The organism is Streptomyces sp. NPDC058459 (assembly GCF_042721685.1).
Classification (GTDB): domain Bacteria; phylum Actinomycetota; class Actinomycetes; order Streptomycetales; family Streptomycetaceae; genus Streptomyces.
In genome coordinates, this window is the sequence record NZ_JBHXLV010000011.1 from 1 (window position 1) to 53,776 (window position 53,776).

Here is a 53,776-nt window from a genome sequence, read left to right on the forward strand (position 1 = left end):
TCGTAAGGGTGCGGCCCCGCTGTCGTACGCGCGGTGTCAGCCCTGGAGCTGCTGCTTCACGATCGCGGCGACCCGGCCGCCGTCGGCGTGCCCGGCCACCTCGGGGTTCACGATCTTCATGACGGCACCCATGGCGCGCGGACCCTCGGCCCCGCCCGCCTTCGCCTCCTCGACGGCCTGGGCCACGATCGCGGTCAGCTCGTCGTCGGAGAGCTGCTTGGGGAGGTACGTGGCGAGCAGCTCGCCCTCCGCCTTCTCCCGCTCTGCCTGCTCGGGACGGCCACCCTGGGCGAAGGCGTCGGCGGCCTCGCGGCGCTTCTTGGCCTCCTTGGTGATCACCTTGAGGATCTCGTCGTCGGACAGCTCGCGCTTCTCCCAGCCGGCGACCTCCTCCTTGGTGATCGCGGAGAGGGTCAGCCGGAGCGTCGCGGAGCGCAGCTCGTCGCGCGCGCGGATCGCGGCGTTGAGGTCGTCGTGGAGCTTCGCCTTGAGAGTGGTGGTCATGGACCGATTGTCGCAGGTGCGGCCGGCCGGATGCCCCCTGATTAAAGGGCCTTCGGTCAGAGGGGCGCCCGCTCTTGAGGCTCCGCCGGGGTCTGACACGATGGGCGTATGCGCGCGCGATACGGAGTACCCCTGGGAATCGTGGCGGCCGGAGCCGCCGGAGTGGCGTACGCGGCGGGCTTCGAGGTCCGCTCCTTCCGCCTCCGACGAGTGACCGTGCCGGTCCTCCCGCCGGGCATGCGCCCGCTGCGGATGCTTCAGGTCTCCGACATCCACATGGTGAGCGGGCAGCGCAAGAAGCAGCGCTGGCTCCAGTCGCTGGCCGGGCTGCGGCCCGACTTCGTGATCAACACCGGTGACAACCTCTCGGACCCCGAGGGCGTCCCCGAGACGCTGGACGCGCTGGGCCCGCTGATGGAGTTCCCCGGCGCGTACGTCTTCGGCTCCAACGACTACTACGGCCCCAAACTCCGCAACCCCGCGCGGTACTTGCTGGAGAAGACGAGCGGGAAGCACGGCCTGAACGGCAACGCGCCCGCGGTCGGCGTGGCACACAACCCCTGGGAGAACCTCAGGGACGGCTTCGACACCGCGGGCTGGCTGAACCTGACCAACCAGCGGGGCGTGCTGAAGGTCGAGGGCGTCTCGATCGAGCTGACCGGCCTGGACGACCCGCACATCAAGCGCGACCGCTACGCCCGCGTGGCCGGCGGCCCCTCCGGGACGTACGACTTCTCGATGGGCGTCGTCCACGCCCCCTACCTGCGCACCCTGGACGCCTTCACGGCGGACGGCTACCCGCTGGTCCTCGCCGGGCACACGCACGGCGGCCAGCTGTGCGTCCCCTTCTACGGCGCGCTGGTCACCAACTGCGACCTGGACGCCGACCGGGTCAAGGGGCTGTCCACCCACACGGCGGAGGGCAACACCTCCTACCTGCATGTCTCGGCGGGCTGCGGCACCAACCGCTACACCCCGGTCCGCTTCGCGTGCCCGCCTGAGGCGACGCTGCTGACGCTGGTGGAGCGGACGTAACCCGTCCGGAGCGGCCTGAATGGCCGCGTTTCGCCCTCCTGCCTAGCGTGAGGGCATGACCGCACCGATACCGCCCGTGCCCCGGGAGATCCCGGATCTGCCCGCGATCCCCTGGGCGAGCACACCCGCTCTGAAGCCGTCCTTCGTGCCGGTGACGGCGGTGGTGGCCCCGGTCCGACGACCCCTGGTGGCCGTGTACCGCCTGCTGACCGCGCTGCTGGCGGGCGCGGGGGTGGCCCTGGAGAGCTACCTGGCCGGCGCGGCCCACGCGCTGAGCTACTTCCAGGTGCAGAGCACGGTGCTGCTGGCGGTGGTCACGCTCGTGTCGGCCTCCCGCTCCTGGCGTCCCCACCGCGCCCTGCCGGCCGCCCTGACGGGGGCGGTGCTGCTGTACGTGGTGATCGGCGCGGTGATCTATCACGGGCTGCTGGCCCACACGACGCCACCGTTCACCATGACGGGCGCGACGGCGCCGCCGGCACGGTGGCACGCCCAGTGGGCCGCCCTCCAGGTCCTGCACACGCTGATCCCGCTGGCGGCGGTGCTGGACTGGCTCCTGCTGACCCCGGCCTCACGGATGCATCTGCGGCAGGCGGCGGGCTGGCTGCTGTTCCCCCTGGCCTACCTGGTCTTCCTCCTGGTCCGGGCCCGCGCCCTCTACCCCTTCCTGGATGTCACGGCCCACGGCTACCGCCACACCCTGGCCAACGCGCTCCTCCTGGGCCTGGCGATCTACGCCTCCGCGCTGCTCCTGATCCCCCTGGACCACGCCCGCCCCTCCCCGGTCCGCCGCCGCGTCTAACCGGATTTCGCCCCAGGCCCCCAGTGGGCTAAAGTAAACGACGTCGCCGCGACAGCAGCGACATCGGGGTGTAGCGCAGCTTGGCAGCGCGCTTCGTTCGGGACGAAGAGGTCGTGGGTTCAAATCCCGCCACCCCGACAGTGAAGTACCAGGTCAGGGGCCTGATCCAGTTGATGGATCAGGCCCCTGAGTGGTTCCTGGAGACTGCTTGGGAGAAATCTGGGAGAAGATCTTGATCGGGTTCTCCCAGTGGGTGACTGGTGAGGCCGTCTGAAGTGCGGCGGCTTAGGGCACTCGGACCTGCGCGTTCGCGAATCCAGCCTAGTAGTCGGCCGGGAACACCATGCCCGCCCGCCTCAACCGCCCTTAGGATCACGACACATGGCGAGCCATCACTCAGCGCGTCCCCACGACCACGCCCGAGCACTCGCCCAGCGCGTGCGAGCGATGCGGGGGGGCTCGAGGATGGTCGCGGGAGCGGCTCTCCAAGGAAGCTGGCATCGCTGTAGGGACGCTGGCCCGTCTGGAGAGCGAGGGAGCGATCCAGCCAAGTTTCTCCACCGTCGGAGGAGTCGCCGAGGCACTTGAAGTCTCCCTCGATGAACTCTTCCAGGAGACCAAGGTCGCTCCCGGCCTCTGGTCCGCCGGGTACGAAGGCCGGGACATCGACTCGTTCGTCTCCTCTCTCCTCGACAGCCGTATTGATGTCGTGGCGGACGTACGACTTACGCCGATCAGCGGCGAGAAGGGCTTCAGCAAGACCCGGCTCGGGCAGGCACTCGCCGAGGCCGGCATCGAATACACCCACCTGCGTGGCCTGGGCAATCCCAAGGACAACCGGGCGCCGTTCTGGGAGGGCCGCCTCGACGTGGGCCGGGCTCGGTTCTGTGGAGTGCTGCGGTCCGAGGAAGCGCAAACCGATCTTGAGCGCCTCGCAGAGCATGCCCGGCAGTCCCGGGTCGCGGTGCTGTGCTTCGAGAAAGACGAAAGCCGCTGCCACCGACAGGTCGTCCTGGAGACGGTCCGCAAGCGGGCCGCCGTGCCCGTAATTCCCCTGGCCTGACTTCGCCCCTCGCTCCTGTACGCGCCCTGCCGGTGGCGCATGCCTCTCCTCCAATCGGATCGGGAGATCAGTGGAGGGGGCAACCATGGGATCGGGGATCTGGCAGCGCGCACGGATCATGATCACGGTCAGGACCTATCCGGAACTGTCCGGGAAGTACCACGAGACGAGCTGCGTGGCCGGCATACGGCTCGACCAAGGGGCGCCCCAGCATGTGCGGCTCTTCCCGGTTCCGTTCCGGCTGCTGAACGAAGAAAGCCAGTTCGCCAAGTATTCGATCGTCGAGGTCGATGTGCAGCGACACCATGGGGACCGCCGTCCCGAAAGCTTGCGCCCCAACCTGCAGACGGCTGACGCGAACGCTTCTCGCATGTTCAGCCCCTCGTGGCGCCGTCCCTGTGCTCCATAAAGCGGGACCAGGAGCTTCGGGGGACGTCGCTTGGTGTCTTCCGCCCAGCGGAGTTCACCGGCTTCCGCTTCGCTCCTGCTGAGCGGAGGCCAGCTTCGAAGGCGGCCCTGGCAGACCAGTTGGATCTACTCGCGCAGGACCTTCGCCAACTGGATTGGATGCCGCTTGAGTTCCGGTACGGCTTCCGATGCGCGGACCAGGAGTGCGGTGGTCACGACATGGGGCTGAGGGACTGGGAGGCAGGCGAGTCGTACCGCAAGTTCGTTCGCCACTACGGGAAGGACGGCGTGGAGGAGAAGCTTCGCGAGCGCTGGTTCGACCGGATGGTCACTCCGGAGAAGGCCGTGCACTGCTTCGTCGGGAACGACGCGGCCCGCCCCAAGACCTTCCTGCTGCTGGGCCTGTTCTACCCGCGACGGGATGTCGTCGAGAACTTCCGGGAGAGCCTGCTCGACCTGTGAGGGTGAGTACGCGGATGGGAACCCATGTCACCGTCCCCTGACCGAGGTCGTCGGCTGAACTGCCGCGTGTCGGATGCGGCCTGCGGAACTGACTGAATGCGGGCGTGCCATGCTGTCGTCAACGGAGTTTGTCTTGGCCCCAGTTGATCGTCAGGGGGAGCAGTGGCAGCGCGGGACCTTCGAACGTTGTTCAGCTCGAACGACCGGAGCATCGCCGCCAGTGAGGCGTTCACGAACCGGCAGGCACAGTGGCAGGCCGTAACAGCCGGCCTCGCCGAGCACATACGGCACGTGACCCGTGCGGACTTCGACGTGGAGGACCTGGAAGCTCCCCGCCACAACATCCTCGTGTTCCACGGTGTGGGCGGGATCGGCAAATCCACGCTCTCCCGAAAGATCGAGGCATCGCTGGCCCGCAGCGAGCACCGCCCGGCGCAGTGGGAATCGCCATCCCACCCCGAAGAGCGGACCCTGCCGGTTCGTATCGATCTCGCGCGCGCCGCGGGTATGGATTTCGAGCGCGTCATCCTCACCATCCGTATTGCCATCGCCGCGCTCGGCCGGCCACTGCCCGCCTTCGACCTCGCCCTGCGCCGCTACTGGGAGCACAACCACCCGGGCGAACCGATCGAGGACTACCTGCGCCGGGGCGGGCTGCTGAGCCGCTTCAGCGCCGCTGCCGCCCTGCCGCAGCAGATGCAGTCCGCCCTCAGCGATGTCGCCCAGGCTCTGCTCCTGCCCGGCACAGTCGGCAGTGCGCTCGGGCACGGGGCCGGAGCGCTCATCAAGGCGTTACGCGAACGGCGCCAGTCTGTACGCGCCCTCGCCGGCTGCTCACGCCTGGCCGACCTCCTGGAGGCCGAGCCCGACCTGGAAGCCCTGAGCTTCTACCCGCACCTACTCGCCTGGGACCTGGCCCAAATCCCTGTCGGCAAGCGCGCAGTGCCCGTGATCCTGCTGGACACCTTCGAGGACACCGGCGACCGCACGCACCGCGACTTCGAGCGTCTGCTCCAACGCACCGTGTGGTTGATGCCCAACGCGTTCTTCGTCGTCACCGGACGCAACCGCCTCCAGTGGGCGGAGACGAGTCTGGAGGGGCAGGTCGACTGGACCGGGCCGCACGCGTGGCCCGGCCTCGCAGCCGACACGGCACATGTGGGGCGAGCTGTATCGGGCCGTCAGGTCCTGATCGGCGACTTCTCTCCCGAAGACTGCGAGGACTACCTGGTCCGCAGGCTGAGCCGCGACGGGCAGCCGCTGATCGACGAACCGGTCCGCCGGATCATCACCGAGCGCTCGCACGGGTTGCCTCTCTACCTGGACCTGTCGGTCATGCGCTATCTGGAACTCCGGCGCGGCGGCAGACAGCCGCAGGTCACCGACTTCGACCACGACTTTCCCGCCTTGATCGCCCGTACCCTCAGCGACCTGACCGCCGATGAGCGCCACGTGCTCCGCTCGGTCAGCCTGCTCAGCGCGTTCTCCGTACCCCTGGCCACCCAAGCCGCCGGAATGGACCACGACGCGCCCGCCCTACGGCTGACCGAGCGCCCCTTTATCCGGGAGTCCTCCTCCGGTGTGTGGCCCTTCCACGTCCATGACCTGATCCGCTCCGCCATTCGCAACGCAGACGACAGCAGTGACGACCGCTGGTCGGAACAGGACTGGCGGCGCGCGGCCCTACGAGCCTTCCACGCACTGGAATCACAGTGGCGCCAGGACCTGCGACACGATCGCGCAGTCCTGGTCGGCTGTCTCCAGCAAGGACTGCTCCTCGCACGGGACTTCCGTCTCGATCTCGGCTGGCTCGCCGATGCCGCATTCCAGTACGTGGGGGACTCCGTCTGGGAACCGCTGGCGCTTCCCGCCGCCGATGCCACATCATCAGGTGGTCTGCAGACCTCGGCAGATGCTCTGGTCGAAACGCTGAGCGCCATCGCCCGGCGCCAGCACGAGCACCGTGAACGCACGTCCAGTCGGCTCTCGGCCGTCCTCGCCTCGGAGCTGCTCCCCGATGACCTGGTCGAACTGGCCACGTACTACCTGGCGAAGGCCCAGCGAGACCTCGGTCTGACCGACGATTCGCGTCGCGGGATGCAGCGCGTCGCCTCAGCCGGGGGCCGGCTCTCTTCCGCGGCTCGGCGCGGCCTGGCACACCTGAGCCGCCTGTCCGGAGACTTCCCGACCGCGGTCGAAGCCGCGGGGAGACTGGGCTGGGAGGGGAGGCACCATCGGGTGTTGGGAGACGTGTGGTGGGTGCAGGGTGACATGGAGCGAGCGGTAGCCGCCTACCTGGCAGGCCGGAGCGAAGCCGAGGAGCACGGTGTGGTCGGCGAGACCGCCATGGTGCAGGCGCATCTCGCCTTCGCCGTGTCCTTCTCCGATCGGCTTCGGGCCGATGACGAACTCGATCTAGCGGAACGGCTGTTGTCCCAACTCAGCCTGCGCTCCAGCGAGATGACCGCTCGCATCGCCGTGCTCGTACGCGACGCCGGGTTCGCCGCCGACCTGCCCAGCCGGGCGGCCGTACTGCTCGCCGAAATCGGTGTCTCCGGCATTGCCTACGCCGCGGCGAAGCTGCAACTGGCCATGTGCTTCCACCACGCCGTCCTCGACGCCCAGGACGGCCTCGCCACCGCGATCACTCGCCTGCGCGAACTCACGCAGAGCGGCGACTACGCCTACTACGTCGACATCGCCCACTTCATGGCCGGCCTTCCGCTTCCCGAGCACACCGCGCGAGCACGGTGGATCGATGGAGAACAACGGACCCGCGCACGATGGCGCCACCTGGTCACGGCACGTCGCAGTCAACTCGCCACGCCTCGTTAGGCTTTCCCCACACGCGCAGATCGCTGATCGACGAGGCGCGGCTACGATCGCCTGTCATGGACTGGCTGGAGCGCACCGCGGAACTGAGGCAGTGGACCAGAAGCGGGACCCGCGCTCCGCACAAGCCGTTGCTCCTGCTGTACGCGCTCGGCCGGTTCCAGCAGGATGCCGCCGACGAACTGCGGTACAGCGCGGTGGAGGAGGATCTGCGGCGGCTGCTGTCCGAGTACGGTCCGCCGAACAGGACGACTCCGGCCTACCCGTTCCACCACCTGGTGAGCGACGGAGTGTGGGAGGTGCGCACCGATCGCGGACCGGGCAGCCCCGGCAGCGGGGTGCGGGAGTTGCGGGCCACGGGGGCCGCGGGGCGGCTGGCGCCGGAACTGCGGGCGGCGCTGCGGAGTGAGCCGGAGCTGCTCGGCCGGATGGCACGGGTCCTGCTCGACCTGCACTTCCCGCCTTCGCTCCACGGCGACCTGTGCGAATCCGTCGGCCTGGAGCTGGAGCAGGCGGAGACCGGACAACTCTCGGCCGCCGTGCGGAGGCGGCGGGACCCTCGGATGCGGGAGCGGGTCCTGACGGCCTACGAATACCGGTGCGCGTTCTGCGGCTACGACGGCAGGATCGGCGCGGTGCCGGTCGGGCTGGAGGCCGCGCATGTGCGCTGGTGGTCGTTCGACGGTCCGGACGACGTCGACAACGGGCTGTGCCTGTGCTCGCTGCACCACAAGCTCTTCGACAAGGGCGTCCTCGGTGTGGGCGAGGGCCAACGCATCCTGGTCTCCCAGCGCTTCGTCGGCCACAGCCCCGCCGCCCGCGAACACGTCATCGCGCTCGCCGACCGCCCACTCATCGGACCTCAACCGGGCGCACACCCCGTCGCCGCCATCCACCGTTCCTGGCACACCAGCCAGGTCTTCCACGGCAGCCCACGCCCCGCCACGGCCGCCTGACCGTCGAATCGTCGACCGTGCCGCACTGGTAAGGATCGTGATACCAAGAGTATGGTCTCTTATATGGCGACGAAGAAGGTAACCGTGACGATTCCCGAGGATCTCCTGGACGAGATCCGCGCGGACGCGGCCGAGCGGGGCCTGTCGGCGTACGTCGCCGAGGCGCTGCGCTTCAAGCGCGACCGGGACCGGCTCCTGGAACTGGTCGACTGGCTGCAGGAAGAGCACGGCCCCGTGACTGAGGACGAGCGTGTGGCAGCCCTAGGCGAGCTGGAGGATCTCGACGCCGAACACGAGCGGCGCCGCGCCTCGGGACAGCGCAACGCCGGAGAGGCCGCGTGAGGAAGCGCGCCGGTGAGCACGGGCAGAGGCCGCTCCGTGTCTTCGTACTGGACTGTGAAGCTCTCTCCCTGGCCGTGCGCGGTGATCGGAGGATGATCGCCTGGCTCGACCTCGCGGCGCGAGGGGAGGCCGAGGTGGTGACGTCGCCGATGACCCTGGTCGAGGCGTACGACGGCAGAACGACCGAACAGCGCTGGGACTGGGTGCTGTCCCGGCTCCAGGTCGCCGACATCGGGAAGGACGAGGCCCGCCAGGCACGCCGGCTCCTGGCCGACACCAAGTTGCACGGCCACAAGTACGCGATCGACGCCGTGCTCGCCGTGATCGCGCGACGGCAGAAGGGACAGGTCACCGTCTTCACCTCGGACGTCGACGACCTGGAGAAACTGGTCCCGGACACGGTCGTCGTCAAGAAGGTGTGACCGACCCGCGCCCTGCAAGGGCCGCCAGCCGGGATGGCACCAACCCGGGAGCGGGACATCCCGCACGGCTGCAAGCCCCGGACCCTGGCCAGGACAGACGCGCCAGTCGCCCTACCTGACCGGGCTCTCATCACGCAGGGCCGCGGCAGCCTTCGCGACCCCGGACTCGGCGCGCTCCCGTGCGTCCTGCGCACAGTCTGCTGCCCTTCTGGTCACGGCCAGGAAGCCAAAAGCGCCCAGGACACCGGCGATCACTCCACTGTTACGAGCCCAGCGGGTGACCACGCCGGTGTGTCGCAGGTTCAACCGGGCGCGGTGGGGATCAGCGCCAAGTCCAGACCACCGGCGCGGGTACCGAGGCTGCACGTCGACCGGCCTTGATCCAGGCGAACCCGGCTGAATTGGCCGCCGTGCTGGACGAGCACGAGACAGAACTGAGCAACCCTGCCCTGGCCCGGCGCACCACGGCTCGCATCAGCGAGGAACTGGCGGGCTTCGAACCCGACCGGCGGCGTCTGACGGAGAACCTCGTGGATCTGAATCTGGCCGTAGGGTCGGTCGCTTCGGTGGTGACCGTCGTGCAGGCACTGGCGACCGCCGTGGCCGCTCCGCACGGCTGATCCACGGCCGAGCCAGGTGGGCGCGTCTCACCCTGAGTCTGACTGTCAGGCCCAGATCGCCTCCGCGAGCGCCGTCCCCACGAACGCCGCGCCCAAGCCCGCGACCACACTGGCCGCCACGTTGGCCGCGGCCAGGAAGCGGGCTCCGTCCTCCGTGAGGCGGAGGGTCTCGTAGGAGAAGGTGGAGTAGGTGGTGAGGGCGCCGCAGAGGCCGGTGCCGATGAGGAGCTGGACGTGGGGGGAGGCGGCGCCCGCCGTCGCCGCGCCGGTCAGGAGGCCGAGGACGAGGCAGCCCAGGACGTTGACGGTGAAGGTGCCCCAGGGGAAGACGGCGTCGTGGCGTTTCTGCACGGCGCGGTCGGTGAGGTAGCGGAGGGGGGCTCCGGCCGCGCCGCCGATGATCACCAGGAGCCAGTTCACGCCTGCTTCTCCTTACCGGAGCGGCGGCCGGAGCGGCCGCCCGAGTGCCGGCCCGCGTACCGGATGACCTGGCACTCGTCCAGGATCACCAGCCCCGACTCCACCAGCTCGTCGAGCTGCGGCAGGAACGCCCGTACCCGCTCCCCGGTGTCGACGATCACGATCGCCACCGGCAGTTCCTCGTTCAGGGAGAGCAGCCGGGCGGTGTGGACGCGGGAGGAGGCGCCGAAGCCCTCGATGCCCCGGAACACACTGGCGCCAGCGAGGCCGGCCGCGTGCGCGCGGTGCACGATCTCGCTGTAGAGCGGCTTGTGGTGGTAGGTGTCGTGCTCGCCGATGAAGATCGTCACCCTGAGGGCGTCGCCGGTCAGCCGGGTCGTGCTCATCGCTGCCTCCAGGCCAGGACGCGGCGCGTGAGCGCGACCGCCAGTCCGACCGAGCCGAGGGCCGCGAGCAGGGTCGCGGCCAGATACGCGAGGGCGGTGCGCGCCTCACCGGCGTCCACCAGCCGTTCGATCTCGACGGCGTACGTCGAGAACGTCGTGAAGCCCCCCAGCACGCCGGTGCCGAAGAACGGCCGGACCAGCCGGTGCGCCGTCCACACCTCGCTGATCAGCACCATGAACACGCCGATGACCGCGCAGCCGGTCACATTGACCAGCAGGGTGGTCCATGGGAAGCCGGGGTTCCCGACCGGCCACAGCAGCGACGCCGCGTACCGGGCCGTCGCGCCGATCGCGCCGCCGAGCGCGACCACGGCGACGACCGGGCCCTGCCCCCGCCACGCCTCCTGCCACTGGGCGGGGGCGCGCAGGTCGATGTCGGGATCGACGGGTTCGTTCGTCGTGCCGGGTCGTGGTGCTGTCATGGGCGTACGTCTCCTACTCGCCGGGGCCCGCGCACGCGGGCGCGCTCCATCGCAAGTAGGGACTGTCGGCGGCACCGGTGCCGCGGTTCGGGTACGGCGAGCCCCACCGCCGCGCCGCGTGGTGAGACACGGCCGGTCACCAGGGTAGCGCGGGGGTGGGCCGCGGCGCCGCTACGAGGGGGTCAGCGGGAGGTCGTCGGTGAAGGCGTTGACCGGCTGGGCCATGGGACGGGTCTGCTGGACGTCGAGCGCGGCCTCGGCGGTCTTCGTGCCGAGGCGGCCCGCGGGGTGCCAGGTGCCGGTGACCGCGAGCCAGGTGTCGGCGGGCGGGGCGTCGGGGCCGTGGACGCGGACCTTGACCGTCTGGGAGTCGGCCGCGCAGCAGGTGAAGATGATCCGGGTCAGGTACCAGCCGCCGCCGGAGCCGGCCGGGGTGACGAACCCGGTGAGCTGGACCTTCCTGTCCTTGATCGCCAGCGTGGGGTCCTGCTGGACGCGCTGGGTGAAGCCGGTGAGGGTCAGGGGGAGGGGGGAGGTCGTGGGAAGGGCGGGGAAACGTTCCCTCGGGGTGGTGGCGACCGGTTTCCCGTTGGAGTGGGCCGCTGTGTACGCGCCGAGGGCGGGCGGGGCGTAGAGGAGGAGGCTCAGGGCGGGGAGGGCGAGGAGCCAGGCGACCTTGGGGGCGGCCGAGTGGTCGTGGCCGTGCTCGTGCGCGTGCTCGTGCCCGGTGCGGTCCGGCCGGCGCAGGTCGAAGTACGTGTTCACCGCGGCGAACAGCAGCAGGACGGCGCCGGAGGTGATCAGGACGGGGCGGAGGCCCTCCTTGACGTAGCGCAGGTAGAGGTCGGTGAGGAGGGCCGTGTGCAGCAGGCCGGCGCCGATGAGGGCGAGCAGGGCGGTCTGGGCGAGGCGTCTCACAGCAGCGCGCCTCCGATCAGGGCGCTGGCGGTGACGGCGACGACGGTGGTCGCGGCGGAGAACCGTACGGCGAAGGCGCGGCCGAACGTGCCGGCCTGAAGAGCGATCAGCTTCAGGTCCACCATGGGACCGACCACCATGAAGGCGAGCCGGGCTGTGGGGGAGAAACCGGTGAGGGACGCCGCCACGAAGGCGTCCGCCTCCGAGCAGACGGCGAGCAGGACGGCGAGTCCGGCGAGGAACAGCACGGAGAGCCAGGGCGAGCCGGAGAAGGTGTCCAGCACCGAGCGCGGTACGGCGACGTTGAAGGTGGCCGCGGCCGTCGCGCCGAGCACCAGGAAGCCGCCGGCGTGCAGGAAGTCGTGCTGGAAGCCCTGGCGGAACTCGGCCCAGCGGCTCTGCCCGTGCTGGTGGCCGGTGTGCCGTACGGCCGGGCGCAGCCACTTCTCCTTGCCGAAGCAGAGCCACAGCCAGCCCATCACGGCGGCGGTGGCCAGCGAGGCCACCAGCCGGGCGGCGACCATCGCGGGGTTCCCGGGGAAGGCGACCGCCGTCGCGGTGAGCACGATCGGGTTGATAGCGGGCGCGGACAGCAGGAACGCGAAGGCGGCGGCCGGGGTGACGCCCCGCCGGATCAGGCTGTTGGCGACCGGTACGGACGCGCACTCGCACCCCGGCAGCACCGCCCCCGCCAGCCCGGCCACCGGCACGGCGAGCGCGGCCCGCCTGGGCAGCACGCGGGTGAACAGGTCGGCCGGTACGAAGGCGTTGATCGCGCCGGACAGCACGGTGCCGAGGATCAGGAACGGCAGCGCCTGCACGGTGATCGCCAGGCAGACCGTGCGCCACGCCTGGACGGCGGGCCGGTCGAGCACCCCGGCGCGGGCGAGCAGCAGCACCGTGATCCCCGCCGCCGCCGCCACGGTGAGGGCGAGCAGGGGGCGTACGGGGCTGGGGCGGGCCGGTGGAGCGGTGGGGGTGACGACCGTCGCCGCCCTGTCGACCACTCCCACCAGCTCATCCGTTTTTCCCATGTTCACTCCGGATGTCGGTGTTTGGCCGACGATAAGCGAGCGGCGTGCGCGCGGCGGGGCGCACACGCCGTCTCACCTCCGGATGCCCTAGCAGCCGTGCCGGTGCCCCGTGCCCCGGCTCGCGCGCGGCTCAGGCGAACTGGCCGACCTGGTAAGCGCCGGCCGGCATGCGGAGCATGACGTTCATGCGGTTGTAGGCGTTGATCAGGCCGATGAGGAAGACCAGCGCGGCGAGCTGGTCCTCGTCGTAGTGCTTGGCCGCGTTCGCCCACGCCTCGTCGGTGACGGCGCCCGGGACGTCGGCGAGGCGGGTGCCCTGCTCGGCCAGTTCGAGGGCGGCGCGCTCGGCGTCCGTGAAGACGGTGGCCTCGCGCCAGGCGGCGACCAGGTGCAGCCGCTGCTGGGTCTCACCGGCGTGCGCCGCCTCCTTGGTGTGCATGTCGAGGCAGAAGCCGCAGCCGTTGATCTGGCTGGCGCGGATCTTCACCAGCTCCTGGGTGGCGGCGGGGAGGGTGGAGTCCGAGACCACCTTTCCGGCCGCGCCGATGTGCTTGATGACCTTGGCGGCGGCGGGGACGGCGAAGGGGTTCAGGCGAGCGTCCATGGCGTGCTCCTGTGGGCCGGTTCCGTTGGATTCACGGTTACGACGGCCGGGACGGCCCGGGTGTGACACGGGGGGGTGTGAGCTGCGCCACCGGGGTGTGCGGGAGGGCCGCACAGGGCGCGCACGGTCGTCCGGAAGCCCCGTCACGGTGCCGGCCGCTCACCCCGCCGCGTCCCTCACTTGTTCCACGTCTCGTCGTACGGATCGGCCGGAGCAGGCACCGGCCGCGCCGAGGTCACCCGGAGATACGGGATCACCCCGTTGTTCACCGGGTCCCGGGTCCGACGGGACGCGTCCACCCCCGTCACCTCCAGCCACGCGTCCGGCCGCAGCACCGGCGGGAGCCGGCCGGTGAGGCCGATCTTCACCGGCTGGGCGTCGGCGGCGCAGCAGTTGAGGGCCATCCGGACCAGGTAGGGGGTGCCGTGCGCGTCCAGCGCGAGGAAGCCGGTGACGCGGACGGTGCGACCGCGCAGGGTGGCGCCGTAGGCGGCGCGGGAGGCGTAGTCGACGACGCTCAGCCGGACGGGGTCGGCGGCGGGCAGCGGGTCGAGCCCGTACGGGGGCTGGAGTGCCGTGCCGGTGCGCACCGCGCTGTAGGAGCCGAGGGCGGGCGGGGCGATGAGGATGAGGGCGAGGACGGGCAGCACCAGGAGCCACGCCACCCGGGGCTCGGGGTGCGCGCCACCGGCAGCGGCCCGCTTCCGCTCGTACCAGATGGTGGCCAGTGCTGCCGTGATCAGGACCACGCCCGCCGCCAGCAGCATCGGTCGCAGGCCCGACTTGACGTACCGGAGGTAGAGATCGGTCGTCCCCGCGTGCAGCAGGGCCCCGCCGAGCAGGAACATCACGGCGGCCTGCGCCTGGCGGTTCACAGCAGTACCGCCCCGGTGACCAGCGCGCCCGTGACGGCGAGCGCGAACGTGGCCGGGGCGAAGCGCAGCGCGAAGCCGCGCCCGAAGGTGCCCGCCTGCATGGCGAACAGCTTGAGGTCGATCATCGGGCCCACCACCAGGAACACCAGCTTGGCCGTCGGGGAGAAGTCGGTCAGCGAGGCGGCGACGAACGCGTCCGCCTCCGAGCAGATGGACAGCACCACGGCGAGCACGCCGAGCGCGAGGACCGCGAGGAAGGGGTTGCCGGCGGCCGTGCGGAGCCACTCCGCCGGGGCGACCGCCTTGAGGGTGGCCGCGGCCATGGCGCCGACCACCAGGAAGCCGCCCGCGTGCATGGTGTCGTGGCGTACGGAGTTCCAGAACGTCTCCGCCTTCGTCCCGCCCTCGTGCGCGCCGTGCGCGCGCGGGCGCAGCCAGTCGTCCCGGCCGAGCCGCTGCCACAGCCAGCCCATCGCGCAGGCCACCAGCAGGCTCGCGGCGAACCGGGCGAGGACCATCCGGGGGTCGTTCGGGAAGGCCACGGCCGTGGCGGTGAGCACGATCGGGTTGATCGCGGGCGCGGACAGCAGGAACGCCAGCGCCGCCGCCGGGGTCACGCCCCGCCGTACCAGCGCGCCAGCCACCGGTACCGACGCGCACTCGCATCCCGGCAGCACCGCGCCCGCCAGCCCCGCGACCGGTACGGCGAGCGCGGGCCGGCCGGGCAGGGCGCGGGCGAAGAAGGCGGCCGGCACGAAGACGGCGATGGCGGCGGAGAGCAGCACCCCGAGCACCAGGAAGGGCAGCGCCTGCACGGTGACGGCGACGAACACCGTGGTCCAGCTCTGCATCACGGGGGTGCCGAGCGCGCCCCGGATCGGCGCCTGGGCAAGGACGGCGAGCAGCAGTACCAGGGTCAGGACAAGAGGCGAACTCAGCCTGGTACTGGTGCTGGCACCGATGCCAGTACCAGTGCCGGTGTCGGTGCCAGTACCGGTACGGGTGCCGGTGCGAGTACCAGTACACCCCTCGCCAAGCGGGGCGTCTTCGGTGATGGCCACGGCTGGGGTACCTCCGGCTGGGTGCGGCTGCTGTGCGGTACGCGGCCGCGTCAGGGCCCGTTCAGGTGATCGCTGGAACCGTCCGCCTTCTTGGGGCAGTCTTTCCCTTCGTGGCGAACAGCGTTCCGTATCAGGGCGGTTCCGGTGGCGCGTCGGCGCCCATGGTGGTGTGCGGGGACGACGGTCTGGCGCACCGGTTGTCCGCCGAGTTGCGCGGAGTCTACGGCGAGCAGGTCGTCCTCGTCGTGCCGCCGAACGCCCGTACCGCGCGGCGGCCGGTGGTGGGGCGGTCGCGGTCGGCTCCGGCGGCGCTGTTCGACCGGGTGGTGTCGGTGGCGGTCGGCCGGGGCGGGCCCGTGCCGGGCGGGGGTGAGGCCGGCGCTGCGAGCCGACGCTCGGGCGGGGAACGGGTGCTGGAGACCGAGTTCCTCACCGAGCGGGTGCTCGCCGAGGCGGGGGTGGAGCGGGCGACCGCGCTGGCGCTGGTCTACGAGGACGACGAGACCAACATCCGCGCCGCGCTCACCGCCCGCCGGCTGAACCCGCGCCTGCGGCTCGTACTGCGCCTCTACAACCGCCGGCTGGGCCAGCACATCGAGGAACTTCTCGATCAGGCGGCCGTGTTGGTGGGTGAGGACGAGGAGGCGGTACGGGAGGCGACCACGTCCGTGCTGTCCGACGCGGACACCGCCGCGCCCGCGCTGGCCGCGACCGCCGTGGCCGGTACCGGCAAGGTGATCCAGGCGGAGGGACTGCTGCTGCGGGCGGTGGAGCGGATCTCGCCCCCGTCCGGCGGGCCCGCGCCGCGCGGGGTGTGCACGCTGGCCCTGCTGTCCGCAGAAGGCAGTGACGAGGGCCCGGTGCTGCTGCCCGACGACGAGCAGGTACGGCGGGCCGGGGGCCGGTCCACCGTCATGCTGGAGCGGTTCTCGGCGGCGGAGGGCACGGCGGCGGGCAACGGCCTCGGCGTGGGCGGTGTGCCGCCCCTCTCCTCCCTGTTCTCCAAGCAGTTGAGGTGGTCGCTGGCCGTACTGGCGGGCTGCGTGATCGCGCTCGCGGTGGCCCTGTCGATCGTGACCGGCACCCATCCCGTACGGGCCTTCTACCTGACGCTGCTGGACCTGTTCGCCATCGACGACCCCGCACTGGGGCAGCCGTTGGGCCGTCAGATCCTCCAACTCCTCTCCGGGCTCGTCGGGTTGCTCCTGCTGCCCGTCCTGCTGGCGGCCGTACTGGAGGGTCTTGGCACCTTCCGTACGCAGTCCGCGCTGCGCAAACCCCCGCGCGGGCTCGGCGGGCACGTCGTGCTGCTGGGGCTGGGGAAGATCGGTACGCGGGTGCTGATCCGGCTGCGCGAGCTGCACATCCCGGTGGTGTGCGTCGAGGGCAACCCGGAGGCGCGCGGCCTCGCGGTGGCGCGGCGGCTGCGGGTGCCGGTGGTGATCGGGGATGTCACCCAGGAGGGTGTGCTGGAAGCGGCCAAGATCCACCGGGCGCACGCCCTGCTCGCGGTGACCAGCGCGGACACCACCAACCTGGAGGCCGTCCTGTACGCGCGCGGGGTCCGCCCGGACCTCCGCGCCGTACTGCGGCTGTACGACGACGACTTCGCCACCGCCGTGTACCGCACCCTGCGCGTGGCCCACCCCCTGGCCGTCACCCGCAGCCGCAGCGTCTCCTACCTCTCGGCACCCGCCTTCGCCGGGGCCATGCTGGGCCGGCGGGTGCTGGGCGCGGTGCCGGTGGAGCGGCGGGTGCTGCTCTTCGCCTCCGTGGACGTCGCCGCCCGCCCCCAGCTGGCGGGCCGCACCCTGGCGGCCGCCTTCCAACCGGGTGCCTGGCGCGCCCTCGCGGTGGAGGGGGAACCCGACACCCCACCCGGCCGCCTCCTCACGAAGGACGACCGGGTGGTGGTCGCGGCGACCCGACGGGGCCTGGCGGAGCTGGGCTGAACCGTCCTACCGCTCCGCGCCGCCGAGATGCCGCCGGGCGAAGTCCATCTCGAGGCGGACCTGCTTGATCCGTTCGTCCACCACCAGTGAGCCGTGGCCCGCGTCGTAGCGGTACACCTCGTGCGGGGCACCCCGGTCGCGGAGACGGCCGACGTAGTTGTCGATCTGGCGGATGGGGCAGCGGGGGTCGTTGACGCCGGCCGAGATGTAGACGGGGGCCTTGACCTCGTCTACGTAGGTCAGCGGGGAGGACGCGGCGAAACGTTCCGGGACCTCCTCCGGGGTGCCGCCCAGGAGGGTGCGGTCCATGGCCTTCAGCGCCTCCATCTCGTCGTGGTACGCGGTGACGTAGTCCGCGACCGGTACCACGGCGATGCCCACCGTCCACGCCTCCGGCTGGGTGCCGATGCCGAGGAGGGTGAGGTAGCCGCCCCAGGAGCCGCCGGTGAGGACCAGGCGCTCGGGGTCGGCGAGGCCGGAGGAGACGGCCCACTCGCGCACCGCGGCCACGTCCTCCAGCTCGATCAGGCCGACCCGGTGCTTCAGGGCGTCGGTCCAGGCGCGGCCGTACCCGGTGGAGCCGCGGTAGTTGACGCGGACCACGGCGTACCCCTGGTCCACCCAGGCCGCCGGGCCCGCCGCGAAGGAGTCGCTGTCGTGCCAGGTGGGACCGCCGTGCAGGTCGAACACGGTGGGCAGCGGGCCGGTGGCTCCGGCGGGCTTCTGCACGAGGGCGTGGATGCGGCCGCCGGGGCCGTCCACCCACACGTCCTCCACCGCGACCGAGGGCGGGCTCTTCAGGCCGGGCGGGTCGAGCACGACGGTACCGCTGGTGGAGCGGACCACCGGCGGCTCGGCGGCCGACGACCACAGGTACTCCACGCTGCCGTCCGGGCGGGCGGTCGCCCCGGAGACGGTGCCGGGCGGGGTGGGGATGCGGTCCAGCTCGCGGGTGGCCAGGTCGTAGCGGAACAGCTCGCTGCGGGCCTCGAAGCCGTGCGCGATCAGCAGGGCGGTGCCGTCCGGGTACCACTCGGCGGCCACGTCGCCGGGCAGGTCCAGCGGGAGGTCCGTCTCCGCGCCGCTCGCCACGTCCCACACCAGGGGCTCCCAGCGGCCCCGGCGCTGGTGGCCGACGAGGAGGCGGGTGTCGCCGTCGACGGGGGCGAAGCCCAGCACCTCCAGGCCCAGTTCCTCGGTACCGCCGCGGGTGTCGTCCAGGTCGGCGACGGCCGTGCCGTCGGGGCGCAGCACGCGCAGGGCGCTGTGCATGGCGTCGCCGTGCTCGGTGTGCTCGATCGCGATCAGCGTGCCGTCGTACGAGAGGTCGCCGACGCCGGCGGACTCGCGGTGCCGGTAGATCTCCGCCGGCGCCGCACCGGCGCGGGCGAGGTGGATGGTCGTACCGTCCTCGTCCGTCGAGCGGCCGACGACGGCCGTCCGGCCGTCGCGGCCGAGGGCGAGGCCGGCCGGGTAGGAGGGCGCGAGGCCCACTACGGCCGGTTCGTCGGGGCCGCCCTCGAAGGGCTGGCGGCGCCAGACCCCGAACTCGTCGCCGTCCTTGTCGTCGAACCACCAGATGAAGGCGCCGTCCGGCGAGAGCACGCCGTCCGTGGTGCCGTTCGGCCGGTCCGTCGCCTGCCGCTGCGCGCCGTTCGCGCGGTTCCAGGCGTACAGCTCGTAAGTGCCGGTCGCGTTCGACACGAACAGCGAGCGGTCGGGCGCGTCCTCGGCCCAGTCCGGCAGCGAGACCCTCGGCGCGCGGAACCGCTTCTCCCAGTCGGGCGTCTCCACAGCTTCGTCAGCTTTGTCCATGCCTCTAGGATCACCCGTCCGACGCCCTGGGGGACAGCCCTGAGCTGGGCGATGCGGGCGCGGCAGGTCTCGAACGCGGGTTCGGGCGTGTAGTCGTCGTGGAGCGGGCCGGACTGCCGGGGGCCGCACCGGCACGGGGTCGACCGGCGGGGCCCCCGTGAGGGTGATCCGGCGGGGCCACCGTGAAGGTGCCAAAGGGGGCGCCGTACCTTGGGGGTGTGTACCGGTTTCTGCTGACACCCCGCTGGTGGGGCATCAACGTCTTCGTGCTGCTCGCCATCCCGTTCTGCGTGTTCATGGGGTCGTGGCAGCTCAGCCGGTTCGAGGGGCGGATGCAGGATCAGCGCACCGCCACCGAACAGGCGGCTGACTCCCGCCACGAGGAGGCGGTGCCGCTCGCGCGGATGCTGCCCGTCGACAAGGCCACCTCGGGCCGCCGGGTCGTCGTCAGCGGCGAGTACGGCAGGCAGCTCCTCGCGCCCGGCCGTGAGCTGGACGGGAAGAGCGGCTTCTACGTCGTGACCCTGCTGCGCACGTCCACCGGCGAGTCCCTCCCCGTGGTCCGGGGCTGGCTGCCCGGCGCGGCCGACCCGGCGAAGGCACCGGAGCCCCCGGCCGGGAAGGTCACCGTCACCGGCGCGCTCCAGGCCCCCGAGACCCCGGGCAGCAACGGTGTCCCCACGACCGGCGGACTGCCCGCCGGGCAGATCGGCGCGATCAGCCCGGCCACCCTGGTCAACCTGGTCAACCTGGTGCCGGACAAGCTGTACGCGGCCTGGGTCACGCTGGACCGGGGCGACGGGATGAAGGCGGTGCCCGCGACCGCGCCCGCCGGGACCGGCCTGGACCTGAAGGCGTTCCAGAACCTCGGCTACACCGGCGAGTGGTTCGTCTTCGCCGGGTTCGTGATCTTCATGTGGTTCCGGCTGCTGCGCCGGGAGGCCGAGGCCGCGCGCGACGCCGAGCTGGGCATCCTGCCCGAGGAGGCCGGCGCCCCCGACGCGGCCGGCGCCCCCGAGGACGCCGGCACGCCGAGCACCGTCTAGGACCGCATCCCCGTGTAGTACACCGTCCCCGCGCAGGCGTTCGGGACGGCGGCCGTCGCCGCCCCGCCGGACGCCGTGCTGTAGGTGATCTGCACGCTGCCGTCCGCCGGGCCGTCGGCGGTGAGCAGCTGGGGGGCCGTGCCGCCGTCGCCGTCCGCGCTGCTGGTCGGGCCCGGGTCGGCGGTGGGCGACGGGTCGGGCGAGGGCCCGCCGGTCGCCGAGCCGCCGCCGGGGGTCGCCCCGCCTCCCGGCACCGGACAGGTCTCGGACGGCACGAAGGCGAACTGCTCCTCGTACGTGCCACCCGGCCGCAGCACCAGCGAGGAAACCGCCAGCGCCGGGTCCGGCAGCCCGCTCGCCGCGTCCCCGGCCACATGCGCGGCCACGCTCAGCTTGGCCCGGTCGGCCGCGCCGACCGCCACCGCGCCGACCTGGCCCGCGCCGGTCACCACGCAGGGGGTGACGGAGATGTTCGCGACCCGGAAGCTGCCGTAGACCACGCCTCCGGCGTCGGGGCCGCCCGCGCTGCCCGTGACGCCCAGCTGGGCCGGGGTGCAGCCGGGGGTGCCGGAGCCGAGGCTCGCCGAGGGGTCGACCGCGCCGGCGGACCCCTTCTCGCCGCCGTCCTTCTTGCCGGGCTCGGTCTTCTTGTCGCCGTCCCCGCCCGGAGCCGGGACGCCGCCCGTGGTGCCGCGGGGGCCGCCGGTGGCGCCGTCGGACGGAGCGCCCTTGCCCTCGGGGCCGCGCGTCGCCTCGGACTGGCCGGCCATCGCGGTGTTGGGGTCGGTGCCGCCCGTGTCGGAGACGTGGACCAGGGCGGGAATCGCCGTGCTGAGCAGCAGCGCCGCCGCCGCCATCCCGACCGCCGCGTGCCGCTTGCGGGCCCGCCGCGCGGGCACGGCCCGCCGCAGGTGCTCCAGGGAGCCGGTACGGGGCCGCACGTCCTCCACGGCGGAGTGCAGCAGCCGCCGCAGCGCCTGCTCGTCCGCGCCGAGCCCGAAGTCGGGCCCGTCGTCGCGGCCGTCCTCAGGCCCGGCGGCCTCGGTGCCGCGCCGCTCACCGCCGGACGACGCGCCGCCCGGCCCCAGCAGCCGTTCGAGCCCGGCCGGCTTCTGTGTCTCCTCGCCGGCGGAGGTGTCCGGACGGGCGGAGTCCTCTCCGCGGGTGCCGTCGTTCACAGTTTCGTTCCCAGCGTGCGTCGGCTTGCCGTGCCGGTCGGCCCCCGTGGCTGACTCGTCGTGCTCGCTCATGTCCTGGCCCCCATGGACACCCGCAGCGCGGCGATGCCCCGTGAGCCGTACGCCTTCACCGAGCCCAGCGAGATGCCGAGCGTCTCGGCGACCTGGGCCTCCGTCATGTCCGCGAAGTAACGCAGCACCAGCACCTCGCGCTGGCGGCGCTGAAGACCCTTCATGGCCCTGATGAGGGAGTCACGCTCCAGCAGGTCGTAGGCACCCTCCTCCGCGCTCGCCATGTCCGGCATCGGCTTGGACAGCAGCTTCAGGCCGAGTATGCGGCGGCGCAGCGCGGACCGGGAGAGGTTGACGACCGTCTGGCGCAGGTACGCCAGGGTCTTGTCCTTGTCCCGGACGCGTTTGCGCGCCGAGTGGACGCGGATGAACGCCTCCTGCACGACATCCTCGCAGGAAGCGGTGTCGTCCAGGAGCAGCGCGGCGAGACCGAGCAGGGAGCGGTAGTGCGCCCGGTAGGTCTCGGTGAGATGGTCGACGGTCGTGCCGGCGGCAACGTCACCCGCGGTGTCGTCGGCGCCGTCGCGCTGGCCGGGTATGCGGGTGGAACGCGCCGCGGGCATCGGCGCGATCACCGGCATGCCGCCGGGCACACGCGGACGGGGGGCCGCACGGGGCGGCCGGAGCGCCGTCGCGCCACGGACTGCTGGGGACACGCCCGCCTCGAAGAGAGCCGGTGCGAGTTCGAGTACCTCTGCCACGCCAGTTGGACACACGTACCCCCGACAGGGTTGTACGTGCCCGGCGTCACAGTCACGACGACCGGAACATCCTCAAGTGCCGCCATGCGCCCCGCTCTTCCCCTACGCCTAGTTGAAAGGGCGTCACCACGCCCTGCCGAGACGCCCCGCGCCCGGAAATCCGCGTCCCGCCGCACCGGGGTGAGGACAAAGACGCTCCCCGTACTCGCGCGGTTGCGGAGCGCCGGGAGGCAAATCCTCTGTCGTGATCAGTGCGAGTCACAAGTGGTTTGGACCATGGCTCCGGCCACATTCCGTCACGGAACCCCATGAACACCACAGGACGCTCACACCATTTCGGCGGCCACCAGCTCGGCGATCTCGGCGGTGTTGAGGGCGGCGCCCTTGCGCAGGTTGTCGCCGCAGACGAAGAGTTCGAGCGCGGCCGGGTCGTCCAGCGCCCGCCGCACCCGGCCCACATAGGTGGGGTCGGTGCCCACCACGTCGGCCGGGGTGGGGTACTCCCCGGCGGCCGGGTCGTCGCACAGGACGACGCCGGGGGCGGCGGCGACGGGCACCCAGCGGGCGGCGACCTCGTCGGGTACGCCGAACATGGCGACGTCGACGCCGTCGAAGGCGTCCTCGGTGAGGGCGGCGACCTCGACCTCCTCGCCGCGCACGGCCAGCTTGCGGCCGGCCGAGCGCGGGAAGGCGAACAGGCGGATCTCGCCCCAGACGTCCGCCCGTCGGGACAGGATCTGGAGCATCACCGCTCCCGCGGCTCCGGTCGCCCCCACGACCGCCAGTGCCGGGCGACCGGGGCGCGCCATCAGCGGCCCGTGCCTCCGTAGACGACGGCCTCGTCGGTGTCGGAGTCGAGCCCGAAGGCGGTGTGCACGGCGCGGACGGCCTCGGGGACCTCGTCGGCGCGGGTGACGACCGAGATGCGGATCTCGGAGGTCGAGATCAGCTCGATGTTCACGCCCGCGTCGCTGAGCGCCTCGAAGAAGGACGCCGTGACACCCGGGTTGGTCTTCATACCGGCGCCGACCAGGGAGATCTTGCCGATCTGGTCGTCGTAGCGCAGGGAGTCGAAGCCGATGCCGGCGCGGTCGCGCTCCAGCGCGTCGATGGCCTTGCGGCCCTCGGTCTTCGGCAGGGTGAAGGAGATGTCGGTCAGGCCCGTGGAGGCGGCCGACACGTTCTGCACGATCATGTCGATGTTGATCTGGGCGTCCGCGATGGTCCGGAAGATGGCCGCGGCCTCGCCCGGCTTGTCCGGCACCCCGACGACGGTGATCTTGGCCTCGGAGGTGTCGTGCGCGACCCCGGAGATGATGGCCTGCTCCACCTGCTGTTCCCCTTGCTGCTCTGTGTTCGGGACGACCGGCTCGCTGCTGACCCACGTGCCGCGCAGCCCGCTGAAGGAGGAGCGGACGTGGATCGGGATGTTGTACCGGCGGGCGTACTCCACGCACCGGTGGAGCAGCACCTTGGAGCCGGACGCGGCCAGCTCCAGCATGTCCTCGAAGGAGATCCAGTCGATCTTACGGGCCTTCTTCACCACGCGCGGGTCGGCGGTGAACACGCCGTCCACGTCGGTGTAGATCTCGCAGACCTCGGCGTCGAGCGCGGCGGCGAGCGCGACGGCGGTGGTGTCGGAGCCGCCGCGGCCCAGCGTGGTGATGTCCTTCTTGTCCTGGCTCACACCCTGGAAACCGGCGACGATGGCGATGTTGCCCTCGTCCAGCGCGGTGCGGATGCGGCCCGGCGTGACGTCGATGATGCGGGCCTTGTTGTGGACAGAGTCGGTGATGACACCTGCCTGGCTGCCCGTGAACGACTGGGCCTCGTGGCCCAGCTTCTTGATCGCCATCGCCAGCAGGGCCATGGAGATTCGCTCCCCGGCGGTCAGCAGCATGTCGAATTCACGTCCGGCAGGCATCGGAGACACCTGCTCGGCGAGATCGATCAGCTCGTCCGTCGTGTCGCCCATCGCGGAGACCACGACAACCACCTGGTTGCCGTTCTTCTTGGCCTCCACGATCCGCTTGGCGACGCGCTTGATGCCCTCGGCATCGGCTACGGAGGAGCCTCCGTACTTCTGCACGACAAGGCCCACGTGCGCTCCTCGCTCGGTTCGTCTGTGTCGGCTCAGTCTATCGAGCGTCCGAAATCCCCCGTCGCGCTCCCGCATGGTGAGACGTCGCCCGTCCGCCCGGTCCCGGGCCTGCCCGGCGCCACGACCGTCACGCGGCAGGGGCCGGGCGTCACAGAGCGCGGTCAGCGCACCTGACGGATGCCGAGCGGCGTCCCGATCTCCTCGGCCATGACCCGCCCGGCCTCCAGTTCCAGCGCCTCGTCGCCGAGGTCCTGGTCGGTGTCGAGGCCGTCCAGCTCCTCCAGCGGCTGGTTCAGGCGGACGTGGATCAGCACCGACTGCAGGGCGCGCAGCACGGCGGAGGCGGTGGGGCCCCAGTTGGAGAAGTAGGAGAACTGCCACCACCACATGGCCTCGGCGATGCGGCCGGCGCGGTAGTGGACCATGCCGTGCCTGAGGTCGGTGATGACGTCCGCGAGGTCGTCGGAGATCCGGGCGGCGACCGGCGCGGTACGGGGCGCGTAGGGGTCGAAGACCTCGGAGTAGACGTCGACCGGGTCCAGCAGCCGGGCCAGGTTCTCGCGCAGGCCGTCCGCGTCGATCTCGGGGCCGGGGTCGGGCTCGTAGCGCTCGTCGGGGACGAAGTCCTCGTGCGCGCCGAGGCGGCCTCCGGCCAGCAGCAGCTGGGAGACCTCCAGCAGCAGGAAGGGCACGGTGGAACCGGGCTCGTCGCCCTTGGCGACCTCGGTGACGGCGACCAGGAAGCTCTCCACCTGGTCGGCGATCTGGACCGCGAAGTCGTCCGGGTTCTGCGCGGTGGCGTGCAGCGTGGCGTCAGACATCTAGGAGTCGTCTCCCCTCGAAGGCGCGGCCGAGGGTGACCTCGTCCGCGTATTCCAGGTCCCCGCCGACCGGGAGGCCGCTGGCCAGGCGGGTGACCTTCAGACCCATGGGTTTGATCATGCGGGCGAGGTACGTCGCTGTGGCCTCGCCTTCGAGATTGGGGTCGGTGGCGAGGATCAGCTCCGTGACGGTGCCGTCGGCGAGCCGGGCCAGGAGTTCCCTGATCCGCAGATCGTCCGGGCCGACGCCCTCGATGGGGCTGATGGCGCCGCCCAGGACGTGGTAGCGGCCCCGGAACTCACGGGTGCGCTCGACGGCCACGACGTCCTTGGGCTCCTCGACCACGCAGATGACCGAGGGGTCGCGGCGCGGGTCGCGGCAGATGTTGCACAGCTCTTCCTGTGCCACGTTGCCGCAGGCCGCGCAGAAGCGGACCTTCGCCTTGACCTCCAGCAGGGCCTGGGCGAGCCGTTTGACGTCCGTCGGCTCGGCCTGGAGAACGTGGAAGGCGATCCGCTGCGCGCTCTTGGGACCGACGCCGGGGAGCCGCCCCAGCTCGTCGATGAGGTCCTGGACCACGCCTTCGTACAACGGACTGCCTTTCCTTCACGACCTTGCGGTACGTACGGTAGTTGCCCGGCCGTCAGAAAGGCAGACCGGGGATGCCGCCGCCGCCGAGTCCCTCGGCCAGCGGGCCGAGTTTCTGCTGCTGGAGGGCCTGCGCGTTCTCGTTCGCCGCCTGCACGGCGGCGACGACGAGGTCCGCGAGGGTCTCGGTGTCCTCCGGGTCCACGGCCTTCGGGTCGATCTTCAGTGCGCGCAGGTCGCCGGAGCCGGTCACGGTCGCCTTGACCAGACCGCCGCCCGCCTGACCCTCGACCTCCGTGTTCGCCAGCTCCTCCTGGGCCCGCGCGAGGTCCTGCTGCATCTGCTGGGCCTGCTGGAGCAACTGCTGCATGTTGGGCTGGCCGCCACCGGGAATCACGAAGTCTCTCCTGTCTGCCTGCTGTATGCCTGCTGTATGGCGTCTGCCCGGCGTCTGCCCGGCTCGGCCGCTTCTCCGCTCGGCACGAGCCTACGTGGTCCGAGCGGCCCTCGCGCTGCCACTCTTTCGGGTGAGATCGGCCCCGGCCTCTACCTGATCAAACCCCTCTTCCGGGCGTACCACCCCGCGATCGCCGTCCCGCGCCACCCGTTGAGCGGTAGGAAGGACACTTCGCGCCGCCACGGGGTGTGACGGCCGCGCGATCGGTGTTCATGTTCAGTAGGGAGTGCCGGGTGGGCCAGCCGGAGCAGCAACCCGACGATTCCGCATCCGCTCAGGGGGCACGGCGGGACACCCCGGGCGGGGACGGGGTACGGCGGGGTGACGGACCAGCGGGTGCCTCGCGGCGAGGTGACCGGGGAACGGACGCCTCGCGGCGGGGTGACCGGCCGGCCGGTCACGGTACGGACGGCTCACGGCCGGGTGGCCGGACGGTCGACGGACCATGGCCGGCCCATCCTGGTACGGACGGCTCTCGACACGGTGATCAGGCGCCCGGCGGACCACGGCCGGCCGGTCGCGGTCCGGACGGGCCCCGTTGGGACGACCCGGCCGGGGGCGGGACCGAGTCCCGGCCGGGAGACCGCTATGCCATGGCGCCGGGCCCGGACGAGCCGGCCGGGGCCCCGTCCCGGTGGGGCTTCGGGGTGTCGCGGCGCGGCGTACGGACCGCCGCCGCCCCGCTGGCCGGTGATCTGGTGGGGCAGATCCTGCCGCTCGGCGACTGGGGTGAGCCCGCCGAGCGCCTGGACGAGCTGTACCGCTGGGTGGAGCGTGGGGCCCTCCGTACGGCGGACTGGTACCTCGCGGACCGGGTGTGGCGCCGCCGGACGGCACGGGCCCTGCGGGGCGGTACGGCGGCGGGGCTGGTGGTCGGCGCGTCGCTCCCCCTGCTGGACGCGACCGGCGCGATGTCGGGGTGCGCACCCTGGGGCTACCTGGCGCTTCTGGCGGGGGCGGCGTGCGCGGGCGTGGACCGGTGCTTCGGGCTGACCTCGGGCTGGATGCGGGACCTGGGGACGGCCCAGGCGGTCCAACGGCGCCTTCAGGCACTCCAGTTCGACTGGGCCTCCGAGAGCGCGCGCGAGGTGCTGGGTCCCGCCGAGGGCACGGCCGGGGAGGCGGCGGAACGGTGCCTGGGCATCCTGCGCCGCTTCTCGGAGGACGTGACGGAGCTGGTCCGCACGGAGACCACGGACTGGATGCGGGAGTTCCGCGGAGGGCGTCCGCCGGTGACCCCGCCCGCCCCGCCGTCCCGGCCCGTGGACCCGGCCCCCGTCTCCCGCTACCTCTCCCCACCCCCCGGCACCCGCCCCAACATGCCCCGCCAACGCCCCCCGGACCCCCGCTGACGGCTCCGCCGAGGGAGCGGAAGCTTCCCGGGGCTCCGGCCCACCGGCGGGGTTCCACCAGAAACGGGCTCCCTCCAGCACTGGCCCGCCGGGGGGCCGGGGGGCCGGGGGGTGGGATTCTCGCAGCACCGGCCCGGGGGCGGTCAGGTCAGGCGGAGGTCGATGTAGGGGATGGTGTCGCCGGGGAGGACGTAGCGGTCGGTCTCGGTGAAGCCGTGGGTCCGGGCGAAGCGCAGGCCGGCCTCGTTCGAGGCGAGGACGACGGTCTCGATGGTGTCGGCGCCCAGCTCGCGGGCCCGCTCCAGCGCGCGCCGGTAGAGCTGCTCGCCGAAGCCCTGACGGCGGTGGGCGGGGAGCACCCTGGCGATCACGGTCGCCGTGGCCGGGCCGTCGCCGGACGGCGGGCGTACGGTCGTGCAGCCCACCGGTTCGCCGTCGAGGTAGGCGACCTCCAGGCGGTTGCGCCCGGCCCGCTCGCGCACCTCGTCGGGGGAGAGGACGGCGGTCGGGATGATCACGTTGTGGACATGCCGCCAGTCGGCGAGCGCGGCGTCACCCACCGGTTCCACGAAGCTGAGTCCGGACATCGCAGCAGGGTCACACACCGGGGCGGGTGTGTGTCAGGGTTTTCGCCCCGGAGGTCACCGTGGTCGCGGTGAGCCGCAACGTCCCCTCGGCGCCCGGCTTCCGGGCCAGGTCCACCGCGACCACGCAGTGGTGATCGGCCCCGTCCGCGACGAGCGTGAGCACGCGCCTACCCGAACCCCCGCCCCGAGGACAGGGCACCCCCGTCCCCGCCGAAGGCACCCCCACTCCCGGCACCCTGTCGCACATCCCACCCCCGCCCCCGACACTCCGCCGATGTCGAAGAACGACCCGCACCCCCTACCCTCACCCGCATGACGCCTCAGCCGAACCCGAACCCGAAGCCGACCCCCGCCCCCGACCCCGAGACCGGCGCGGCCGTCAAGGCCGCCGACCGGGCGCATGTGTTCCACTCCTGGTCCGCCCAGGACCTGATCGACCCGTTGGCCGTGGCCGGCGCGGAGGGCTCGTACTTCTGGGACTACGACGGCAAGCGCTACCTGGACTTCACCAGCGGCCTGGTGTTCACGAACATCGGCTACCAGCACCCGGAGGTGGTGGCCGCCATCCAGGAGCAGGCGGCGAGGATGACGACGTTCGCCCCGGCGTTCGCCGTGGAGGCGCGGTCGGAGGCGGCACGCCTGATCGCGGAACGCACCCCCGGCGACCTGGACAAGATCTTCTTCACCAACGCCGGCGCGGACGCGGTGGAGCACGCGACCCGTATGGCCCGCCTGCACACCGGCCGCCCGAAGGTGCTCTCGGCGTACCGGTCGTACCACGGCGGCACCCAGCAGGCGGTGAACCTGACCGGCGACCCCCGCCGCTGGCCGTCGGACAACGGCAGCGCGGGCGTCGTCCGCTTCTGGGCCCCGTTCCTGTACCGCTCCCGCTTCTACGCGGAGACGGAGGAGCAGGAGTGCGCCCGCGCACTGGAGCACCTGGAGACCACGATCGCCTTCGAGGGCCCCGGCACAGTCGCGGCGGTCATCCTGGAGACGATCCCCGGTACGGCCGGGATCATGGTGCCCCCGCCGGGCTATCTCGCCGGCGTCCGCGAGATCTGCGACCGGCACGGCATCGTGCTCGTCCTGGACGAGGTGATGGCGGGGTTCGGCCGGACCGGCGAGTGGTTCGCGGCGGACCTCTCGGGGGTCGTCCCCGACCTGATGACCTTCGCCAAGGGCGTGAACTCGGGGTACGTCCCCCTAGGGGGTGTCGCCATCTCCGGCGCCATCGCGGAGACCTTCGCCAAGCGCCCGTACCCCGGCGGCCTGACGTACTCCGGTCACCCCCTGGCCTGCGGCGCGGCGGTCGCCACGATCGGCGTGATGGCCCGCGAGGGCATCGTGGACAACGCCAAGCGCCTCGGCGCGACGGTCCTCGGCCCGGCCCTCGCCACCCTGGCCGAGCGCCACCCCAGCGTGGGCGAGGTGCGCGGTACGGGCATGTTCTGGGCCCTGGAGCTGGTGAGGAACCGCGAGACCCGCGAACCGCTGGTCCCCTACAACGCCACCGCCGAGGTCAACGCTCCCATGGCCGCCTTCGCCGCCACCGCCAAGAAGAACGGCCTCTGGCCCTTCGTCAACATGAACCGCACCCACGTGGTCCCGCCCTGCAACATCACCGAGCCGGAACTGAAGGAGGGCCTGGCGGCGCTGGACGCCGCGCTGTCCACCGCGGACGAGTTCACGACGTCGGCCTGACCTGCCCCGGGTCAGCGCCCTTCCCCGGCCCACCGGCGCAGGGCGGCCTCCAGGCCGGCGGGGTCGGTGGTGTCAGGGGCGTCGGTGGTGTCAGGGGCGTCGGTGGTGTCAGTGGCGTCAGTGGCCCACGCCACCACCCCGTCCGGCCGGACCAGCGCGCCCAGCACTCCCGTGCCGTCGTCCCGGACCACGCGCGCCCGGCCCCGGGCCGACTCGGCGAACACCGCCCCCGGCGTGCGGTCCAGCAGCAGGAACCCGCCCGCGTGCGCGTGGTCCGCGAGCCGGGAGCCGTCGCTCAGCGGCACGTCCGGGACGTGGCGGCCCGTCCAGGGGTGGGACCCCGGCAGGGGCACCCGCTGCGTGACGCCCGCGATCTGCTTCACCGCGTACGTCGTGCCGTCCCGTGTCCCCAGCAGGTCCCGCACCACGCCCCGCAGCGCCCCCGACTTGGGGTCGCCCCGCAGGACGCCGATCTGGGCCCGGGTCCAGTCCAGCACCCACGCGCCCACCGGACGGCGTTCCGCGTCGTAGGTGTCGAGCAGCCCCTCCCGCGCGCGGCCGGTCACCACGGCCGCCAGTTTCCAGCCCAGGTTCACCGCGTCGCCCACGCCCAGGTTCAGTCCCTGGCCGCCGAAGGGCGGGTGGACGTGAGCCGCGTCGCCGGCCAGCAGCACGCGGCCGAGCCGGTAGGCCGACGCCTGGCGGGTGTTGTCCGTCCAGCGGGTCGGCTCCGCGCGCAGGGCCGTCAGCGTGACGTCCGTGCCCGAGACGCGGCGCAGGCTGGACTGGATGTCGGCGCGCGTGACCGGAGCCGTACGGTCGGCCGGTCCGCCGTCGAACTCGACGGTGGCGACGCGGCCGGGCTGGGGGCCGTGGCGGTAGACGCCGTGCGGGGACCAGGACCAGCCGTCGGCGAGCTTCTCGGGGTCGGCGATGTCCACCACCGCCTGGTAGCCGGTGATCTCGGGGTCCGTGCCGGGGAAGGCGATGCCCGCCAGGCGGCGCACGGTGCTGTGGCCGCCGTCGCAGCCGACCAGCCAGCCGGTGCGCAGCGGACCGGCGTCGGTGCCGACCACCACCCCCTCGCCGGTGTCCTCCAGCGCGGTCACCGCCACCCCGCGCCGCACCACCACGCCCAGCCGTTCGGCGTACCCGGCGAGCAGCGCCTCCAGCCGGGGCTGGGGGATCATCCGCGCCCCCTCCACAGCGGTGTGCGCGGCGAGTTCGGGGTCCGCCCAGTCCACCAGGCCGGGGTCCAGGGCCATGCCCGCGAAGTGCCCGGTGAACCGGAGACCGGACTCCCCCAGCGTCTCCCGCTGGAGCTGCTCCAGGGCGGGCAGGAGCCCGCGCCGGTCCAGCGCCTCCGCCGTCGGCACGTTGATGGACTGCGCCTTCATCGCCGGGTCGGGTGCCGTACGCCGCTCCAGCACCCGCACCGACACCCCGGCGAGCGCCAGCTCGGCGGCGAGGACAAGCCCCACGGGCCCGGCCCCGACCACGGTCACATCCACACTCATATTCATATGCACGAACATCGTTCTATAAACGAACACCGTTCGCGTCAAGTTATAGTGATCCCGTGAACGCGAAAGAGCGCCGCACCGCACGCCACCAGCCCCCGCCCGCCGATGACGCGAGGCCCCGCCGCCGCAAGGACCCCATCACGGTGGACCAGGTGGTCGACACCGCGCTCGGCATCATCGCCACGGAGGGCTACGACGCGCTGACCATGCGCCGCCTGTCCGCCGCGCTGGACACCGGCCCGGCCTCCCTCTACGCCCACGTGGTCAACAAGGCCGACCTGGACGAGCTGCTCATCGGCCGCCTCTGCGCGCGGCTCACCCTCCCCGCGCCCGACCCCGCCGCCTGGCGGGACCAGCTGCGAGGCGTCTGCGAGGAGCTGCGGGACCAGTACCTGAAGTACCCCGGCATCTCCCGCGCCGCCCTCGCCATGGCCCCCACCGACCTGGAGACCCTCCGCGTCAGCGAGGGCATGCTCGCGGTCCTGCTCAGCGCCGGCATCGCCCCCCGGCGCGCGGCCTGGGCCATCGACGCCCTGCTGCTGTACGTCGCCGCCTACTGCCTGGAGCTGGCCGTGGCCCACCGCAGGGCCGGGGACGGCGACGAGGTCTGGCCCGCCGACAGGGCCGAACTCCTCCACCGACTCGCCACCCTCCCCGCCGCCACCTTCCCCCACACCACCCGCCACGCGGCCGAGCTGACCTCGGGCACCGGCCACGACCGCTTCGACTTCACCGTGGGCCTGATGATCGACGGGCTGGCACAGAGCCGCGCCATATGCGGTTCCGCCCCACATAAAGGGCACGGGGGCTGATGCTGGGCAGGGGTGAACGCGTATGGTGACGAACTCGTAAGGGGTTGTGGGAATAGGCACGGACGTACGAGAGCGGCCCCATTCGTGTGAGGAGATCCCGGGACGATGCCCGGCTACGGCGCTGTGACGCGCAGTACCTTGCGGCAGCAGATCGCCGACGCACTGCGTGACGAGGTGCTGGCCGGGCGACTGCTGCCGGGGCGGGCGTTCACCGTGAAGGAGATAGCGGACCTCTACGGGGTCTCCGCGACGCCGGTACGCGAGGCCCTGGTCGACCTGTCGGCGCAGGCCCTGCTGGAGGCCGACCACCACCGGGGTTTCCGGGTCCCCGCATACTCGCTGGCCGACTACCGGGGCATGATCGAGGCCCGCTCGCTGGTCACCGAGGGCATGTTCCGCGTCCTCGGCCAGGGGCATTCCGTCTTCGCGAAGGCCGCCGACCCGGAGACCGTCGCCGCGCTCGCGACGGTACGGCGCCGGGGCGAGGAGGCGCAGCGGGCGAACACGGCCGGCGACCTCACCGTGCTCATCGGCTATGACCTCCGCTTCTGGCGCGAGCTGAGCGTGCTGTTCGGCAACCCCTACCTCGCGGAGTTCCTGCACCGGCTCCGCGTCCGCTCCTGGGTCTGCGCGGTCCAGCACCTCCGCCGCCTCCCCGAGGTACGCGGCCGCCTGTGGGCCGGCCACATAGATCTGGTCGACGCGCTGTCGGCCCACGACCCCGAGGCCGCCCGCGACATCGTTGCCGCCGCCAACGCGCACGCCTTGAAGATGGTCGAGGAACTCGCCAGGAACTAGGCCGCGTTCGCCGCCCGCGGGTCAGCCGGGGGCCGGCACCGTGCTCAGGTCCAGGGTGTCGGCCGGCGCCGGGGTGTGGAGGTTCAGGGGCTTGTCGAAGTCGCTGAACACGGTGGTGACGTGGTTGTAGGGGCCCTTGTAGCCGAGCTTCAGCAGGTACGGCGTGCCCTCAGCCGCGATGTAGAAGGTGTAGGTGCCCGGCTCACGCGCGAAGGGCGACTGACCGGGCTTGTCCCGCACCTCGACCGGGATCGCCGTCCGGCCGTCCAGCTCGGTCCGCGCGCCCTTCGTGGGCTTGCCGAAGGACGTGAACGGCCAGGTGCACTCCTGCAGGCCGTCCACGTCCCGCTCCGCGCTGACCGGACTCTTCAGCCAGGGCTTCTGCCGCACGGCGGGGACCGTGTCCCGTCCCCATATCTCGAAGTACCGGTCGTTGCCGTGGATGTAGTCCGTCCCGCCCGTCCGGAGCTGCTCCATCTCGGCCCCCGAGCGGAAGGTCGCCCGGTACGCGCACCTGCGCCTGAGGTCCGTGCTCTTGCGGCTGAGGAAGATCCTGCCGCCCTCGGGTGCGGTCGTCTCCGTGGTGATCGTCACCGACCGCAGCGCCTTCATGGTGCGGTTGGCCGAGTCGAGCAGTCGCCCGGCCGAACGCGGGTCCGTGACCGTGCGCGGCCGCGGGTCCGCATGGGTGCCGGCGCAGCCCGTGGCCGCACAGCCCAGCAGCAGCGACAGCGCGACGGCGCTCGCTCTCTTGCTCATGATTCCCCCAGATGTTCGAGCAGATCAGGCTAGCGGCCCTCGGCACGTCGAGCGGCGCGCTCACCGGATTCACACCCAAGGGCTGAGGCGGCCCGGGAACGGGGGGAATCCCCGGCGCCGCGAAGGGGTTGGCCCAAGCGGGGGTGACCGCACGGAGGGACGGGACCCGATGAACCTGCGCCAGTTCGAATACGCCCTGGCCGTCGCCGAGGACGGCTCGGTCACGGCGGCGGCGGAGCGGCTGCGGGTCGCCCAGCCGTCGATGTCGCAGCAGATCAGGGGGCTGGAGCGGGATCTCGGGGTGGAGCTGTTCACCCGCACCCCGACCGGGCTGACGCCGACCGTGGTCGGCCATGCCTTCCTGCGGGAGGCGCGGACGGCGGTGAACGCCGCCCGCCGGGCGGCCGAGACCGCGCGGGCCGACACCGCCGAACTGGTGGGTGAGCTGACGGTCGTGGTGCAGCTGGGCTTCGGCACCCGCCAGCTCCCCCACGCGCTCGGCGCGCTGCGCCGCCGCTACCCCCGGCTGGAGGTCACCCTCTCCGAGGAGCCCAGTGCCGCCGAGCTGGACCGGCTGCGCCGACGGGGCGTGCTGGACCTCGCCCTGATGGCGAGGTGCGACCGGACCCCCGCGGACGCCCACCACCTCGGCGAAGAGGAGTTCGTGGTGGTACTGCCCACCGGTCACCCCGAACTCGCCCAACAACGCGTCCAGTTGCGCCAGCTGAAGGGCGAGCCCTGGGTGCGCTTCGACCGGGACAGCGCGCTGGACGGTGTCCTCGTGGAGGCGCTGCGGGAGACCGACCCCGAGCCCAGCACGGTCGCCCGTGTCTCCCAGACCGCGACCGCCGTCCGCTGGGCCGCCCAGGGACTCGGCGTCACCCTCGTCCCCGCCTCGGCGGTCCCCCCGGGCCACGAGCACCTCGCCCGCCCGGTGTCCCCCGCCGTGGCCCAGCCCGTCATCGCCGTCGTCCGGAACCCTGCGGGCCCGGCGGAGACGGCCCTGCTTGAATTCCTCCGCCAGGAGAACTGGACCTCGGCGAATTCCCCCGCACCGGCCCCCTGAGCGGAATTCAGCCGGAATACCGCTCAGCCGCGCGGGAATTCCCCGCCGTCGACGACCAGATTACTGCCGGTCACCCAGCTCGCCTGGTCCGAGACCAGGAACAGGACCGCCCGCGCGATGTCGTCGGGCTGGCCGTCCCGCCCGAGCGGTACGACGGACCCGGCCCCCACCTGCGTCGGGTCCAGCCCAGCCCACTCCTCCTGCACCTTCGCGCCGCCGGGGGTGGTGACCCGGCCCGGAGTGACCGTGTTGACCCGCACCCCGGCCGGGGCCAGCTCGGCGGCCAGGCCCTTGCTGTAGTTCTCCAGCCCCGCCTTCGCCACCGTGTAGTGCAGGAGCGGTGGGACGGTGACGGACACCGCACTCGAGGAGACGTGCACGATCGCCCCCGACCCCCGCTCCCGCATGGCGGGTACCAGCAGCGAGTTGAGCCGCACCGAGGCCAGCAGGTTGAGGTTCAGCGCGTCGAGCCACACCTCGTCGGGGATGGCGGTGGCGGACCCGTAGGGGCTGGCGCCGCCCGCGTTGTGGACCAGGATGTCCACCCCGCCGAGCACGTCGACGGCCGCCGCCGCGAGGTCCTCCGCGCCCTGCCGGCTCCGCACGTCGGCCGCCACGAAGCGGACGCCGTCCGGCACCTCGTCCGGCTCCGTCCGGGCGGTGGTCAGCACCTCGGCGCCCGCCTCCAGGAGCCGGGCCACGACGGCCGCCCCGATACCGCGCGTACCCCCGGTGACCAGGGCCCGCTTTCCCTTGAGTTCCGGTGTTCCCGTCACGTTCCCGGTGGTGGCCATTTCCTCGGTCCTCTCCTCGGACGATTCCCGGCCGGCTTCTCGGCGGGTCGCTTCACCGTAGGACCGGAAAAGGGGCGGAATCAAAGACCGAATAGCAGCAGAGGGCATAGGGCTTTCCTATGCCCCGCCGCACGGACTACGCTTCCCAGTCCACCCGTGCGCGAGGGGAACCCTCGTGCGGGACGATACGAGGAGTTCTTCTTGGCCTGTGACCTGTGGCTGGTGCCGCTCGTGGACGTGCTGTGCCACACGCCGGACAACCCGTTCGCCGAGGAGCTCGCGGTCTACAACAGCGCGTTGGCCGCCGCCGGGCTCCCCCCGGTCCCGGTCTACCAGTACATGCCTGGCCTCAACGGCGAGGTCGCCCCCGTGGCCGGCTTCGACTACGACGCCCTGCACTTCCTGCGCCGCGTCCACCTCCTCCAGCTCTGCGGCCTGCCCGTCACCCCTGTGGGGGAACTGGGCGGCGATTACGAGCAGCTGCTCGAAATGTTTGAGTCAACCGCCCAGCAGTCCCACCTGGTCTGGCACTACGACCACGCCGGCGCCTACGTCCCCCTGGACTTCCCCCAGCCCCTCACCAACGACGAACTCCTGGCCGGGGGAGGCCCCTTGGGCTCCTCGCACGCCCTCCTGCGGGAGCTGGAGCAGGTCGCCCCGGCCCTCGGCATCGACCCCGCCAACCCGCCCGCCGCGCCGGTACCCCCCTCGGCCCCCACCGAGCTGGAGGAGCCCGCCGTACCGGCGCCCTACGACCCGAGCCCCTTCGCCCGCGAGCGGCACGTCTGGCTCGGCCTGCACGCCGCAGCCACCCGCTCCCTCGCCCAGGGCTCGATGATCGTCTTCAGTTGAGCGCCTCCCCCGGCGGCGCCTGCACCCCGTCGAGCAGCGCCGTCCGCAGCAGCCGCGTGTGCACGAACCGGTCCGGCGCGGTCGGCGGGAACCGCCAGCTCAGCGGCCACGTCTGCCCGTCCAGCGCCGGTACTGGGATGTAGCTCACCCGGTACGGGCCACTGGTGAGCCGGGTGACCTCGGCGGGCCACGCGTGGTGCGCGGTACTCCCCGGCGGGACCAGGAAATAGACACACCTGCGCCCGCTCCCCGACTCGATCACCGGCCCCGGATCGCCCCCGGTCATCCGGGCCATCCGGTCCGCGATGTCGCGGCCCCGGTCCCCGTCCACCCGCACCGCGTCGAACTGCACCCCGGCCTTGCGGAGTTGGATACCCATGGCGGGAATCCACTGGATGCCCGCGTGACTTTGCGTATTCATGCAATCAGTTTCGGCACGCGACGCTACGGTTTCCATGACTCTCCGTCGACCCGTCGGAACGGTCGGGAGTCGGAGGCAATCGTTGAAGCCCGGTTGAGTTCGGTTGAGTCCAGGGGTGATCGCAATGGCGCGAGCGGCGAACAAGGTGGCGGCGAGCGGGACGGCGCGGATGGTCGCTGCCTTCGCGAAGGCACGGCGGGAACAGATGGGCCTCACACAGGAGGAGTTGGGCGCCCTCATCGGCTACACCGCGTCCGCGATCAGCGCGATGGAGACGTGCGCGCAGCCCGCCAGCGACAAGATGCTGATGGAACTGGAGCGGGTGCTCGGAGATGGCATGGGCCTCTTCGAGCTGGCCCGGAAGTTCATCCTCATGGACAAGTACCCGCCGCAGTTCGCGGATTTCGCTCTCATGGAGGCGGAGGCGGTCACGCTGTCCTCCTACCAGACCTACGTGATCGACGGCCTGTTCCAGACCCGGGACTACGCACGTGCGCTGATCGGCAGCAGCTTTCCCAAGCTCACGGACCCCAAGCTGGAGGAACTGGTCGACGCCCGTCTTGCCCGGAGGAGCCTCTTCGATCGGGAACCGACCGCCATGATCGAGTTGATCCTCGACGAGACCGCGTTGAGGCGGCCGTTCGGTAGCTGGGAGATCCAACGAGAGCAACTTCACTCGCTCGCCGAGGACGCCGAGAGGGACAATGTCAGCATCCAAGTCCTGCCCCTGGACCGAGGGTTGAAGGGTAGCCACGCTGGGACAGCGGGCAACATGGTGCTTGTCGAGACGGAGGAACACCACCACGTGGTGTACCTGGAGAGCCAGGAGCAGAGTCAGCTAGTGAGCGACCCCGCAACTGTGGCGCAACTCAGCCACCGGTATGCGAAGATCCGCACACAGGCTCTGAGCCCGGAGGACTCGGTGAGCCTCATTCGAAAGTTGGCGGGAGAAGAGCGAACATGACCAGCACCCTGCGGTGGTTCAAATCGAGCTACAGCGACAGCACCGGTGGCCAGTGCGTCGAAACCGCGTACACCTGGCACAAGTCCTCGTACAGCGACGGCCAGGGCGGCCAGTGCGTCGAAGTCGCTTCCTGCCCCGACACCATCCACGTCCGCGACTCCAAGCAGAGCGACGGCCCCCTTCTCGCCGTAGCCCCCTCCGCCTGGACCACGTTCCTCACGGACGCGCGACGAGGCTGATCTCCGGCGGCCACAGCACGCCCGATCCCATCAACAGGGACGGGCCGAGGTGGAGCGGGCACACCGGCAGGGATGGCCGGTTGTGCCGCCGTACCTCGAACACCGCGGGGTCCCCGCACTCGGACGCCTCGCCGTAGGGCCCCCCGCACAGCTGCCGGTCGTTGCTCATGGACAGGATTCCACCGCGCCGGACAGCGGAACGCCCGCCGGACGCGCCCATAGGGCGGACCGGCGGGCGTACCCGCGTACCGGCAGTGCGGCCTAGAGGAACGAGTTGATCTCGATCGTCTCGTCACGGCCGGGGCCGACACCGATCGCGGAGATCGGCGCGCCGGACATCTCCTCCAGCGCCTTGACGTAGTCCTGCGCGTTCTTCGGCAGGTCGGAGAAGGACTTCGCCTTGGTGATGTCCTCGGACCAGCCGGGCAGGGTCTCGTAGACCGGCTTCGCGTGGTGGAAGTCGGTCTGCGAGTAGGGGAGTTCCTCGACCCGCTTGCCGTCGATCTCGTAGGCGACGCAGACCGGGATCTCCTCCCAGCCGGTGAGCACGTCGAGCTTGGTGAGGAAGAAGTCGGTGAGGCCGTTGACGCGGGTGGCGTAGCGGGCGATCACCGCGTCGAACCAGCCGCAGCGGCGGTCGCGGCCGGTGGTGACACCGCGCTCGCCTCCGATGCGGCGCAGCGCGTCGCCGTCCTCGTCGAACAGCTCGGTCGGGAACGGACCGGCGCCGACCCGCGTGGTGTACGCCTTGAGGATGCCGATGACCCGGCTGATCTTCGTCGGACCGACGCCCGCGCCGGTGCAGGCACCGCCGGCGGTCGGGTTGGAGGAGGTGACGAAGGGGTACGTGCCGTGGTCGATGTCGAGCAGGGTGCCCTGACCGCCCTCGAACAGCACGACCTTGTCGTCCTCCAGCGCCTGGTTGAGGACCAGGACGGTGTCGGCGACGTAGGGCTTGAGCTGCTCCGCGTAGCCGAGCAGTTCCCCGACCACCTGGTCGGCGGCGATGGCGCGGCGGTTGTAGAGCTTGGTGAGGATCTGGTTCTTGACGTCGAGCGCCGCCTCGACCTTCTGGGTGAGGATCGACTCGTCGTAGAGGTCCTGGACCCGGATGCCGACGCGGTTGATCTTGTCGGCGTAGGTCGGGCCGATGCCCCGGCCGGTGGTGCCGATCTTCCGCTTGCCGAGGAAACGCTCCGCCACCTTGTCCATGCTGACGTGGTAGGGCGTGATGACGTGCGCGTTTCCGCTGAGCAGGAGCTTCGACGTGTCGACGCCGCGCTCGTTCAGACCGCTCAGCTCGGAGAGCAGGACCGACGGGTCGACGACGACGCCGTTGCCGATGACCGGCGTACAGGAGGGTGAGAGGATTCCGGAGGGGAGGAGGTGGAGCGCGTACTTCTGGTCGCCCACGACGACCGTGTGGCCGGCGTTGTTGCCGCCCTGGTAGCGCACTACATAATCCACCGAGCCACCGAGCAGGTCGGTCGCCTTCCCCTTGCCTTCGTCACCCCACTGAGCACCGAGCAGCACAAGTGCGGGCACGCGCGTACACCCCTTCCGGGCGGGGCATGTCCATGGTCGGGGTATGGGCGTATGGTTCATCGCCGCTTACCACCGCGACCGTCTTCGGCCGCGCGACCGTCGGACCGGATGCCCCGGAATAGACGAAGCCCCTGGCGCAATAGCGCAAGGGGCTCTTGCACAAAGATGCTACCCGAGGAAGCGAGGCAGGACCGAGGTGGCGACTTCCGCGACGTCCGATCAGCTCCTTGTGATCATCGATCCGCTGGCCCGGCACACGGACGGGGAGTCCGTGCGGATAGCGAAAGACGTGCTCAGCGCGGGGGCGGCGGCGAAGGTGTGTCTCCCGGACGGGCCGGAGGAATTCGCCCGCGCGCTGGGGCGGCGCGGGTCGCGGCGGCCGGTGGTCATCGGGGACGATCGAGCGCTTGTTCGAGCGGTGGAGTTGCTGCACCGGCACCGGGAGCTGGCCGGATGTGCGCTGTCCGTGGTGCCGGTCGGGTCGGCGGGACTGGCCCGCTCCCTCGGCGTGCCGGGCGGTCCGGTCGCCTCCGCGCGGGCGGTGCTGGAGGGCGTGTCCCGGCAACTGGACCTCCTGGTCGACGACAGCGACGGCGTGGTGCTCGGCTCGCTGGGCATACCGCCCGCGTCCGTGCCCGCCGAACCGGTCGGCGTCGGCGCCCGCCCCTGGCTGCGCACCCTGGTCCGCACCCTCGCCGCCCGCCCGGCCCGGCTCCGGGTGGAGGTCGACGGGGTCACGGTCATCGACCTGGACCGGCCGGTGGAGTCGGTGTCGGTGACGCCGGGGGTGCGCGGGGTGGCGGAGGTGGAGATCCGCCCGGTGTCCCTGGGCGCCGAGTCCTCCCCCGTCCGCTCCTGCGGGCGCACGGTCACCGTGACCGGCGAGGACTTCCACTACCGGGCCGACGCGGAGACCTCCGGTCCGGTGCGGCGGCGTACCTGGCGGGTGGCGGAGGGGGCTTGGGGGCTGGTGGTGCCGGCGCCGTGAGTCAGCCGGGATGGGGAGCTTCTCGCCGAACGGGGCCGCGCTGACGGGTTCTCGTCATTCCGGTGGCGGGATCATGCCGTTCACGCTCCTCGCCGGACGGTGCCTGCTACCTGTGGGGGGCGGGGGGAACCAAGGGGGAAGCATGAAGTCGAAGCTGTTGGGGGCCGGGGTGGCCGTGGTCGTGGCGGGGGCCGCGCTCGGAGGCTGTTCCATGCAGAACAAGTCGGCGACGTCCCAGTACGGGATCGACGCGAAGGTGACCGCGCTGAGCGTGACGACCAGGGGCGGCAACATCGACGTCGTCCCAGGCGAGGGCAGCGGCGCCCGCGTCACGGAGAAGATCCGGTACGCCGGCGACAAGCCCCGTACCGAGCACTCCGTGAGCGAGGGGCGCCTCACCCTGACCGCCCCGAGCTGCCACGACTGCGGGGTGAACTACACCGTCTCCGTACCCCCAGGCACGACCCTGGCCCTGGACACGGACGGCGGCAACATCACCGTCCGGGAGATCGACGGCGCGATGAAGGCACGGACGGGCGGCGGGAACGTACGCGTGACCGACACGGCCCCCAGGACCCTCTCCGCCCGGACGGACGGCGGCAACATCGAGGCGTCCCTGACGAAGCCCCCGACGACCCTGGACGCGGAATCAGGCGGCGGGAACGTCGAGGTCAGCCTCCCGCGCACCCCCTACGCCGTCGACGCCAGCACCGCCGGCGGGCGCAGCACCGTCTCGGTCCCCACCGACCCGTCCTCACCCCACCACGTGACCATCCGCACCGGCGGCGGCAACATCGACGTCAACCTAGCGCCCGACTCGTAAGGGTGAAGTTCCGGGCGGCGGCCCGGCCGGACAAACACCGTTGCGGTACCGCCGTCCAGCCGCCCAGACTGTCCCGATGCTGATCCGACGCGAAGAGCCCGCCGACGAGCCCGAGGTGCGCACGGTCACCGCCGCCGCGTTCGCCGGGCCGGACACGCCGGACCCCGTCGAGGCCCGCCTCCTCGACCAGTTGCGGACCTGCGGGGCCTGGCTCCCGGCGCTGTCACTGGTCGCGGCCGGTGACCAGGGGGAGATCGCCGGGCACGTCGTCTGCACCCGCGGGCACGTCGCTACCCGCCCGGTCCTCGCCCTCGGCCCCCTCAGCGTGCACCCGGCCCACCAACGCCGGGGCGTGGGCCTGGCCCTGGTCCACGCCGTACTGGGCGCGGCGGACGCGACCGGGGAACCCCTGGTCGCCCTGCTCGGCAACCCCGCGTACTACACCCGCTTCGGCTTCCGCCCCGGCACGGACCTGAACATCACCCCGCCCGACCCCCACTGGGGCGACCACTTCCAGATCCGCACCCTGACGACGTACGAACCGGCCCTGCGGGGCGCTTTCGCCTACCCCGACCCGTTCAACCACCTCTGACTCTCCTGGCTCAGGACTGGCACCGGGGATTCGAGGGCTCCCGAACCACCCCGCGTTCCACCATTCCCGAACACCATTGGCGTCCTTGGCCCCCCACCGCCCCACGACATCGACCGCCCTCTGTACATACACGCTCCGTAGCGTCACCGTTACCTCGACGGATATCGCGCCCGCGCCGCACCGCAGCGGCATCCCGCAGATTCGGAGGGCACCATGGCAACAGCGTGGGTCACCCGCGACCCCGAGCACGACGAGCCCACCCGCGATCCGCGGGACTACGTGACGCCGGAGGTGTGGGACCGCGAGGTCACCCTCCTCATGCGCGACAACCCGTTCGCCAAGGTGATGGCCGAGCGTCTGTTCGCTGCCGCCGTCTCCTACCTCATCACCGCCATGGAGAAGTGGGGCCAGGGTCTTGAGCTGTGCTGCGGCAGGATCGTGGACATCGCCGTGCACACGTTCATCCTGGACACCCGCAACTACCGGGAGTTCTGCGCCCGCCACTTCAACGGCGGCTTCCTCGAACACATCCCGGAGATCGCCTTCAAGCACGACGGCTCCGTCGAACGCACCGCGCACATCATCGCCGCCAACGGCTTCCCCGTGGACTGGTCCCTGTGGGAGGCCGATTACGCCAAGTGTGGTCCGTGCAGGCCCGGTTCGGACTGCCACTGAGCCGGTAGGGCCCCACAGGCCCGAGGCCGCCACCGGACGGCCTCGCGCCTTTTCACGGGCATATGTGACCGTTTTCGGTCTTCCGGGGCCGTCGCGGAGGGCAGCCGGGTAGCTTGGCGGCTCCGGAAACGCACCTGCCCCGGAGGGCCCATATGACCAGCGCCGCCCCTGCGACCCCGGCAGAGTACTGGGACAAGTACCGGCCCTACCGGGGTCAGGGGGAGGAGCCGCGGCCGGTGGCCGAGCGGTTCGAGTGGACCGGGGTGTCCGGGCAGGGGCCCGGTGCCGAGGTGCTCGGGCAGCCGGACAGCGCGCTTGATCTGGGGCCGGCCGAGGGGGAGAACGCCGCGTTCCTCGCGCGCCGGGGCGTGCGGGTGACGGGGGTGGACTTCTCGGCCACCCAAGTGGCCCGCGCCCAGCGGTTCTGGTCCGACCTGCCGGGGTTGCGGTTCGTGCACGCCGAGGTCTGCGCGTTCCTCGCGGCCGACTCCCGTCAGTGGGACGCCATCTACTCGACCTGGGGCGCGGTCTGGTTCACCGACCCCGATGTCCTCTTCCCTCTCGTCGCTCAACGGCTGCTGCCGGGTGGCGTGTTCGCCTTCTCCCACCGTGAGCCCATCGTGGGGCAGTACGGCGCGCAGGAGATGGGCGGGCGGTGGCTGGAGGGGAGGTCCAACGAACTGGTCGTCCATCGTTGGCAGTTCACCGCCCCCCAGTGGTCCGACCTCCTCAAGCGCCATGGCTTCCTCGACGTCCAGGCCGAGGTCGTCCCCGGTCAGGAGCCTGGAGAACTCGGCACGCTGATCGTCCGGGGTACTCGGCCCTCGGGCGACGGTCACCTCTAGCTAGAACGCCAGTTGGGTGATCTCCTCGGTCACCACCGCACACGCGTCCGCCGCCGGGTCGATCAGCGGGAAGTGGCCCACGTCCTCCAGCAGCGTGACCCCGACGACCTCACCGGCCCTGGCCGCCGCGTCCGCGAAGGACTCCGCCACCGCGTAGGGGACGACGTCGTCGGCACGGCCCTGCACCAGGGTCGTGGCGATACCCGTCGGGAGGAGCAGGGCCGGGTCCGCGTGCGGGGCGCGCTCCGCGAACTCGTCCTGTGTGCCCAGGAGTTGCACGGCGGCACCGGCGCAGACATCCAGCTTCGCCGCCATCCCCAGATCCGCGATCGGCGCCAGCGCGACCACCCCGCGCAGAGGTGCCGGGCGGGCCGTGCGCCAGGGCGAGCCGGCCGGCAGTACGTGCCGCGCGGCCGCCCACAGCGCGAGGTGGCCGCCCGCCGAATGCCCGGTGAGCACCGTCCGCCGGGCGTCCGCACCCGGCAGCGCCTCGCGGGCCAGCTCAGGCAGCGCGTCCAGCGCGGCGGCGATGTCGTCGAAGGTCTCCGGCCAGCGGCCCGCCGGGGGTACGGGCGACGGCTCCCCACCCGTGCTCTGCGCCGGGATGTCGGGCCCGCCGCGCCGGTACTCCACGTTCGCCACGGCGAAACCGCGCCGCGCCAGGAAGTCCGCGAACGGCGTGATGTGCCGCCGGTCGTACCGGGCCCGCCACGCCCCGCCGTGCAGGAGCACGACCAGCGGCGCGGACGCCACCTCCGTGCGCGGGGCGTAGAAGTCGATCACCTGGTCGGGGTGTTCCCCGTAGGGGGCGCTCGCGTCGGGGTCGACGGGCGGATGGGAGAACGCCGACTCCTCCTCGGCGGCACGGGCTGCGCTTGCGTCCTCCGGCATGCTCCAACCTTCCGGCTGTGTAAGGGGTTTGGCGGACCAGGGCCACGGTGGGGATTCGGCCGTTGGCCGGGACGGTATCAGGCCCGTGACGTGCGCGGACACGGGGATGTCACCCAGGGTGAGGCAAAGGGGGGCTGTGCGGAGTTCGTCCCTCCGCACAGCCCCCCGGGTGCCCCCGCGTCTACGCCAGCACTTCCCCCAGCACCCGCGCCGCCCGCTCCGCGTCCGCGAAACCGATGTACAGCGGGGTGAAGCCGAAGCGGAGCACGTCCGGGTGGCGGAAGTCGCCCACCACGCCCCGGTCGATCAGCCGCTTCATCACCTCACCGGCGTCCGCGCAGCGCAGCGCCACCTGGCTGCCCCGCTCCTCGTGCCGCGGCGGCGTCACACACTCCACCCGGCCGGGCCCGGTGTACGCGGTCACGCAGTCCAGGAAGAAGTCCGTCAGCGTCAGCGACTTCGCGCGCACCGCGTCCACGGACACCCCGTCCCACACCTCCAGCGCCGCTTCGAGCGCCAACATGGAGAGGATGTCCGGCGTGCCGACCCGCCCGCGCCGCGCACCCGGCACCGGGGAGTACTCGGGGTTCATCCCGAAGGGTTCGGCATGCGAGTTCCACCCCGGCAGGGGCGAGTCGAAACGGTCCTGGAGATCGCGGCGGACATACAGGTACGCGGGCGAACCGGGGCCGCCGTTCAGGTACTTGTAGGTGCAGCCGACCGCCAGGTCCACCCCGTGCGCGTCCAGCCCGACCGGCAGCGCGCCCGCGCTGTGACACAGGTCCCAGACGACCAGCGCACCGGCGCCGTGCACGGCCGCCGTCAGCGCGGGCAGGTCGTACAGGCGGCCGGTGCGGTAGTCGACGTGGTTCAGCAGCACCGCCGCCGTACGCGGGCCGAGGGCGGCCGGGATCTCGGCGGGGGCCAGCGCGCGGAGGGCACAACCCGTCATCCGGGCGGCCGAGTCGGCGATATAGCCATCCGTGGGGAACGTGGTCGCGTCGACCAGGATCTCGTCCCGGCCCTCCCCCGCCATCCGGACGGCGGCCACAAGTGCCTTGTACACGTTGACACTTGTCGAGTCGCCCACCACGACCTGGCCCGGACCGGCGCCGATCAGCGGGGCGATCCGGTCACCGATCCGCTCCGGCGCGGTCCACCAGCCCGACTCGTCCCAGGAGCGGATGCGCAACTCGCCCCACTGGCGGGCCAGTACGTCCCGCATCCGGTCGGGGACGTGCGCGGGGAGCGCGCCGAGGGAGTTGCCGTCCAGGTAGACGCCGTCGTCGAGGACGAACCGGTCGCGCAGTCCGGCGAGTGGGTCGGTCGCGTCCAACTCCTCGGCACGCAGGGTCAGTTCCGTACGGTCAGACATGGGACCTCGCCGTCCACAGCTCGGGGAACACGTTCTTGCGGGCCCGCTTCTCCAGCCAGGCGACTCCCGCGGAGCCGCCGGTGCCGGCCTTGGAGCCCATCGCGCGGCGGGTCGCCACCAGGTGGTCGTTGCGCCAGCGCCAGACCAGTTCGGCGACGTTCGTCAGCGCCTCCCCGAGCCGGGCGAGGTCGGTGTCGGGGTCACCGGAGTACACGGCCGTCCAGGCGGCCTCGACCGCGTCGACGGGCTCGTACCGCCGGGACACGTCCCGGTTCAGCACCTCGGCGGGGACGGCGTGCCCGCGCCGGGCGAGGAGCCGTACCGCCTCGTCGTACAGGCTCGGCTCGTGCAGCGCCTTCTCCAGCTCGGCGTATGTGCGCGGGGTGCCCCGGTGCGGGACGAGCATCGACGCGGACTTGTCGCCGAGCAGGAACTCCATCCGGCGGTACATCGCCGACTGGAACCCCGATCCCTCCCCCAGGGCGGAACGGTAGGAGTTGAACTGGGCCGGGGTGAGCTGGGCCAGCGGACGCCAGGACGCGTTCAGCGCGTCCAGCTCGCGTACGGAACGCTTCAGCGCGGCGATGGCGGTGGGCACGTCGTCCGAGCGGAGCGCCGTCGCGGCGGTCTCCCACTCGTGCGTGATCACCGTGAACCACAGCTCCATCACCTGGGTCGTGACCAGGAAGACCATCTCTCCGGGGTCGTCGGAGAGGGTGTGCTGGAGGTGGGTGAGCACGTCGGCGCGGACGTAGTCCTCGTACGGCGTCGTACCGGCGAAGTCGAGATGCGGGGTCTCGGGCTCAGCGGCCTCTTCGGCGGCCTGGGAAGGGGGGTGAGCCTGGTGGGACATCGCTGTCTCCTGTTCGCACTCCGGGTAGCGGTCCGCCCCTGCCGATCCCGGCACGGGGGCCCCGGTCCCCAAGCGGAATCCTCCGCAATCACCTGGGATACGGCAAGCGGCGCCGGGCTGGGGTCGGGGGGTGGGCTGGCTCCGCGGGGCGGCCTGCGGGCCGGATCGGGACGCTTGCTGACCGTAAAAGATCGTTCTCTTTCTGAGTGAGATCACCTAGGGTCACGGACGGGGCGGGAGTGACCGAAGGTGTCACCGGGGCACGGGGGATCGCGCGTATCAGGGGAGGGGTGTGAGCTGTGCTGTGCGCGGTCGTGGGGGCGGGGTCGTGACCTCGGTGGAGGTCCGGGCGCGACTCACGGGGGTTCCCGTACGGGTCCGGAAGGGTGGGGCCCGGTGGGTGGTGCCGCTGGTGTGGACCGTGGGGCTCGGGCTGTGGGGGTTGTCGCGGCGGAACAGCGTGTGGCGGGACGAGGCGGCGACCTGGCAGGTGGCCCGCCGCTCGACGGCCGAGATCTGGCACCTGCTCGGGCAGGTCGACGCCGTACACGGCCTGTACTACCTGCTGATGCACGCCCTCTTCACCTGCTTCGGCCCCGGCACCACGACGCTCCGCCTGCCCTCCGTCCTGGCCGTCGCGGTCGCGGCGGCCTGCGTCACGCTGATCGGACAGCGGCTCGCCGGTGACGTGGCCGGGCTGGGCGGGGGCCTGACCCTGGGGCTGCTGCCGGCCGTGCAGTTCCACCTCCAGGAGGGCCGGCCGTACGCGCTGGTCATGGCCGGGGCGGCGGTCTCGACCCTGCTGCTGGCGGACCTGCTGGAACGTCCCGCGCGCCCGACCCGGTGGACCGCGTACGGCGTGACGCTCCTGCTGTGCGGTCTGCTGAACTGGCTCTCGCTGCTGCTGCCCGCCGCGCACGCGGTGACGCTGTGCTGGACGCGGGCCGGGCGGGATACGTGGGTCCGCTGGGCGGTGGCCACGGCGGGCGCCATGTCCGGGACGGCGCCGCTGATCCTCTTCAGCCGGGGCCAGTCCGAGCAGATCTCCTGGATACCGCCCCTGACCTGGCCCATGCTGATCGGCCCGGCGGTCCTGCTGGCGATCGGCACCCTGGGGGCCCTGCTGGACCGTCCCCGGCCGGGTCACCCCGCACTCGCGGCCGTGGCGCTGCCCCTACTGGCGGTCCCCCTCCTCGCCCTGGCGGGGATGTCCCTGGTCAAGCCCCTGTTCCTGGACCGCTACATCCTCTTCGGCCAGCTCGGCCTGGCCCTGCTCATCGGCGCGGCGCTGGGCCGGGCGACCGGCGCGGCGGCCCCGCGCCTCCCCCGGGCCTCGAAGCTGATCCTCCCCCTGGCCCTGACGGCGGCCCTGGCCTCTCTCCTCCCCTACTCCCTGGCCAGACGCTCTCCCGAGAGCCGCGTGGACGACGTGCTGTCGGCCGCCGACCGCGTCCAGCGCCTGGGGCGCCCCGGCGACGCGGTCCTCTTCATCCCGGCCGCCCGCCGCGACACGGCCCTGGTGTCCCCCGGCGCCTTCGCCGGCCTGCGGGACATAGCCCTGGTGGAGTCCCCGGCGGCCTCGGGCACCCTGAAGGGCGTGGAGGCGGACCCGACCGCCATAACGGCCGCCATCTGGCACTGCGCCCGAATCCTGCTGGTCACCGACGCGGCGGGCGTGGCGAAGCCGGCCTCGGCCGGCCGGGACCGGGCCAAGAGGGCCGCCCTGCGCAGGTACTTCACGCCGGTCGCGGACGAGACGGTGCGGGGCCGCAGAGTGACGGTGTACGAGCGCCTCCCGGGCCCCGGTGAGGGCTCGTCCCCTAGTGGCAGACTTCAGCCATGACTACGCACAAGAACCTGCTCGGCGGCCCCGACCCGACCTACCTGCCCGAGAACGAAGAGGCGTACCGCCTGCTGGACGCGGACTCGCTGGCCCCGGCCGAGGTCGTGGCGAAGTACCCCACGTTCTCACCGGCCTGGGCGCTGCTCGCCGACGACGCCTTCGAGGCCGGCCGCGTGGTCGAGTCGTACGCCTACGCCCGCACCGGCTACCACCGCGGCCTCGACGCCCTGCGCCGGGCCGGCTGGAAGGGCCACGGCCCCATCCCCTGGTCCCACCGCCCCAACCAGGGCTTCCTCCGCTGCCTCGCCGCCCTCGCCCGCGCGGCCGACGCCATCGACGAGAAGGAAGAGGCCGACCGCTGCTGGCAGTTCCTGCAGGACAGCAGCGAGGAGGCGTACGCGGAGCTGCGGCGGTAGGCTCCGCCGGTTCGACGGCGGCCCGGCTCCGGCCCGGTGGACCGGCTCGTCACGGGTGCCGTGGCGGGCCGGACCTCGCGTGCCGGCCTGGCCGGTCGGGACAACCCGGTCGAGTGCGGCCCCCTCGGCCCCCCTGGCCCCTCAGGCCCGCGCGGCCGGCTCGGCCTCTCCGCCCTCCAGCGGCGGCGTCGTCAGGCTGCAGTGCATCCTGCACTCCGGGCGGGGGCAGTCGGGGGTGGGGCGTCGGTGGATCTGGGTGAAGGAGAGGAACGCGCCCAGGACGAGGACCGCCGCGCAGATCGGCATCGCCTTGTCGAAGGAGCTGTTGAAGGCGGCCGGGACGCGGTACGCGTCCGGGCCCATGCCGGTCAGCAGGGGGAGCGCGGCCACCGCGACCAGGCCCGCCGCCCGCGCCGCCGCGTTGTTGATGCCGCTGGCCAGACCCGCGCGGGCGGTGTCCACGGAGGCCAGGACCGTGGCGGTCAGGGGGGCCACCAGGGTGACCATGCCGGTGCCCATGACCAGCAGCGCTGGGAGCACGTCCGTCAGGTAGTCCGCGTCCGGGCCCACCCGCGTCATCAGCAGCAGCGCCGCCGCGCACAGAAGGGGGCCGACCGTCAGGGGGAGGCGGGGGCCCGTGCGGTCCGCGAGGGCGCCCGAGCGGGAGGAGAAGAGCAGCATCAGGACCGTCGGCGGCAGCAGGGCCGTACCGGCCGCCAGGGGGGAGTAGCCCGCCACCACCTGGAGCTGGAGCGCGGTGAGGAAGAAGAAGCCGCCGAACGCCGCGTACACGCACAGCGTGACCAGGTTGACCGCGGTGAACTGGCGCGAGGCGAAGATGTCCGGCGGGAGCATCGGGTTGGGCCGGTGGCGCTCCACGTACACGAAGGCCACCGCGGCCGCCACACCCGCCGCCGCCGTCACCCACACCGCGGCGGACGCCGAGCGCGCCTCGATCAGCGCGTACGTCAGCAGCGCCAGCGCCGCCGCGCACAGCACCGCCCCGAGCACGTCGAACCGCCCGCGCGCCGGCCCCGCGTCGGACTCGGGCACGTGCCGCAGCGCCACCGGTACGCAGATCAGGGCGAGCGGCACGTTCAGCAGGAACACCCAGCGCCAGCCGGGCCCCTCCACCAGCCAGCCGCCCAGGAACGGGCCGATCGCGGCCCCGACCCCGCCGAACCCCGACCACAGCCCCACCGCGCGGCTGCGGTCGTCGAGGTGGAAGGACGCCTGGATCAGTGCGAGCGACCCCGGCGTGAGCAGCGCCCCGCCCACGCCTTGCAGGGCGCGGGCGAGGATCAGCACGTTCGCGTCGGGAGCCAGCCCGCACATCAGGGAGGCCGCCGCGAACCACACCACGCCGATCACGAAGACCTTGCGCCGCCCGTACCGGTCCCCCAGCGAACCGCCTAGCAGGATCAGCCCGGCCAGCGTGAGCATGTACGCGTTGACCGTCCACTGGAGCGCGGCGAGGCCGGCGTCGAGGTCGCGGCCGATGCGGGGCAGCGCGACATTGACGACGGTCGAGTCCAGCAGGGCCATGCTGGAACCGAGGACGGTGGTCAGCAGAATCCACCGGCCCTTGGGGGACGCCAGCCGGACATCGGGCATGTCACCAGGTATACCCCCTGATACCCGTAGGGGGCCCGGCCCCTGTCGTGACAGGATGCCGGACCCCCCAGGGACCCGTAGGGGTCACGTCATCTTGTTGCCCGCCGACCGGAGGTTGTTCGCGGCGACGACGACACGCGCCGCCATGCCCGCCTCGGCCAGCTTGCCCCAGGTGCGCGGGTCGTACTGCTTCTTGTCGCCGACCTCGCCGTCGACCTTCAGCACACCGTCGTAGTGACGGAACACGTGGTCGGCGACCGGACGGGTGAAGGCGTACTGGGTGTCGGTGTCGATGTTCATCTTCACGACGCCGTTCTCCAGCGCGGTGCGGATCTCCTCCTCGGAGGAACCGGAACCGCCGTGGAAGACGAAGTCGAACGGCGACTGCTTGCCGAACTTGGCGGCGACGCCGTCGTTCAGCTCCTTCAGCAGCTCCGGGCGGAGCACGACGTTGCCCGGCTTGTACACGCCGTGCACGTTGCCGAAGGACGCGGCCAGCAGGTAGCGGCCCTTCTCGCCCAGGCCGAGCGCCTCGGCGGTACGGATCGCGTCGTCGACGGTGGTGTAGAGGGAGTCGTTGATCTCGTGCGTGACGCCGTCCTCCTCACCGCCGGTCGGAGTGATCTCGACCTCCAGGACGATGTTCGCGCGGCGGGCCTGCTCCAGCAGCTCCTGGGCGATCCGGAGGTTGTCCGCGAGGGTCTCGGCGGAGCCGTCCCACATGTGCGACTGGAACAGCGGGTTGCGGCCGGCCTTCACGCGCTCCTCGGAGAGCGAGAGCAGCGGGCGTACGTAACCGTCCAGCTTGTCCTTGGGACAGTGGTCGGTGTGCAGCGCGATGTTGACCGGGTACTTCTCGGCGAGGATGTGCGCGTACTCCGCGAGCGCGACCGCGCCGGTCACCATGTCCTTGCTGTACTGGCCGCCGAGGAACTCCGCGCCGCCGGTCGAGATCTGGACGATGCCGTCGCTCTCCGCCTCGGCGAAGCCGCGCAGCGCCGCGTTCAGGGTCTGGCTCGACGTGACGTTGATGGCCGGGTAGGCGAACTTGCCTGCCTTCGCCCGGTCGAGCATCTCGTTGTAGACCTCGGGAGTTGCGATGGGCATCTGTCCGCTCCTCGTGTTGCGGGTTGGCGTTCTGCGATATGCGGCCCTGAACTGGACCCTGGGGGGCGACATCGGCGTCGGCCCCATCTTTCCAGACCTGCCCTGCCGGACGGTCTGACGGCCGGGGAAAAGTCCGGCGCCCGGCGGACCGTCAGTCCAGCCCCAGTTCATCCTTCGAGAAGGCGAACCGGTACGGAACGCCCGCCCCGGACTCGATCTTCTCCGCCGCCCCGGTCGCCCGGTCCACGATCGTGGCGACCCCGACGACCTCCGCGCCGGCCTCCCGCACCGCCTCCACCGCCGCCAGCGGCGAACCACCGGTGGTGGAGGTGTCCTCGACGACCAGCACCCGGCGGCCCGCGATGTCCGGACCCTCCACCCGGCGCTGGAGACCGTGCGCCTTGGCGGCCTTGCGGACCACGAACGCGTCGAGCTTCCGCCCGCGCGCGGCCGCCGCGTGCAGCATCGCGGCGGCCACCGGGTCGGCGCCCATGGTCAGACCGCCCACCGCGTCGAAGTCCAGGTCGGCGGTGAGGTCCAGCAGCACCTGGCCGACCAGCGGGGCGGCCTCGCCGTCCAGGGTGACGCGGCGCAGGTCGACGTAGTAGTCGGCCTCCAGGCCCGAGGAGAGGGTCACCCTGCCGTGCACCACGGCCTTGTCCTTGATCTGCTGGAGCAGTCCGTCACGTGTGCCTGACGGCATCACTTCGTTCACGTCCGTCGTCATACCGCCCAGCTTAGAGGCGGCGCCAGGTCCAGGTCGTGGACGCCTCCAGCGGCTCCAGGGGGGTGACCAGGCGCTGGGCGGTGTTGAGCCCGTCGGGCGGGCCGGTCTGCGGCTCGACGCACACGGCGGCGTCCTGCTCGTCATAGACGACCGCCCACCGCTCACGGCTGGCCACCTTCAGCTCCAGCTGTCCGGGCCAGGTCAGGGTGACATCGACGCCGTCGGGCATCCCGAAGCAGTCGTCCCAGGGGCCGGGCCGAGGCTCGACCCGGTTGCCGGTGGGCAGGTGGTCCTCGCCGCGCTCCTCCTGCCAGGCGGGGCGGAAGTCGATCGTCACGTCCTCGCCGCCGAGGTTCCGGTTGAACCAGGGGTGCCAGCCGAGCTGCGCCGGGAACGAATCCTCGTACGTCTCCACGGACATGGTCAGCGTCAGGCTGTCCTCGCCGAGGCTGACGATCTGCGTCACCTTGCCGGAGTGCGGCCAGGGGTCGGTCAGTTCGAACGTCAGCACCGCCTCGTCGGCCGACTTGCGCGCGGTGCGCCAGGCGCCGTCGCGCGCGGTGCCGTGGATGGCGTGCGGCGGGGAGTTGAGCGGCAGCTGCCGCAGAACCCCGCCGTCCAGGAACTGCCCGTTCCTGGTCCGCCCGCACCAGGGGACCATCGGGAAGCACCCGAACCGCTCCCCCTGCCGCAGCAGCTCCGTGCCCCCGACCAGCAGCCCGCCGATCCGTCCCCCGTTACCGGGCAGCACCCGTACCTCCGCGTCACCCGCGGCCAACGTGATCTCTCCGTCGCTCACGGAACCGACCCTACTGGGCCCTCGGGGGGGTGGGCGGGGTTGGGCACCGGAGTGATCGGGCATCGGGTCGCTCGGCGGGGGCGGCTGCGGTGGGGGGTCGCCTGGCGGGGGTGGCTGCGGTGGGTCGGCTGACGCGGCTCCGGCGCGGGACGGCTCCGCCGGGACGGCTGCGGCGCGGGGTGGCCCGGCCGGGGGGTGGCTGCGGCGCGGGGGGCTCGGCCGGTGCACGTGTCCGTGTGCTGCCCGAGCCCGCTGGGGCAGGGCCGCCCAGGCTGCCGCCGGGCTTTCGGCGGGAGTCGCGCACCGTCGAGAGGGCCCACCGCCGGGCCTTCGGCCACTTCGTAGCCGGAGCCGGGGTGCACCGCCGCGTCCGCGGAGCGGTCAGTGGCGCTTGCGGAGGGCTCGGGCCACCACGATCGCGGAGGCCACGGCCACGGCCGCCGCCGGGGCGGCCCAGCGGAAGGCCGGGTTGGCGGTGATGGTCTGGGGGGCGGGGACGGGGGCGTAACGGCCGCGCGGCGGGGCGTGGTCGACCTCCTCCGCGCTGCGGCCGATCATCGTCCGGCGGGCGTGGGCGGCCTCGGCCGGGGGCTCGGCCCGGACCTCCAGGCCGTCGGGGACGGTGTCAGGGATGGCGGCTGCCGTCTCGGGGTCCAGGGCGGGGGGAGGGAGTTCGGCTTCGGGGGCCTCTGGTGCTTCCGGGGCGTCAGCGGCCTCCGGGGCGTCAAGGGTTTCCGGGGCGTCAGGGGTTTCCGGGGGCTTCGGGGCTTCGGCGGCCTCCGGGGCATCCGGGGCCTCCGGGGCGGAGCCCGTTGCCAGGGTTTCCAAGGTGCGGGTCAGCAGGCGGTCGGCCG

Annotated in this window: 59 protein-coding genes, 1 tRNA gene and 1 pseudogene (1 of these 61 cut by a window edge); 28 read left to right on the plus strand and 33 right to left on the minus strand. The window is 72.0% G+C overall.

Translation table 11 applies throughout. The features are described 5' to 3' along the window. Positions 1 to 36: 36 nt before the first annotated feature. Positions 37 to 504, minus strand: a complete 468-nt coding sequence (locus ACFWN1_RS04085; RefSeq protein ID WP_384357939.1) for a GatB/YqeY domain-containing protein — start codon at positions 502 to 504, stop codon at positions 37 to 39. A gap of 108 nt (positions 505 to 612) precedes the next feature. Here ACFWN1_RS04085 and ACFWN1_RS04090 point away from each other — a divergent pair, with 108 nt between their 5' ends. The 11 genes and pseudogenes from ACFWN1_RS04090 (at position 613) to ACFWN1_RS04140 (ending at position 9,446) form a co-directional block, all read left to right on the plus strand. After that, positions 613 to 1,539, plus strand: coding sequence for a metallophosphoesterase (locus ACFWN1_RS04090; protein ID WP_384357941.1), 927 nt, complete (start codon positions 613 to 615; stop codon positions 1,537 to 1,539). Between the two features lie 55 nt (positions 1,540 to 1,594). Beyond that, on the plus strand, positions 1,595 to 2,341 hold the full coding sequence (locus ACFWN1_RS04095; RefSeq protein WP_384357943.1) for a Pr6Pr family membrane protein: 747 nt from the start codon (positions 1,595 to 1,597) through the stop codon (positions 2,339 to 2,341). Between the two features lie 64 nt (positions 2,342 to 2,405). Beyond that, positions 2,406 to 2,479: transfer RNA gene (locus ACFWN1_RS04100), tRNA-Pro, on the plus strand. A gap of 309 nt (positions 2,480 to 2,788) precedes the next feature. Next, positions 2,789 to 3,404: pseudogene (locus ACFWN1_RS04105) on the plus strand (DUF488 family protein). 85 nt (positions 3,405 to 3,489) lie between these two features. Continuing rightward, positions 3,490 to 3,813, plus strand: coding sequence for a hypothetical protein (locus ACFWN1_RS04110; RefSeq protein WP_384357944.1), 324 nt, complete (start codon positions 3,490 to 3,492; stop codon positions 3,811 to 3,813). Positions 3,814 to 3,971: 158 nt separating this feature from the next. Beyond that, a complete protein-coding gene (locus tag ACFWN1_RS04115; protein ID WP_384357945.1) occupies positions 3,972 to 4,274 on the plus strand; it encodes a hypothetical protein in 303 nt (100 codons plus the stop codon). A 162-nt stretch (positions 4,275 to 4,436) separates the two neighbouring features. Next, complete coding sequence (locus ACFWN1_RS04120) at positions 4,437 to 7,109, plus strand: ATP/GTP-binding protein (RefSeq protein ID WP_384357947.1); 2,673 nt, start codon at positions 4,437 to 4,439, stop codon at positions 7,107 to 7,109. 56 nt (positions 7,110 to 7,165) lie between these two features. After that, on the plus strand, positions 7,166 to 8,062 hold the full coding sequence (locus tag ACFWN1_RS04125; protein ID WP_384357949.1) for a phosphorothioated DNA-binding restriction endonuclease: 897 nt from the start codon (positions 7,166 to 7,168) through the stop codon (positions 8,060 to 8,062). Positions 8,063 to 8,125: 63 nt separating this feature from the next. Next, entirely contained in the window at positions 8,126 to 8,404 is a 279-nt protein-coding gene (locus ACFWN1_RS04130; RefSeq protein ID WP_384357951.1) for a CopG family transcriptional regulator, read from the plus strand. Continuing rightward, entirely contained in the window at positions 8,401 to 8,826 is a 426-nt protein-coding gene (locus tag ACFWN1_RS04135) for a PIN domain-containing protein (RefSeq protein ID WP_384357953.1), read from the plus strand. The genes ACFWN1_RS04130 and ACFWN1_RS04135 overlap by 4 nt, the downstream gene beginning before the upstream one ends. A gap of 377 nt (positions 8,827 to 9,203) precedes the next feature. Further along, positions 9,204 to 9,446, plus strand: a complete 243-nt coding sequence (locus tag ACFWN1_RS04140) for a hypothetical protein (protein WP_384357955.1) — start codon at positions 9,204 to 9,206, stop codon at positions 9,444 to 9,446. Positions 9,447 to 9,491: 45 nt separating this feature from the next. On the opposite strand, the gene crcB (ACFWN1_RS04145) is transcribed toward ACFWN1_RS04140, so the two are convergent. From crcB (ACFWN1_RS04145) to ACFWN1_RS04180, 8 genes are all read right to left on the minus strand, one after another. Next, positions 9,492 to 9,866, minus strand: coding sequence for a fluoride efflux transporter CrcB (crcB, locus tag ACFWN1_RS04145; protein ID WP_384357957.1), 375 nt, complete (start codon positions 9,864 to 9,866; stop codon positions 9,492 to 9,494). After that, positions 9,863 to 10,252 carry a DUF190 domain-containing protein gene (locus ACFWN1_RS04150; RefSeq protein ID WP_384357959.1) on the minus strand — a complete coding sequence of 130 codons (390 nt, stop codon included), beginning with the start codon at positions 10,250 to 10,252 and terminating at the stop codon, positions 9,863 to 9,865. The genes crcB (ACFWN1_RS04145) and ACFWN1_RS04150 overlap by 4 nt, the downstream gene beginning before the upstream one ends. Then, complete coding sequence (gene crcB, locus ACFWN1_RS04155) at positions 10,249 to 10,734, minus strand: fluoride efflux transporter CrcB (RefSeq protein WP_384357961.1); 486 nt, start codon at positions 10,732 to 10,734, stop codon at positions 10,249 to 10,251. The genes ACFWN1_RS04150 and crcB (ACFWN1_RS04155) overlap by 4 nt, the downstream gene beginning before the upstream one ends. Positions 10,735 to 10,905: 171 nt before the next feature. After that, the gene (locus ACFWN1_RS04160; RefSeq protein WP_384357963.1) at positions 10,906 to 11,652 is read right to left on the minus strand and encodes a TIGR03943 family putative permease subunit; all 747 of its coding nucleotides are present in this window, start codon (positions 11,650 to 11,652) and stop codon (positions 10,906 to 10,908) included. Next, complete coding sequence (locus ACFWN1_RS04165) at positions 11,649 to 12,686, minus strand: permease (RefSeq protein ID WP_384357965.1); 1,038 nt, start codon at positions 12,684 to 12,686, stop codon at positions 11,649 to 11,651. Before ACFWN1_RS04165 ends, ACFWN1_RS04160 begins: the two co-directional genes overlap by 4 nt. A gap of 130 nt (positions 12,687 to 12,816) precedes the next feature. Next, positions 12,817 to 13,290 (minus strand): carboxymuconolactone decarboxylase family protein, encoded by a 474-nt coding sequence (locus tag ACFWN1_RS04170; protein ID WP_384357967.1) that lies wholly within the window; start codon positions 13,288 to 13,290, stop codon positions 12,817 to 12,819. A 176-nt stretch (positions 13,291 to 13,466) separates the two neighbouring features. Then, positions 13,467 to 14,165: a TIGR03943 family putative permease subunit gene (locus ACFWN1_RS04175; protein ID WP_384357969.1), complete on the minus strand. Its 699-nt coding sequence runs from the start codon at positions 14,163 to 14,165 to the stop codon at positions 13,467 to 13,469. Further along, positions 14,162 to 15,226 carry a permease gene (locus ACFWN1_RS04180; RefSeq protein ID WP_384357971.1) on the minus strand — a complete coding sequence of 355 codons (1,065 nt, stop codon included), beginning with the start codon at positions 15,224 to 15,226 and terminating at the stop codon, positions 14,162 to 14,164. The genes ACFWN1_RS04175 and ACFWN1_RS04180 overlap by 4 nt, the downstream gene beginning before the upstream one ends. 161 nt (positions 15,227 to 15,387) lie before the next feature. Between ACFWN1_RS04180 and ACFWN1_RS04185 the strand changes: the two genes are divergently transcribed. Continuing rightward, entirely contained in the window at positions 15,388 to 17,178 is a 1,791-nt protein-coding gene (locus ACFWN1_RS04185) for an NAD-binding protein (protein ID WP_384358057.1), read from the plus strand. 6 nt (positions 17,179 to 17,184) lie between these two features. Here ACFWN1_RS04185 and ACFWN1_RS04190 read toward each other — a convergent pair whose 3' ends face one another. Next, on the minus strand, positions 17,185 to 18,993 hold the full coding sequence (locus tag ACFWN1_RS04190) for a prolyl oligopeptidase family serine peptidase (RefSeq protein ID WP_384357973.1): 1,809 nt from the start codon (positions 18,991 to 18,993) through the stop codon (positions 17,185 to 17,187). Positions 18,994 to 19,211: 218 nt separating this feature from the next. Here ACFWN1_RS04190 and ACFWN1_RS04195 point away from each other — a divergent pair, with 218 nt between their 5' ends. Further along, a complete protein-coding gene (locus tag ACFWN1_RS04195) occupies positions 19,212 to 20,039 on the plus strand; it encodes an SURF1 family protein (RefSeq protein WP_384357975.1) in 828 nt (275 codons plus the stop codon). On the opposite strand, the gene ACFWN1_RS04200 is transcribed toward ACFWN1_RS04195, so the two are convergent. The 7 genes from ACFWN1_RS04200 to ACFWN1_RS04230 all read right to left on the minus strand — a co-directional run bounded on the left by ACFWN1_RS04200 (position 20,036) and on the right by ACFWN1_RS04230 (position 25,898). Beyond that, on the minus strand, positions 20,036 to 21,289 hold the full coding sequence (locus tag ACFWN1_RS04200; protein ID WP_384357977.1) for a hypothetical protein: 1,254 nt from the start codon (positions 21,287 to 21,289) through the stop codon (positions 20,036 to 20,038). The genes ACFWN1_RS04195 and ACFWN1_RS04200 overlap by 4 nt on opposite strands. After that, positions 21,286 to 21,990 (minus strand): SigE family RNA polymerase sigma factor, encoded by a 705-nt coding sequence (locus ACFWN1_RS04205; protein WP_384357979.1) that lies wholly within the window; start codon positions 21,988 to 21,990, stop codon positions 21,286 to 21,288. The genes ACFWN1_RS04200 and ACFWN1_RS04205 overlap by 4 nt, the downstream gene beginning before the upstream one ends. Positions 21,991 to 22,316: 326 nt before the next feature. Then, positions 22,317 to 22,799 (minus strand): Asd/ArgC dimerization domain-containing protein, encoded by a 483-nt coding sequence (locus ACFWN1_RS04210; protein ID WP_384357981.1) that lies wholly within the window; start codon positions 22,797 to 22,799, stop codon positions 22,317 to 22,319. Beyond that, positions 22,799 to 24,091 (minus strand): aspartate kinase, encoded by a 1,293-nt coding sequence (locus ACFWN1_RS04215; protein WP_384357983.1) that lies wholly within the window; start codon positions 24,089 to 24,091, stop codon positions 22,799 to 22,801. The genes ACFWN1_RS04210 and ACFWN1_RS04215 overlap by 1 nt, the downstream gene beginning before the upstream one ends. 161 nt (positions 24,092 to 24,252) lie before the next feature. After that, the gene (locus ACFWN1_RS04220) at positions 24,253 to 24,912 is read right to left on the minus strand and encodes a DUF5063 domain-containing protein (RefSeq protein ID WP_384357985.1); all 660 of its coding nucleotides are present in this window, start codon (positions 24,910 to 24,912) and stop codon (positions 24,253 to 24,255) included. Next, positions 24,905 to 25,504 carry a recombination mediator RecR gene (gene recR / locus ACFWN1_RS04225; protein ID WP_384357987.1) on the minus strand — a complete coding sequence of 200 codons (600 nt, stop codon included), beginning with the start codon at positions 25,502 to 25,504 and terminating at the stop codon, positions 24,905 to 24,907. Before recR ends, ACFWN1_RS04220 begins: the two co-directional genes overlap by 8 nt. Positions 25,505 to 25,556: 52 nt before the next feature. Continuing rightward, entirely contained in the window at positions 25,557 to 25,898 is a 342-nt protein-coding gene (locus ACFWN1_RS04230) for a YbaB/EbfC family nucleoid-associated protein (protein WP_384357989.1), read from the minus strand. 653 nt (positions 25,899 to 26,551) lie between these two features. Between ACFWN1_RS04230 and ACFWN1_RS04235 the strand changes: the two genes are divergently transcribed. Continuing rightward, on the plus strand, positions 26,552 to 27,310 hold the full coding sequence (locus ACFWN1_RS04235; RefSeq protein ID WP_384357991.1) for an SLATT domain-containing protein: 759 nt from the start codon (positions 26,552 to 26,554) through the stop codon (positions 27,308 to 27,310). A gap of 143 nt (positions 27,311 to 27,453) precedes the next feature. Here ACFWN1_RS04235 and ACFWN1_RS04240 read toward each other — a convergent pair whose 3' ends face one another. Beyond that, positions 27,454 to 27,897 (minus strand): GNAT family N-acetyltransferase, encoded by a 444-nt coding sequence (locus ACFWN1_RS04240; RefSeq protein WP_384357993.1) that lies wholly within the window; start codon positions 27,895 to 27,897, stop codon positions 27,454 to 27,456. A gap of 10 nt (positions 27,898 to 27,907) precedes the next feature. Further along, entirely contained in the window at positions 27,908 to 28,060 is a 153-nt protein-coding gene (locus ACFWN1_RS04245) for a hypothetical protein (protein ID WP_384357995.1), read from the minus strand. A 149-nt stretch (positions 28,061 to 28,209) separates the two neighbouring features. Here ACFWN1_RS04245 and ACFWN1_RS04250 point away from each other — a divergent pair, with 149 nt between their 5' ends. Further along, complete coding sequence (locus ACFWN1_RS04250) at positions 28,210 to 29,601, plus strand: aspartate aminotransferase family protein (RefSeq protein ID WP_384357997.1); 1,392 nt, start codon at positions 28,210 to 28,212, stop codon at positions 29,599 to 29,601. An 11-nt stretch (positions 29,602 to 29,612) separates the two neighbouring features. Here the strand turns inward: ACFWN1_RS04250 and ACFWN1_RS04255 are convergent, their stop codons facing one another. Further along, on the minus strand, positions 29,613 to 31,118 hold the full coding sequence (locus tag ACFWN1_RS04255; protein ID WP_384357999.1) for an FAD-dependent monooxygenase: 1,506 nt from the start codon (positions 31,116 to 31,118) through the stop codon (positions 29,613 to 29,615). A 62-nt stretch (positions 31,119 to 31,180) separates the two neighbouring features. Here ACFWN1_RS04255 and ACFWN1_RS04260 point away from each other — a divergent pair, with 62 nt between their 5' ends. Both ACFWN1_RS04260 and ACFWN1_RS04265 read left to right on the plus strand, forming a co-directional pair. Beyond that, the gene (locus ACFWN1_RS04260; protein ID WP_384358001.1) at positions 31,181 to 31,936 is read left to right on the plus strand and encodes a TetR/AcrR family transcriptional regulator; all 756 of its coding nucleotides are present in this window, start codon (positions 31,181 to 31,183) and stop codon (positions 31,934 to 31,936) included. Positions 31,937 to 32,041: 105 nt separating this feature from the next. Further along, entirely contained in the window at positions 32,042 to 32,734 is a 693-nt protein-coding gene (locus tag ACFWN1_RS04265; RefSeq protein WP_384358003.1) for a GntR family transcriptional regulator, read from the plus strand. A 21-nt stretch (positions 32,735 to 32,755) separates the two neighbouring features. Here ACFWN1_RS04265 and ACFWN1_RS04270 read toward each other — a convergent pair whose 3' ends face one another. Continuing rightward, on the minus strand, positions 32,756 to 33,493 hold the full coding sequence (locus tag ACFWN1_RS04270; RefSeq protein WP_384358005.1) for a hypothetical protein: 738 nt from the start codon (positions 33,491 to 33,493) through the stop codon (positions 32,756 to 32,758). A 169-nt stretch (positions 33,494 to 33,662) separates the two neighbouring features. On the opposite strand from ACFWN1_RS04270, the gene ACFWN1_RS04275 reads away from it, so the two are divergent. Beyond that, the gene (locus ACFWN1_RS04275; RefSeq protein ID WP_384358007.1) at positions 33,663 to 34,559 is read left to right on the plus strand and encodes a LysR family transcriptional regulator; all 897 of its coding nucleotides are present in this window, start codon (positions 33,663 to 33,665) and stop codon (positions 34,557 to 34,559) included. A 23-nt stretch (positions 34,560 to 34,582) separates the two neighbouring features. Here ACFWN1_RS04275 and ACFWN1_RS04280 read toward each other — a convergent pair whose 3' ends face one another. Further along, positions 34,583 to 35,353, minus strand: coding sequence for an oxidoreductase (locus tag ACFWN1_RS04280; protein WP_384358009.1), 771 nt, complete (start codon positions 35,351 to 35,353; stop codon positions 34,583 to 34,585). Positions 35,354 to 35,554: 201 nt separating this feature from the next. Here ACFWN1_RS04280 and ACFWN1_RS04285 point away from each other — a divergent pair, with 201 nt between their 5' ends. Next, the gene (locus tag ACFWN1_RS04285; RefSeq protein WP_384358011.1) at positions 35,555 to 36,205 is read left to right on the plus strand and encodes a hypothetical protein; all 651 of its coding nucleotides are present in this window, start codon (positions 35,555 to 35,557) and stop codon (positions 36,203 to 36,205) included. Here the strand turns inward: ACFWN1_RS04285 and ACFWN1_RS04290 are convergent. Beyond that, positions 36,198 to 36,626, minus strand: a complete 429-nt coding sequence (locus tag ACFWN1_RS04290; RefSeq protein WP_384358013.1) for a hypothetical protein — start codon at positions 36,624 to 36,626, stop codon at positions 36,198 to 36,200. The two genes, ACFWN1_RS04285 and ACFWN1_RS04290, sit on opposite strands and share 8 nt — an antisense overlap. A 124-nt stretch (positions 36,627 to 36,750) precedes the next feature. Between ACFWN1_RS04290 and ACFWN1_RS04295 the strand changes: the two genes are divergently transcribed. After that, the gene (locus tag ACFWN1_RS04295; RefSeq protein WP_384358059.1) at positions 36,751 to 37,590 is read left to right on the plus strand and encodes a Scr1 family TA system antitoxin-like transcriptional regulator; all 840 of its coding nucleotides are present in this window, start codon (positions 36,751 to 36,753) and stop codon (positions 37,588 to 37,590) included. Beyond that, entirely contained in the window at positions 37,587 to 37,829 is a 243-nt protein-coding gene (locus tag ACFWN1_RS04300; protein WP_384358015.1) for a DUF397 domain-containing protein, read from the plus strand. Before ACFWN1_RS04295 ends, ACFWN1_RS04300 begins: the two co-directional genes overlap by 4 nt. Here ACFWN1_RS04300 and ACFWN1_RS04305 read toward each other — a convergent pair. Both ACFWN1_RS04305 and ACFWN1_RS04310 read right to left on the minus strand, forming a co-directional pair. Further along, the gene (locus tag ACFWN1_RS04305; protein ID WP_384358017.1) at positions 37,807 to 37,998 is read right to left on the minus strand and encodes a hypothetical protein; all 192 of its coding nucleotides are present in this window, start codon (positions 37,996 to 37,998) and stop codon (positions 37,807 to 37,809) included. The genes ACFWN1_RS04300 and ACFWN1_RS04305 overlap by 23 nt on opposite strands. Positions 37,999 to 38,090: 92 nt before the next feature. Continuing rightward, positions 38,091 to 39,374, minus strand: coding sequence for an adenylosuccinate synthase (locus ACFWN1_RS04310; protein WP_384358019.1), 1,284 nt, complete (start codon positions 39,372 to 39,374; stop codon positions 38,091 to 38,093). 196 nt (positions 39,375 to 39,570) lie between these two features. Between ACFWN1_RS04310 and ACFWN1_RS04315 the strand changes: the two genes are divergently transcribed. The 5 genes from ACFWN1_RS04315 to ACFWN1_RS04335 all read left to right on the plus strand — a co-directional run bounded on the left by ACFWN1_RS04315 (position 39,571) and on the right by ACFWN1_RS04335 (position 43,297). Continuing rightward, positions 39,571 to 40,362 carry a diacylglycerol kinase gene (locus tag ACFWN1_RS04315; RefSeq protein WP_384358021.1) on the plus strand — a complete coding sequence of 264 codons (792 nt, stop codon included), beginning with the start codon at positions 39,571 to 39,573 and terminating at the stop codon, positions 40,360 to 40,362. Positions 40,363 to 40,504: 142 nt separating this feature from the next. Further along, positions 40,505 to 41,185: a DUF4097 family beta strand repeat-containing protein gene (locus tag ACFWN1_RS04320; protein ID WP_384358023.1), complete on the plus strand. Its 681-nt coding sequence runs from the start codon at positions 40,505 to 40,507 to the stop codon at positions 41,183 to 41,185. Between the two features lie 76 nt (positions 41,186 to 41,261). Then, positions 41,262 to 41,777, plus strand: coding sequence for a GNAT family N-acetyltransferase (locus tag ACFWN1_RS04325; protein WP_384358025.1), 516 nt, complete (start codon positions 41,262 to 41,264; stop codon positions 41,775 to 41,777). A gap of 213 nt (positions 41,778 to 41,990) precedes the next feature. Then, the gene (locus tag ACFWN1_RS04330) at positions 41,991 to 42,452 is read left to right on the plus strand and encodes a hypothetical protein (RefSeq protein ID WP_384358027.1); all 462 of its coding nucleotides are present in this window, start codon (positions 41,991 to 41,993) and stop codon (positions 42,450 to 42,452) included. 152 nt (positions 42,453 to 42,604) lie between these two features. Continuing rightward, complete coding sequence (locus ACFWN1_RS04335; RefSeq protein ID WP_384358029.1) at positions 42,605 to 43,297, plus strand: class I SAM-dependent methyltransferase; 693 nt, start codon at positions 42,605 to 42,607, stop codon at positions 43,295 to 43,297. On the opposite strand, the gene ACFWN1_RS04340 is transcribed toward ACFWN1_RS04335, so the two are convergent. The 3 genes from ACFWN1_RS04340 to ACFWN1_RS04350 all read right to left on the minus strand — a co-directional run bounded on the left by ACFWN1_RS04340 (position 43,298) and on the right by ACFWN1_RS04350 (position 46,416). Further along, positions 43,298 to 44,188, minus strand: a complete 891-nt coding sequence (locus ACFWN1_RS04340) for an alpha/beta hydrolase family protein (RefSeq protein ID WP_384358031.1) — start codon at positions 44,186 to 44,188, stop codon at positions 43,298 to 43,300. Between the two features lie 181 nt (positions 44,189 to 44,369). Beyond that, the gene (gene kynU / locus ACFWN1_RS04345; protein ID WP_384358033.1) at positions 44,370 to 45,563 is read right to left on the minus strand and encodes a kynureninase; all 1,194 of its coding nucleotides are present in this window, start codon (positions 45,561 to 45,563) and stop codon (positions 44,370 to 44,372) included. Further along, a complete protein-coding gene (locus tag ACFWN1_RS04350) occupies positions 45,556 to 46,416 on the minus strand; it encodes a tryptophan 2,3-dioxygenase family protein (protein ID WP_384358035.1) in 861 nt (286 codons plus the stop codon). The genes kynU and ACFWN1_RS04350 overlap by 8 nt, the downstream gene beginning before the upstream one ends. A 409-nt stretch (positions 46,417 to 46,825) precedes the next feature. Between ACFWN1_RS04350 and ACFWN1_RS04355 the strand changes: the two genes are divergently transcribed. Continuing rightward, positions 46,826 to 48,259, plus strand: coding sequence for a hypothetical protein (locus ACFWN1_RS04355; RefSeq protein WP_384358061.1), 1,434 nt, complete (start codon positions 46,826 to 46,828; stop codon positions 48,257 to 48,259). Next, positions 48,256 to 48,675 carry a DUF3151 domain-containing protein gene (locus tag ACFWN1_RS04360; protein ID WP_384358037.1) on the plus strand — a complete coding sequence of 140 codons (420 nt, stop codon included), beginning with the start codon at positions 48,256 to 48,258 and terminating at the stop codon, positions 48,673 to 48,675. Before ACFWN1_RS04355 ends, ACFWN1_RS04360 begins: the two co-directional genes overlap by 4 nt. 141 nt (positions 48,676 to 48,816) lie before the next feature. On the opposite strand, the gene ACFWN1_RS04365 is transcribed toward ACFWN1_RS04360, so the two are convergent. From ACFWN1_RS04365 to ACFWN1_RS04385, 5 genes are all read right to left on the minus strand, one after another. Beyond that, the gene (locus ACFWN1_RS04365; RefSeq protein ID WP_384358039.1) at positions 48,817 to 50,289 is read right to left on the minus strand and encodes an MFS transporter; all 1,473 of its coding nucleotides are present in this window, start codon (positions 50,287 to 50,289) and stop codon (positions 48,817 to 48,819) included. 84 nt (positions 50,290 to 50,373) lie between these two features. Continuing rightward, positions 50,374 to 51,396, minus strand: a complete 1,023-nt coding sequence (fbaA, locus tag ACFWN1_RS04370) for a class II fructose-bisphosphate aldolase (RefSeq protein ID WP_384358041.1) — start codon at positions 51,394 to 51,396, stop codon at positions 50,374 to 50,376. Positions 51,397 to 51,547: 151 nt separating this feature from the next. Then, positions 51,548 to 52,099, minus strand: coding sequence for an orotate phosphoribosyltransferase (pyrE, locus tag ACFWN1_RS04375; protein WP_384358063.1), 552 nt, complete (start codon positions 52,097 to 52,099; stop codon positions 51,548 to 51,550). Positions 52,100 to 52,133: 34 nt separating this feature from the next. Next, complete coding sequence (locus ACFWN1_RS04380; RefSeq protein ID WP_384358043.1) at positions 52,134 to 52,922, minus strand: aldose 1-epimerase; 789 nt, start codon at positions 52,920 to 52,922, stop codon at positions 52,134 to 52,136. A gap of 381 nt (positions 52,923 to 53,303) precedes the next feature. After that, positions 53,304 to 53,776, minus strand: partial view of an SRPBCC domain-containing protein gene (locus ACFWN1_RS04385; RefSeq protein ID WP_384358045.1) — the 3' portion only. The gene runs 370 nt beyond the window's last position; the window shows 473 of its 843 coding nt (coding positions 371-843); its start codon lies off the right edge, out of view — the gene reads right to left on this strand; its stop codon occupies positions 53,304 to 53,306.

What these genes read in the sequence shown, in the direction of transcription:
- ACFWN1_RS04085 (WP_384357939.1), bottom strand. Translation starts at nt 504, where the DNA reads ATGACCACCACTCTCAAGGCGAAGCTCCACGACGACCTCAACGCCGCG.
- ACFWN1_RS04090 (WP_384357941.1), top strand. Translation starts at nt 613, where the DNA reads ATGCGCGCGCGATACGGAGTACCCCTGGGAATCGTGGCGGCCGGAGCC.
- ACFWN1_RS04095 (WP_384357943.1), top strand. Translation starts at nt 1,595, where the DNA reads ATGACCGCACCGATACCGCCCGTGCCCCGGGAGATCCCGGATCTGCCC.
- ACFWN1_RS04110 (WP_384357944.1), top strand. Translation starts at nt 3,490, where the DNA reads ATGGGATCGGGGATCTGGCAGCGCGCACGGATCATGATCACGGTCAGG.
- ACFWN1_RS04115 (WP_384357945.1), top strand. Translation starts at nt 3,972, where the DNA reads ATGCCGCTTGAGTTCCGGTACGGCTTCCGATGCGCGGACCAGGAGTGC.
- ACFWN1_RS04125 (WP_384357949.1), top strand. Translation starts at nt 7,166, where the DNA reads ATGGACTGGCTGGAGCGCACCGCGGAACTGAGGCAGTGGACCAGAAGC.
- ACFWN1_RS04130 (WP_384357951.1), top strand. Translation starts at nt 8,126, where the DNA reads ATGGCGACGAAGAAGGTAACCGTGACGATTCCCGAGGATCTCCTGGAC.
- ACFWN1_RS04150 (WP_384357959.1), bottom strand. Translation starts at nt 10,252, where the DNA reads ATGAGCACGACCCGGCTGACCGGCGACGCCCTCAGGGTGACGATCTTC.
- crcB (WP_384357961.1), bottom strand. Translation starts at nt 10,734, where the DNA reads ATGACAGCACCACGACCCGGCACGACGAACGAACCCGTCGATCCCGAC.
- ACFWN1_RS04165 (WP_384357965.1), bottom strand. Translation starts at nt 12,686, where the DNA reads ATGGGAAAAACGGATGAGCTGGTGGGAGTGGTCGACAGGGCGGCGACG.
- ACFWN1_RS04170 (WP_384357967.1), bottom strand. Translation starts at nt 13,290, where the DNA reads ATGGACGCTCGCCTGAACCCCTTCGCCGTCCCCGCCGCCGCCAAGGTC.
- ACFWN1_RS04185 (WP_384358057.1), top strand. Translation starts at nt 15,388, where the DNA reads ATGGTGGTGTGCGGGGACGACGGTCTGGCGCACCGGTTGTCCGCCGAG.
- ACFWN1_RS04190 (WP_384357973.1), bottom strand. Translation starts at nt 18,993, where the DNA reads ATGGACAAAGCTGACGAAGCTGTGGAGACGCCCGACTGGGAGAAGCGG.
- ACFWN1_RS04200 (WP_384357977.1), bottom strand. Translation starts at nt 21,289, where the DNA reads ATGAGCGAGCACGACGAGTCAGCCACGGGGGCCGACCGGCACGGCAAG.
- ACFWN1_RS04210 (WP_384357981.1), bottom strand. Translation starts at nt 22,799, where the DNA reads ATGGCGCGCCCCGGTCGCCCGGCACTGGCGGTCGTGGGGGCGACCGGA.
- ACFWN1_RS04220 (WP_384357985.1), bottom strand. Translation starts at nt 24,912, where the DNA reads ATGTCTGACGCCACGCTGCACGCCACCGCGCAGAACCCGGACGACTTC.
- ACFWN1_RS04235 (WP_384357991.1), top strand. Translation starts at nt 26,552, where the DNA reads ATGGCGCCGGGCCCGGACGAGCCGGCCGGGGCCCCGTCCCGGTGGGGC.
- ACFWN1_RS04240 (WP_384357993.1), bottom strand. Translation starts at nt 27,897, where the DNA reads ATGTCCGGACTCAGCTTCGTGGAACCGGTGGGTGACGCCGCGCTCGCC.
- ACFWN1_RS04250 (WP_384357997.1), top strand. Translation starts at nt 28,210, where the DNA reads ATGACGCCTCAGCCGAACCCGAACCCGAAGCCGACCCCCGCCCCCGAC.
- ACFWN1_RS04255 (WP_384357999.1), bottom strand. Translation starts at nt 31,118, where the DNA reads ATGAGTGTGGATGTGACCGTGGTCGGGGCCGGGCCCGTGGGGCTTGTC.
- ACFWN1_RS04265 (WP_384358003.1), top strand. Translation starts at nt 32,042, where the DNA reads ATGCCCGGCTACGGCGCTGTGACGCGCAGTACCTTGCGGCAGCAGATC.
- ACFWN1_RS04270 (WP_384358005.1), bottom strand. Translation starts at nt 33,493, where the DNA reads ATGAGCAAGAGAGCGAGCGCCGTCGCGCTGTCGCTGCTGCTGGGCTGT.
- ACFWN1_RS04275 (WP_384358007.1), top strand. Translation starts at nt 33,663, where the DNA reads ATGAACCTGCGCCAGTTCGAATACGCCCTGGCCGTCGCCGAGGACGGC.
- ACFWN1_RS04280 (WP_384358009.1), bottom strand. Translation starts at nt 35,353, where the DNA reads ATGGCCACCACCGGGAACGTGACGGGAACACCGGAACTCAAGGGAAAG.
- ACFWN1_RS04290 (WP_384358013.1), bottom strand. Translation starts at nt 36,626, where the DNA reads ATGAATACGCAAAGTCACGCGGGCATCCAGTGGATTCCCGCCATGGGT.
- ACFWN1_RS04295 (WP_384358059.1), top strand. Translation starts at nt 36,751, where the DNA reads ATGGCGCGAGCGGCGAACAAGGTGGCGGCGAGCGGGACGGCGCGGATG.
- ACFWN1_RS04300 (WP_384358015.1), top strand. Translation starts at nt 37,587, where the DNA reads ATGACCAGCACCCTGCGGTGGTTCAAATCGAGCTACAGCGACAGCACC.
- ACFWN1_RS04305 (WP_384358017.1), bottom strand. Translation starts at nt 37,998, where the DNA reads ATGAGCAACGACCGGCAGCTGTGCGGGGGGCCCTACGGCGAGGCGTCC.
- ACFWN1_RS04320 (WP_384358023.1), top strand. Translation starts at nt 40,505, where the DNA reads ATGAAGTCGAAGCTGTTGGGGGCCGGGGTGGCCGTGGTCGTGGCGGGG.
- ACFWN1_RS04325 (WP_384358025.1), top strand. Translation starts at nt 41,262, where the DNA reads ATGCTGATCCGACGCGAAGAGCCCGCCGACGAGCCCGAGGTGCGCACG.
- ACFWN1_RS04330 (WP_384358027.1), top strand. Translation starts at nt 41,991, where the DNA reads ATGGCAACAGCGTGGGTCACCCGCGACCCCGAGCACGACGAGCCCACC.
- ACFWN1_RS04335 (WP_384358029.1), top strand. Translation starts at nt 42,605, where the DNA reads ATGACCAGCGCCGCCCCTGCGACCCCGGCAGAGTACTGGGACAAGTAC.
- ACFWN1_RS04340 (WP_384358031.1), bottom strand. Translation starts at nt 44,188, where the DNA reads ATGCCGGAGGACGCAAGCGCAGCCCGTGCCGCCGAGGAGGAGTCGGCG.
- kynU (WP_384358033.1), bottom strand. Translation starts at nt 45,563, where the DNA reads ATGTCTGACCGTACGGAACTGACCCTGCGTGCCGAGGAGTTGGACGCG.
- ACFWN1_RS04350 (WP_384358035.1), bottom strand. Translation starts at nt 46,416, where the DNA reads ATGTCCCACCAGGCTCACCCCCCTTCCCAGGCCGCCGAAGAGGCCGCT.
- ACFWN1_RS04360 (WP_384358037.1), top strand. Translation starts at nt 48,256, where the DNA reads ATGACTACGCACAAGAACCTGCTCGGCGGCCCCGACCCGACCTACCTG.
- ACFWN1_RS04365 (WP_384358039.1), bottom strand. Translation starts at nt 50,289, where the DNA reads ATGCCCGATGTCCGGCTGGCGTCCCCCAAGGGCCGGTGGATTCTGCTG.
- fbaA (WP_384358041.1), bottom strand. Translation starts at nt 51,396, where the DNA reads ATGCCCATCGCAACTCCCGAGGTCTACAACGAGATGCTCGACCGGGCG.
- pyrE (WP_384358063.1), bottom strand. Translation starts at nt 52,099, where the DNA reads ATGCCGTCAGGCACACGTGACGGACTGCTCCAGCAGATCAAGGACAAG.